Consider the following 56,653-nt stretch of genomic DNA (forward strand, 5'->3'; position numbering starts at 1 on the left):
CGCCTACTTGTTGGCGGAGGTGTTCACCGCGGCGGCGTGGAGCACGCCTTACAGCTTCGCGCAGGACTCGATCAGCTCCCTGGGCGTGACGACCTGCGAAGTCGGATCCTGCTCACCGTTGCACGACCTCATGAATTCGACGTTCGTCGCGCTCGGGGTGCTCACCCTCCTCGGTGCACTGTTTCTTCATCGGCACATACGAAGTGGCCGGGAAAAGAAGTGGATACTCTCCCTTGCCGTGATCATCGCGGTCAGCACCGCTGCCACCGGACTGTTTCCGGCGAACGATGGAACGATCATCCACTGGTCGGCCGTGTTGCCGGGCTTCGTGGCGCGCCACGTGGTGCTCGTGCTGATCGCGTGGCATATGTGGCACGAGAAGCGGCTGGTCGCCCTGTGGTCCGCGCTGTGCGCACTCGTGGGCCTGGTCGGCGCCGGCCTCATGCTGGGTCAGGCGCTGCATTTCGGCCTGGGGGAGCGTCTCGCTCTCTACCCGTTGCCGATGTGGATGGCCGTGACCGGCATGGCGGTACTGATGGGGCTGGCACGCCGCACGGTGTTCCGCAACGTCGAGTTCTCGCTGCGCACTTTCCACCCGCGCACCGCCACCTCACGGCCGAGAAGGTCCGCGGTTACGGCACCTCGGTGCTCGATCGAATGGCAGCCACGAGCCAGTGGCGTGGACTCGGCCGAGACACGCGCGTAGCCGATTAGCATGTGTCGAAAATGCCTTTTGTAGAGGTTTTTCGACATGACTTCTCGACACAGGTTTTCGACGCCATTTGCCTACCAAACCCGTGGGTCAGAATCCGTACCCGCGGACCGTGAAATGGGTTCATTTACCGCGGTAGAGAAGCCCGCTCACGGCAGATCCGTCCGTGCTGCTCACCGCGACATCGTTGCTGGCCGCCACTCGAATTCGAGGTAGCGCCGGGAACGGGCACAGACCCGTCACACCCGCGGCGGGTCACCGAGCCGCACGCTGGGTGTGCTGGTGATCAGGATGAACCCAGGGGCGACCCCCGATCGGCACGGAAATTCGGAGGGCTCCTATCATCGGAGCTGCAGGTTGAGAGAGCAGCCCTGGTAATTCTTCGCCCCCGGCGGAACGAGTCCAGGATCGCCACACCCTGCGCCGGTTCCCCGGGCTGTCCGTCCGGAGGCCCCCTTCCCCATGGCATCGCTACCGTGCCCTGTTCCACCGACCGTGCACCCCGATGATCGGGACCCCCGGCGCACCGACCCCCATGGTCCCCTCGTCGCCGAGTGGGGTGCCCGGGCAGCATGCCGGGGCGTCGACGCGACGATCTTCTTCTCCCCCGACAAGGAACGCGGACTCGACCGCGCCCGCCGGGAAGCCGAAGCGAAGCGGCTCTGCGCGAGCTGCCCGGCGCTCACGCCCTGCCGCGACTACGCCCTGTCCGCTCCCGAACCGTATGGCACCTGGGGCGGGATGAGCGAGACCGAGCGACGCAGATACGCCCGCCAGCAGCGGCGCGCCGAAAGCCTGCAGTAGGCCCGTCGCGGTCCACGCTGGCGACCCGAGTGCGCCGGTCTACGGGCTCAGGGGTTCGCCGGTGACGAGGAAGATCACCCGGCGCCCGACCACGACGGTGTGGTCACCGAAACGTTCGTAGAAACGCCCCAGCAAGGTGACATCGACCGCGGCCGGGATGCTGCCGGGCCAGGCCGGGTCCTCGAGCAGGGTGAGCAGTTGCCGGTGCAGGTCGTCGAGTTCGTCGTCGCGTCTGCCGAGTTCGGCGGCCAGCTCGGGATCATGCGTGCGCAGGACCTGTTCGGCGAGGCCGGCCAGCGCGGTCGCCACCCGTCCCATCCGGTTCAGGATTTCTTCCGTCTCCCCGGAGGTGACGTGGTTCGGGTGCCGGCGGCGCACACTCTCGGCGACATGCTGCGCCAGGCCCCCCATTCGGCTCAGATCCGACACCAGATGCACCCCGGTGACGACCTGACGCAGGTCTCGGGCCACAGGGGCCTGCAACGCCAGCAACGCCATCGCCTGCTCCTCGCACGGACCGTGTAACCGCTCGATCTGCTCGGTGAGGTCGAAGACCCGCTCGGCCAGCGGAAGATCGGCCCGGACCAGGGCGTCGGTGGCCGACTCGATGGCTTCACCGGCCAGGTGGCACATCAGCGCCAGCCGATCGGTCAGGTCGTCGAGCTCTTCGTGGAACTTGATCCGCATCGGCGTCATCCTGGGGTATCCGCAGCGGCTGTCGACCTGCTGGGCGATCCGCACGGAAGATCGCTCGTCGATGACGGGTCCGGTCCGACCGTGATGCCGACCGGAATTACCGTGTGGGAGTGCCCGTACTGCGGAAGTTCCCGTCTCTCAGATCCTGATCCGGGTTCCACGTCGAGACAGCCCAGATGACGACGACGTCGAGGGCGATGATCAGCAGTGACCACGCCGGGTAGTAGGGCAGCCACAGGAAGTTCGCCAGGATCGAGAGCGCGGCGACGATGATGGCTGACACCCTCGCCCACCCGGCGCCGGTGAACAGGGCGAGGCCGACGATCGCGACGAGGGCGCCGAGGACGAGGTGGATCCAGCCCCAGGTGGTGAGGTCGAACTTGTAGACGTAGTCGATCCCGCGGACGAACACGTCGTCGTCGGCGACCGCGGCGATGCCCTGGCAGAACTGGATGAAGCCGACGGTGACCATGATGATGGCCGCGAACATCGACGTGCCGGCCGCGAAACTCTGTTTGGTCGAGGGGTACTCGGACGCTGGGCCCTCCCCCACGCTGCGATCGGACATGGCCGGTCCTCCCCGAAGCTTCGATGTGTCGGTACGACGATTGTCCGCCGCCGCGTGCTCCGTTCGGGGGAGAACCCGGATTCCGGCTGGAGGGGGCTGGGTGACGATCTTCGCCGGGTGACTGGGAATTGGGCCAGCTGGTTCGGTTGGTCGTCCTGGATTTGTTTGTTGTGCGGACTGGGATGTGTTGTGTGGTCACCGGCACGATGACTTCGAGTAGAGCGCGAGGAATCCCCGGCGACAGATCACCGCTGCTGCGTGATGGTGGCGGTGAGCTCTGGGGTGAGCTTCTCGGCGTCCGACCCCAGATGGCGGGCGGGGGCTTCGCATTCCCGATCCTGCGGTTTCAGAGCCTTCGGTGTTGTCGACGGATAGGATCCCACCCGCCCGGGTGCGGTGAACGGCCGCCGACACCGGTTCCCGCTCCTGTGCCTTGTCCCCTCATGGAACAGGTTAGGACAGGCGGGGTGAGCGACGGGCGAAGGCACCCCGCACACTGCGCACTCTCCGGCTGCTGATCACTGCCGGTGCCGCCGGTTCGGCGTGTGCGGTGGCGGGAAGTTCCGAGGTGCGGATCGGTTGCGGGGGCGCCGGTGCCCGGCGGTACGTGGCGTCGAGTGTGCGGGTGGTGGCCCGCTCGATCAGCAGGGGAACGAAGTCCCGGACGCGGCAGCCGTCGAACCGATCAAGCGCGGCCGCGATCAGATCCTCGACTATCTCGGGTTCGAGATCGGGGTAGCGCTGGACCAGCCGGGCGCGGACGACATCGAGGGCGTGTTTTTCGTTGTCGTCCATGAGAAGAATTGTCCTGCCCGGGCGCTCGGGCGGGGACACTTTTCGATATCACTTTTCACTGTGTTCGGCGTGGTGGATACGGCATCCTCGATGCAAGTCTGATATTGGCGACCGCGTCGCGTCCTGGTTCCGGCACCGCCTGTCGAACACCGGCAGTGTCGAATGCGGCTGGTGTTCGGGACCAAACACCCGCGGCCATCGTTGCGCCGGGTGAGGCGGCGGAGGGTGTGCGTCGGTGGCTGTTACCGTCCCGCACCGGATTCGGACGCGGTAGAAAAGGGGCTGGGGCCGAGAGCGACGATGATCGAGGTCCGGTGGAGTCCGATCTCGGTCCAGCTGGTGGTGACGGTCAGCGTCCCGGTCCGGGGGTAAGCGCCGATCCAGTACGACGGCGTCGCCCGGTAGGGCCCGGATTCCCCGGTGGGCGCTTCGCTTCGGTGGAGGGCGTCGGCGGGCCCGTCGAGATCGTCGGCGCGGACCTGCACGCTCAGATCGGACCACCGCGCCGACCAGTCGTTCGGGTCGGTCAGGGGACGGGTTTCGTAGCGGGCGAAGTCGGCGCGGATCCCGGTGACCCGCATCGCCAGTTGCAGCAGCAGCCCCGACGTGAACGCGGTGACCGCGGACAGTTCCAGTTCCAGGTCCTTCTCGGCAACGATCGGCGTCGGGGGGTGCACACGAAGCCCCCGATCTGCCGGTGGCGCGAGAGCCGGCCAACGATGGCGGCGCATACCCCCATCATCGCACCACGCACCGTTCCTCGGTGGTGGATCAGCTAGGGGACAAGAGGTTTCCGGTGGCCCACCCCACATCTTCGCGTGCCGTCTGGGCGCGCGCATCTCACCCCTGCCCCCACCGCGTTCACGACCGAAGATCGTCGAAAGTACCGGCGTCGAGTAGCGTCGATCGCGTGTGTCAGTGCCGGGCCGAGCGAGGGATCGCAGTCATGACCGCCCAGATCATCGCCGTGTCGATCGCGATGATCGCGATCGCCCACGCCGGGTAGTGGGCAGCCAGAGGAAGTTGACGACGATCGATGCGGCCGCGAGGGTGACTGCCAACGTTCGCGCCCACAGGCCACCGCGGAACAAGGCGGCGTGGTGGGTCGGTAGGTCGAGCACGGCGGTGAAGGAACCCGGTTACAGTGTCCGGTGTTGCCGATCGGCTCCGTTGCCGGTCGGCAGGATTTGGGTCACCGCCCAGGCGGCGGTGTAGTCGTCGTGCTCCTCGAGTTCCCGCCGGGACGTGGGTGAGCAGACGTGCGAGCAGCCCGCCCGCCGGGAGAAGCCGGGCCGAGTGCACGTCGATGCCGTGTCCACCCGTGGATCGGGGTGTCATGAGTCCGCCGGCGGTGCGCGCCGTGCCCGAAGGGTCAGGTGGTGAGCCGGGCTGCATCCTCGCGGGCACGCCGGGCGGCCTGCAACTCGAGCCCGTACAGCAGCCCGAAGGTGAACCCGTTCTCGCCGCCGGTGGACCCGGCGCGGGCCCCGAGGGTACGGAGGGTGCCGAGAGCGACCACGCTGTCCTGGTGCTCCCCGAGAACCTTCTGAACCGTCTTGTATTCGGCGATCCTCTTCTTGCCCTTCCTCTTCCCGACCAGCCCGCGGGTGAGCTCGGCGGCGTAGCGGGCGCGCTTCGCAGCCTTACGGGCGCGGTGCAGGGCCACGTCGCCGCCGTCGTCGAGGGCGACAGCCAACCTCTTGTCCGCCTTGCGGCGCGCCTTCCGGGCGGCCTTCTTCAGCACCCGGGCACCGGAGGTGGCGTCTTCGGTCAGCGGCGGGTCGGTGCGCCACCGCGCCAGCGCGGCGAGCACCGCCCGGTACCGGTCACCGTCGACGGTTTCCATCACCTCGGCCCGGTACCGGAGTTGCTCGGCGAGCAGATCATTCTCGATGCGGGCGGCGACCGGACCCAGCACCAGCTCCTCGGGCAGGTCGGTGACCGCGGCGGCGAACCGGGCGCGCTGGACCTGCCGATCCCGCACCTCACCGAGCACCCCCGCATACCAGGACAGCTCCTCGTCGAGCCGGGACCGGGCGGCGGGGTCCAGCATTTTCTTGAACACCCGCAGGGTGCTGCGGAACCGCCGGATGCCGACCCGGGTGGCATGGACCGGGTCCAACCCGCGGCGCAGCCACACGTCGCCGCCCACGATCGCCTGCACCTGGGTGTCGAGGTAGGCGGTCAAAAGCTTCCGGACCATCTCTGTGCCGGAGTTGTCGTCGGCGGGGCCCGGACCGTTCGGGCTCAGTGCTCGGGACAGTTTCGACGGGTACCGGGACGGGCGGGCGTCGTCCCGGGTCAGCCGTTTGCCGATGCTCCGGAGTAGTTTTCCGTCGCCGGTCTCGCCCAGTTCGACCTCCACCTCGCGCCACTCACTGGCGACCGCACCGTCCCCGGCCGCCGCGGCGGCCGCGGTGGCCCGGACCGTGTCGTCGGCGACCTCGGTGAGCAGGTTCCCATCCGGGTCGAGCATCCGGCGGCGGCGCCGGACTGTCGAGATCGTCGCCACCGGGTGCACCGGTTTGCCCAGGGCCACCCCCGAGATCAGGGTGGCCAGCTCGCCCGGTACCGAGTCGTCCGCGGTAAGCGGCACCCGGATTTCGGTGCGCGCCTTGCGGTCGGGGACCTTGAGCTGCCACCCTTCGTCGGTGTCGCCGGATCGGCGCCGCAACGTGACGTGCTGGCGGAGTAGGTCCCGGTCCGTGGTGTCGAAGTATTCGCTGTCGAGGGTGACGGTGTCGTCCTCGAGCCGACCGCCCGGCGGGACCAGGTCGTCCAGGTCCGGGACCGCGAAGTCGGCGCCGACGTCGTACTTGTCTTCCCGTTCCTGCTGCGCCGTGCTCATGGATCCAGATTGCCCGCCGGGCCCGGCGGTTAACCGTGATCTCGTGAAACCCGCGCAGTGCGCCGTTGTGCACCCACAACCACTGCCCATGCCGGAAGGGGTGATCGCACCATTCATCACCCATCGGGGCGCGATCGGATCGGCGAGAATCACCGTTTAGGGTGCGGAAGTCTTTGTCCCGCAAACTCTCCGGAGCGTCATTCCGGGAGGGCGCGTGCCGCATCGTCTCGACACCATCGGACGCATGACCGGGGAGAGCTGCTGCATCGTCTTCCTGGCGTTGCGGCAGGCGTCTGACCCGTGCGCCACGAGGTGGCGGACGCCGGCGCTGGGGTACGACTGCGCCCTCGAGCGTCTCGAACTCCTGGGGTGTGATCGTTTCCGAATCGAGCAGCGCCTTGGCGTCGGCGATCTGCTGGGCCGGGGATGTGCCCGCGACGTCCCGGATGTGGGTGTCCTGGGCCTGTTTGACCTGATGGAAGGCGGTCGCGGACCGTTCGGTCGTGCCCTGGTTTCGGCCCGCCGTGGTGGGAATCGGACACCGAGGGGATTGCTGCTGCGACGGTTCGAACCCCGCAACGCGTTCGGTATCCCGGTGCGGGTGAGCTGGTGATAGCTTCCCGAGCCGAACCGGATACCGGCGGCGGCCGTCGGGGGCATCATGAAGACATGGACGAGACCGTCCCCGGCTCACCCGGCGACCGCGACGGCGCACCGGGGGACCCTTCCGCTGCGGGAGACGTTTCGGCGGGCGCACGGTCGATGACGGTGCGCGGTGCCGCATTCCTCGGGGTCGGATCGATGGTCGGGGCGGGGATCTTCGCGCTCCTCGGCGAGGCCGGGGCGGTGGCCGGGGCGGCCGTGTGGCTCTCGTTCCTGCTCGCGGGGGTGGTGGCCACCTTGCAGGGGTACGCAGTGGCCAAGCTCGGTGCGCGGTATCCGTCCTCGGGTGGCATCGTGACGTTCCTGCTGCAGGCGTACGGCCGAGGACACATCACCGCCACCGCCTCGTGGCTGCTCTACTTCGCCGCCCTCATCGTCACCGCCATGGTCGCCGTCTCGTTCGGCAACTACGGTGCCGCACTGTTCTTCGACGACTCCACCGTGTGGAGCAAAATCCTCACCGCCGCCGTGATCGTGCTCGTGGCCGCCGTCAACATCGCCGGCACCACGCTCATCGACCGGGTCCAGACCGTGATCGTGCTGATCCTTCTCGCCGTCTTCGCCGTCTTCATCGCTGTCACCCTCGCCCAACTCGATCCCGCCCTGCTCGCCCCGTCCACCTACCCGCCGGCGGTGGACATCGTTTCGAGCGTGGCACTGACCTTCTTCGCCTATCTCGGGTTCACCGTCGTCAGCTTCACCGGCGGGGATCTGCCCGACCCGCACCGCAACCTGCCGCGCGCGATGTACCTGTCGCTGGCCATCACCGTCACCCTCTACATCCTGATCGCCGTCGGCGTCTTCGGAACCCTGCCGGTCGACGAGGTCATCGCCCACGGCGACACCGCCCTCGCGGTCGCCGCCAAACCCGCACTCGGCGATGCCGGCTTCGCGATCATGGCCCTCGCCGCCCTGCTCGCCACCTCGTCGTCGGTCAACGCCAACATCTATGCGGCGGTCGGCTCCACCGCGAAACTCGCCGAAACCGGCACCTTCCCACCAGTGTTCGGTCATCGAGCCCTCATCGGCGGAACCCGGGGACTGACCATCTCGGCCATGCTGATCCTGCTCCTTGCCCTGTTGGTCGACCTGACCGCCATCGCCTCCCTGGGCAGTGTCGTCGCGTTGGCGATCTTCCTCGTCACCTCGATCGGCGCCTTCCGGCTGCGCAAAGAGATTCGGGCCCGCACCGCGATCCTGGTCACCGGCATCGCGGCGACCGTGATCGTGCTCGTCGTCTTCGCGGTGCAGACCCTGCGCACCTCCCCGCAAACGTTCACAGCGATGGTGGCGGTTCTGGCTCTGGCGGTCGCCCTCGAGCTGATCTGGGATCGAATCCGCACCCGCCGCCGGGTGTGACCGCAGACCCAGACCAGCTCAGCGTTCACCTGCACCACCCCAGCACCGGCCGGCGCCGATCGACGCCGGCCGGTGCTCTCGGCTTCGAGACGTCCAGCCGCTGAACCGCTACCCGTCCGGTGACCTTCCCATTGCCGGGGCGCCGAAACTCACCCAGGACCAGATCGACCTCGCTCAACGCCTCTATGACGCCGGAGAACACACTGTCGCCCAGATCGCCAGCATCCTCGAAGTGCCCAGCACCACCGTCTGCTATCGGGTTCGGGCTGGTCAGCGAGTTCCGGTGAGGGGGCCGGCTTTCGGGACGAGCCGGTCAGCGTTCGGCTTGCGGGACGACCGGCTCACGCAGCTCAAGCGATGAGTTTCGGGGCGGAGGGAGGACGACGACAGTGTTGAGTGTCGGTTCCGGTCGCTGACCAGCGATGCCGCGCTGACGTTCTACACCGGGGTGCTGGGCTGCGAACTCCGCACCGACGTGGAGGTGTGGCCGGATGCACGGCTGGTCGAGGTCGTGCCCCGGGGTTCGAATGTCGCCCTGGTGCTCCTACCGCCCGACCGTGAGATCCCGGTGGTAATTCGGTTGGGCATCTCCGATGCTCAACCTGCCGTCGACAAGGTCCGTGAGGCTGGCGTGACGCTACACAATGAGGAGCTGGTCCGGATGGAAGGGGTGCCGGCGATGTTGTCCTTTACCGGCCCCGACGCTAACGGTCTGGTCTACTTTGAGGAGACGGACCAGAGCGAGCCTCGCTAAGCACGCCAGCCCCCGGCCAGCAGCGCGAAGGAGCAGAGCATGGCAGACCCCCGACCCCTGGACGTCACCTTCACCGCTCGGCTGGGCAAGGTCCGCCCCGGGGACACTTGGACGTGTGTGCAACTACCCGACTCAGCACGGATCTTCGGTACCCGTGGTCTGGTCAAGGTCGCCGGGACCGTCGACGCGCACCCGTTCACCGGAGCGTTCATGGCGCTGGGAGACGGCACCCACAAGCTGCCGGTGGCTGCTGCCATCCGCAAGACGATCGGCAAGAACGACGGTGACGAGGTCGAGGTCCACCTCACCGAACGACTGAACTGAACTCACCAGAGCCTTGACCGGATACCTTCTGGTCGGTGATGGTGATCGGAGGTGACCCCGAGTCGGCGGCCGTCGCGCCGCGGTTCCCCGATTACTCAGGGCCTAATGTGCACAGGTTGACCGAACCGACTCCCGACCGGGTATCTTCTGCCGTACGTCCGCGCTCTGCGGGTCGACCGGTCGACTTCTCGACCACCTGCTCTCGCACAGTGACGATCCCGCATTCACCTTCCCAGTAAGAGCTACTACCGCCTGGGTGTGGATGGTGCTCCCGTTGCGGTAGTCGAGAACGACGACACCGCCGTGATGCTCGGCGGCGTCCGCGCATCAGCCGAGGGCCCCGACCCGATACCCGTTGCTGCCGTACTGGTTGCCTCGACCGCAGCCCCGCGCACCTGGCTCGTCGCGTCGCTGGAGAGCGTGCGACGCATTGAACTCGCCCGCCACCCGAAGCGCCTTCTCGGGCCCTCCGGCAGAATCGCAGCTGCCACCGATAGCGACTTCCCACCGTGCGATTCAGCACGGTGTGATCACCACAACGCCGTCCCCGCCGAGCCGCTGCAGCACCAGATCGAGTTGGTGCCGCGAGACTTTCGCCCCAACCGCATGATCGACGGGGATGTTTTCGGGGGCCACGCCGGCGTGGCACAACACATCGACCTGGTGGTCGGGGGTCTCGTCTGGAAACCCGTGCGTGCCGATGAGCATGTGTCGACAATCCCCCGCGCAGGGTTTCTCGACACGACATTTCGACGGTCTTCACCCGGCGAATGGTCAGGGTGGGTGTCGAAAACGCGTATCTGGAGGGCAGGTGCTTTCGTGGCCGGCAAGACCACCTCGTGTGGCGGCCGTGGCTCGAGTTCCGCGGGCGCGGGGACGTCCGGTCAGCTGTCTGTGTTGGCGTAGAGCTGGAGGAAGCGGGCTTCGACGAGGGACATGGCCGCGATTTCGGTGGGGTCGACGCTTTCGTTGGGTGCGTGAATCAGGGCTTGTGGTTCCTCGACGCCCATCATGATGATTTCGGCGTCGGGGTAGGTGTCGGCGAGGACGTTGCACAGTGGGATCGACCCGCCCTGCCCGAGCAGTGCCATGGGCCGGCCGTACGCGTCCTGCATGGCGGCATCGAGGGCCCGGTAGGCCGGTCCGTCGGTGCGCGCTTGAAACGGTGCTCCGGACGCTTCCAGCTCGATGTCGACTGCGGTGCCCCACGGCGCGGCGGAGCGCAGGTGCTCGATCAGCGCCCGCTGCGCCTGTGCGGGTTCGAGTCCGGGTGGGATGCGTAGGTTCAGCCGGGCGCGCGCTCGGGGTGTGATCGCGGCCGCCGATCCGAGCACCGGCGGGCAGTCGATACCGAGGATGGTCAGCGCCGGGCGGGCCCAGAGCATGTCGGAGACGGTGCCGTCGCCGAGCAGCCGTGCGGTGTCGAGCAGGCCGGCGTCCACCCGGAATTGGTCGGGCGGGTACGGCTCCCCGGACCAGGTGTCGGTGTTGTCCAACCCGTCGACGGTGGTGTTGCCTGCGCTGTCGCGCAGGGACGCCAGCATGGCCACCAGGGCGGCGAGTGCATCCGGGGCGGCGCCACCGAACATGCCCGAGTGCACCTCGGAGGTGAGGGCGTGCACGGTGACCACGACATTGACCATGCCGCGGAGGCTGACCGTGGCAGCGGGCCGGCCGACGGCGGCGTTACCGGTGTCGCAGACGAGGATCGCGTCGGCGCGCAGCAGATCGGCGTGGTCGGGGACGAAGGCTTCCAGACCGCCGGTGCCCTGCTCCTCCGACCCTTCGACAACCAGCTTCAGGTGCACCGGCACCTCGTCGTCGAGGGCGCGCAGCGCCGTCAGGTGGGCGACGATGTTGCCCTTGCAGTCGGCGGCACCGCGCCCGTACCAGCGTCCGTCCTTCTCGGTGAGCTCGAACGGAGGACTCCGCCAGGCGGTCTCGTCCAATGGTGGCTGGACATCGTAGTGCGCGTAGAGCAGCACGGTGGGAGCCTGCGGGTTCGGGCAGTTCCTCGACCCCACCACCGCGAGGCTCCCGTCGGCGGTTTCTTGCAGATCGATGTCGGCGAAGCCGAGTTCGCTGAACTTCGCAGACACCCAGTCGGCGGCGCGCCGGCATTCTTCGGGAGGGTACTGGCGCGGGTCCGCCACCGATCTGATGGCGACGAGTTCGGCGAGTTCCTCCCGCACCTGCGGCATCAGACCGCTGATGCGCTCTCTCAGATCCATCGCCTACTCACCTGCCACGTCACTGGTCGCGAGGTCGCCGACGAACTTCTGGAATTCGGGTAGCTTCTCGGGGCAGTAGATCTCGATGATCAACTGTTCCCCTTGGACCACCCGGTCGTCCACGACGACCGGCCGGGTGCCCGGTCCGCCGGCTCCATTGACCATCTGGGTGAGCAACGTGGCCCGGGCCAGGGGCGCATTCGGGTTGGCGCAGATCGCCCCGCCGTCGTCCCCGAGCACCCCGACGATCTGGTCGTGCGACGGTGTGCGGGCACCAGCCTGGTCGAGGGCCGCGATGAGCTGATCCGCCTTGGCCTCGGCTTCTCGGTTCGACGAGACATAGGGAAACAGGAGCAGGGCGATGACCGTGAGGATCACGATGATGAAGGTGACGAGACCGTAGATGATCATGCGGTCGCGTCGGGTCGAGGCTTCCGATCCGGTGGTCATGACGAGCTCACCTCCGGTTGACCTGGTTGCTTCCAGGAGGGTTTACGCATCCGGTAGAACAGGAACGGCACCAAAAGCCCGAGGCCGAGTGCGCCGGCGGCGACGACCAGGAAGTACACCCCGGCGTTTCCGCCCCCGAACTGCGAGGGTGGGACGAACCCGATCAGCAACGCCGCCAGGGACGCGGCGAAGCCGACCCCGCAGAGCCCGACGAGCATCGGGGCCCGGTACCCGCGCGGGTGGTCGGGGAACTTGCGGCGCAGCCGCACCGCGGCGACGAACATCAACAGGTACATGATCAGATACACCTGGGTGGTGATCACCGAGAAGATCCAATACGCGCTCGACACATCCGGGATGAACGCATACAGCAGCGCGATCACGGTGGTGACCAGCCCCTGCGTGACGAGAATGTTCTGCTGGACGCCTTGCTTGTTCACCCGCTGCAGGAACGGTGGCAGATACCCTTCCTGGCGGGAGATCAGCAGCAGACCCTTGGACGGTCCGGCCAGCCAGGTCAACATGCCGCCGAGAGATGCTGCCACGAGCATGATTCCGATGATCGGGGTCAGCCATTGCCAACCGAACTGGGCGAACACGGCGTCGAACGCCTGCATCACCCCGGCGGTCAGGGAGAGCTGTTCGGCCGGCACCACCCAGCTGATCGCCAGCGCGGGCAGGATGAAAATCAACAGCACCAGCCCCATCGCGAAGAACATCGACCGGGGAAACTCCTTGGCCGGGTTACGCAGGGAGGAGACGTGCACCGCGTTCATCTCCATCCCGGAGTAGGACAGGAAATTGTTGACGATCAGCACCAGGCTGGCGATCCCCGCCCAGGCGGGCAGGAGATTATCGGCGGTCATCGGGGCCGCCGAGGGGTTGCCCTGCCCGAGGAAGACCATGCCGAGGATGACCAACAGCGCACCGGGGATCAGGGTGCCGATGATCAGGCCGCCGCTGGCCAGGCCCGCGACACCCTTGGTGCCACGTGCGGAGATGAAGACCCCGGACCAGTAGGCGACCATGATGACCAGGGCGGTCCATACTCCGTTGCTGGCCAGGTCGGGGTTGATGACGTAGGCCAGGGTGCTGGCGACGTAGCCGAGCAGGCTCGGGTAATAGAAGATCGTCATGGCGAACTGGCACCATACGGCCAGGAACCCCATCGGCTTGGAGATGCCAAGGGCAACCCAGTTGTAGACGCCGCCTTCCCACCCCGAGGCCAGCTCCGCCGAGACGAGGGAGGTGGGCAACAGGAACACGATCGCGGGGATCAGGTAGAGGAAGACACACGCGAGGCCGTAGACGGCCATCGTCGGGGACGGTCGCAGGCTGGCCACCGAACTGGTGGTCATCAGTGCCAGTGCGATCCAGGAAATCCAGGACGCGGCAGGTGCTCGGGTACGCGCCGCCGCCTCGGCGGGAGGCTGGTCGACGGGCCCGTCCACCGTGCTCATGACATCCACCCCCGCCCGCGCCGACGGAACCTGACGGGAGTGTCCGTGCGATCGATCATGGCCCTTGCCTCTCCTTCGATGACGGCACTGCGGGGTGCGAGAAGGGTTGTGCCTCGATGCCTTTCATTTGTCAGGTCAGCGCTTTGCTCTTGAGCGTCTCGAACTCCTGCGGGGTGATCGCACCCGAATCGAGCAGCGCCTTGGCGTCGGCGATCTGCTGGGCCGCGGACTTACCCGCGACGTCCCGGATGTGGGTGTCCTGGGCCTGTTTGACCTGCCCGAAGGCCGCCGCGGACCGCTCGGTCATGCCCTGGTTACGCACGATCAGATAGATCAGCGCCGACAGGAACGGGATCAGGAACAAAAACAGCAACCACAGCGCCTTCAGCCACCCGGACATCTGGTGGTCCCGGAACAGGTCGGTGATGATCGCAAAGAGCACCCTCAGGTAGGCCACGAACAGGAAAAAGACGAAGATGAACCAGAAGAACTCCAAGAAACTGTCCATGGTGGGTGTTCCGTCCACTCGGTGACTCTCCGGTCAGGAGGCCAGGATCTTGGCCTTCTCGGCGTTGAACTCGTCGTCGGTGAGAACCCCCTGCTCGCGCAGCTCACCGAGTTGCTTCAAGGCGGTCAGACGGTCGACACCAGCTGCGGGCGGTGGCGACGGCGGTGGGGCGGGCGGCGGCGCGGGCGCGGCCGTCTGCTGCGGTTCGCCCGCGCCCCAGCGGCGGCCTTGCCGCCGCGAGACCCGGTTGGACACCGTGGTCGCGGTTCCCGCGACCACGGCGGTGCGGGCAATTCCGCGGAGAAGTCCGGGCATGATGTGCTCCTCACGAATTTTCAGGTGGGGTCGTCGAGAGCATCGAGCGCCGCCAGGATGCCCTGGACGGGTACCCGTCCCGACGCGACGAGTTGGGCGCCTTCCCGGCGTAGCGCGGAGGCGAACGGTGCGGCCCAGCGGTTCTCGTACACGAGGATCGCTCCGGCGCAGCCCGGTTCGAGGACAGCGCCTGCCTGCTCGAGATCGCCCCGGTCGATCAGGCCCGACGATGCCTCGGCGAACAGTGTCACATCGACGGTCCCGGTGAAGCCCAAATCCTCGACAGCGATCCCTGAGAGCGATCCGTCGGCGCCTTTCCGCACGAAGACCAGGTCGAGGACCCGAATGATGTTCCCCTCGACCAGGTCAAGCAGCAGCGGAAGCGCGGAGCCGTCGGGCGGGTGCTCGGCCGGAAACTCCACCACCAGATAGTCGATGGGCCCGACGTCGTCGAAATCCGTGTCGGTCACTGCTTCGACCTCGCTTCTGACGACCGCAGCGATACAACATCAGGCGCAAAATCTGCGCCTCCGGGCATGCGAAATGCCTCGTCCCAGCAAACACAGTTTCCCATCCACGCCCCAGGATGCGTCGGAAAACGACAACACCCGATTGCACAGGCCGATCAGAATCTCTCTCCGGACCATTGATTCCCGGCCACGCAGCCGAGCCGAACCGCTGCGCGGGGTGCGCTGAGCTCGCGAAGCCACCATCGGTGGCCGGAATAGCCCCCATCGGCCGAGAAACACGACTGACGCGGCCTGGGGCATGGTCTAAACCGCTCGCTTTCCGCGATCCGTTACACAGCCAACTCTGCACGGATTGCGGCCGCGTTTACTGTCCGGTGACACGGGATTGTCCTCGGTGTGGAGCTGTGACCTCGGCCGAGGAATTTTGACTGGCGGGATTCAGGTGTGCCTGTCAGCGTTTCGGGGGTTGGTGACATGGCCGCCGGGCGCTGTGTGCCAGTGAATCTTGCTTGAACCGGCGTGTGTTGCCGTCTGCTCATGCACCGTCGGCAGGCTGCGGTGATTCGCATCGACCCTGCGAACTGGCCTACCAGCCAGGGTGGGGTGAACACGAACCGAGCAAACTACAGTGGCGAGACAGCACGGACAAGCAAGATTCATTGGCAAAAAGGAAGATCTTCTGTCACAGGACATTTACTCTCGTCCTGATGCCGGCCCAGCGCTTAGACGGCGTGTAGGTTCCACGTCTCGGCGTCACTTCTCTGAATCTTTGACCTGAGGGTTCTCAACATCGTGTCAGTACCCGATTCTCGCGAACTTGTCGGAATCCTCAATTCGGCTGGAACGCTGAGCGAAGCACCGGATGGCGATCCGCCGACGGTGATGAGCACCAAGCCACTCAGGGTGGGGTTACGGTGAGAGACTGGGATGGTGGAGCGCACGCCGATCGAGGTCGCGGACATTTTCGTCGAGACATACCCACAGCGACGAGGTCACGATGCGGGTGGCCGTCGACCATGTGAGACCGTTGATCGTCGATCACCCCCGGAATCGCAGGCCGAGGCGCGGACACTGAAGGAGTTGCTCGATGACGTCCGATGACCGACCCTCATGACCAGCGGATACCCGCCGCAGTGCCCTACCGTCCGTCGCGGCGACCAGGCAATCGGGTTCTGCCCATCGCCCAACGGCTGCTACGTCCGCGCATGGTGGGCACACAATGGCAACCCGCTCGGCGCCTATCCCACCGTCGAACTGGCCGTCTCCGCCGCGCTCGCCGCCCTCGGGAGCGACGATCCCACCCGGGATGACGGCGACGACCCCGCCGAAATCGCTCGGGAAGCCACCCGCATCGAGACAGCCCTGCGCGAAGTCGACTGGTTCGCGCTCGGCTGGTAGCACCGCCGGTTCCGCGACAGAAACCAGAAGCCCGATACGCTCACGCCCCGAAAGGTCGGCGGCGCTCGTGTGGATCCTCTCCCCAGCGGCCGCACACGACGCCGAGACCCAGGATCGCACAGCACTGCCAGCACCCGTCCTGCACGTACCTGACCTCGACCTCTCTGGTCCTGGGCACGCATCCAGTGTTGTCCCGAGTGACACGAAACCTGGAAAGTGATACGCGAGTGACATGAAATTTGGAAAGTGACACCGCTTTGCGGAACCTACACGGCGACTGCGCGCCGGCGTGAATAGTCCTCTGCTGCGGCTTACTTCCGGTTTGTGCGCGGTTGGTGACGAGAATTCCGCTTCCCGCACCGTCTCCCGGGAAACCGCACTTCAAAGCGTTTTCCGGTGCACGTGCTGTCGCCGGGGCTGACAGGGATAGGCAGCTGCCTACTCAGAATCGGGTGAGCCGGGCGTACTCGACTGCGACTTTCGCTGATAGCGCGATGGCGTGAGCGACTCGGTCCGTCTTCCATTCCCTGAGCAATTTGGCGCCCTTGGAGGAGTTGCACGGCTTGCAGACGGGAACCAGATTGTCTTCGTGTTCCCATCCGCCCTTTGTCAAGGGCCGGACGTGATCCACCACTGCGCTCGGACCGCCGCAATACACACATGGACCGCTGTTGCGGATCGCCGCGTACATCTCAGCGGGTACCGGACGGACCTCCGCGCCGAGCTTCCGAGTTCCGCCGGGCGTTGTTGGTTCTCCTGTCTTGAGCGGCGCGTTTCTCTGGCGGCATTGCCGACCTGTAGCAGGGTCGGATGTCTCGAGCAAGTTAGTCGATGGCCGGTGCCTATCTCCCTGATGCGACGCCTCAGCACTGGTGCGGTGCATCAACACTGCTCGAATGAGAGATAATCTGACACAGTGTATAACTATGCAATATTCATGCCGATACGCTCGGACCTACTGACAAACAGGACCAACCGGTCTTGACCTTTCGCCGATCAGCAGCGGACGATTGAGGTTCCTAGATTTCCACCCATCTACCCGCCGGAATCCGTGGCCCCACCGCACTACGTCCAGCGAGACCGCAGCTTCACGACGGCCGGCGTGTACGTCGGTTGACTAGTCAATTCGAAAGGCAACCTGCCATGGGCAGCACGGACCTCATCACCTACTTGAACTACATGTCTACCTGGGAGACCGAATCAGATGAAAACATCGACGGCATTATTTCTGAGCAGGCTCTCTTTGTAAATCTTGGAGAATTCGATTCAGACACGGCGGTCAACGCCGAATTCGCGACGCTGTACGACTTGTCGTGCGAGGTGCGTGACCTGACCGTTGCGAAGGACGCTACCCAGATTGCCGCCGACGGAGCCGCGGTAGCTGCAATCTGGTCTTTCGGACTTGGGATGGCCGCGTTCGCCGCTCTCCAAGCTGCCGAGATAATTCAGGAAAAAGTTATTTCATCGAAGTCAACCGATCTCAACAATAAGCTGACATCGGTCGACGCTGACATCTCCGCTCAAATCAACTCGCCGGTGAGTGATTACGTCGCTAAATACAAGCAAAACAACAATCTGATTGCGAGCAAGGCTCCGGTGGGCCTCGACACGCGAACATGTCGAGGCCTTCTACTGCAATTCTTAGCGCAGGTGCAGAGAAACACGACGTTGGATGTTGGGACTTTCAAGCAGTACGCTGAGTCCGCGCGGCGTCTATACAACAGCGACGAGATAAACGCGGTCTACGATGCTTTGGATACGCTGAATCTCAGTCAAAAGACTGATGCCGACGTCAAGAAATTCATGGACTTTCTGGCGGGTTTTACTTTCCCCGGTGAGACTGAGATATCCATGGTCCAAAATGCGTGCATAGCGATTATGTTTTATAAATTGAAAATAGCGAACGCCACCATTAGGGAACAAGCAGAAGCTGCCGGCCTTCCCGTGGAGGAAGTAGACGCCACTGCTTTTGGCGCCATGGATGCTGTCGGCAAGTTCATCGCAGTTGTCGCAGTCGTCATGTCGGTAGCGGACGTTGTGTTTGAAATCCTGGACATTGAGAACGTAGTCACACAGTGTGAAAAGATGTGCGATCAACTGAACGGGCCCATTAAGCAAAGCTACCTCGACTATTTTAACGGAATAAAAACGTCAGCGCGTGCATACAAGGCGGCAATCCAGCCCGACTCTGGCAATAGTGCCGGACGCGACATTCAGCAGATGCAGAGTCAAATACAGCAGTGGGGCTCGATCACCCAATTCGGGGTCCAGATCGCAGAGATCACGGGTACGGCAGATAATTCCGGTCAGAAAAGCGGAACAGCAACCAAGACGGACCACGGGTTCTCGGGCTACAACGGGAGCTGGGAAATCGGAAACTGGGGAGACACGCTCAGATTCACCACAGCCCCAGCACTAGCCGATCGGGCGTCTGGGTCTTAACGCTGGGCGGCCGAGGGGTTGGTCGGGGTGCTGATCCGGGCGGCGATGGCTTCGGCTTCGGGGACCGGATCGGTGTCGCCGGGCCCCTCTGGGTTTGTTGGTGGGTGGGTTCGGTGGTCGGCATCGTCGGGGGAGCCGAGCCCGGGCAGCGTGGGCATGACTTCCTGATCCTCCTCGAGGTGGGCGCCGCTTGCGAGCCTCGACGCGGCCGGCGGCCGGGTGCTTATTGAGCACCGGGGGCACCGGGGCGCGGCGAGGTCAGGTGCGGGTGTTGCGGTTGAGCCAGCCCCACCCGGCGGTCACGGCGAACAGCACAATCCCGATGATCGCGAGCCACAAAATCCTTTGACCACGAGGTCGAGGACGACGAACAGCGAGCATCAGTTCATCATCGCACCCGCAGGTACCCACCGCACCGGGTCATTTCGGTGCCGATACCCGAGGTATGGCGGCGGTGATGGAGCTTGACGACCGCTCACTTACCGAAGGGGGAAGGTAGTGCATCGGCAGGGGCTCGGTGGTCACCGCGCCGCGGCAGGTCGGCATCTGCGTTGGGGTGGACGCGGTGATCTCCAGTGTCCGGCCCCGCGGGCTGAAGTGGGGCGCACCGCATCGAGCTAGTCGGGTGTGCCGAACGCTGTGACGGTCGTTCCGGGCTGCGGGAAGGCCGGTTCCGCCGAACTTCGTGTTCGAGTCGGAGTCGACGGACGGGTCGAACCGGTCCCTGAGCATGAGAGGCAACGAGGAGGGGGCACGGGCGTGGATCGCGATCGACCGGTCGGCCGTACCCTGGGGATCTGCGCACCATCGTCTTGGTCGGCAGTGTCGGTACCGGTCCCTCGTCCTGCACGCCCGCGTCGGCGGACAATGGACCTTGACACAATCGCGAGGCTTCACTCTTGCAAAGGAGCACCAATGACTGACACCGCCGTCGACGCCGCAGCATCCCTCCGGGTGACCGAGTACTGGGTGGTCGAAGTGGACCGGCACGACGGGACGTGTTGCACATTCGGACCGTTCACCGCCGAGGCAGCCTGGGCCAGAATGGAACACCGGAGCGCGCCCACCAGGTTCGCCGCCGTCGTAGGAAAACGCTGAGCGTCACGGACAGCGACCAGGACATCATCGGCATCCAGGACTTCCCGGATGGGAGCGAACGCGTCCGGGGACGTGGCGGGCAATGAAAGTAACGTTGTGTCACGTGGTCCTGGTCGTCGCGGCAGCGCTGACAATTCTTCTCGCATATGCAGCCGTCGCGATTCCTGGTTCTCGTACCGACGTTGAAATCGTCCGTACCAAATGGGTGGGGTCGACAGCCCGATCAACGAGCTAACTGTGTGTTCCCTTGGCGGTCGGCGTGATCGATGATGATAGTAGATGGGTTCTGGCGCGCTGCTGACGTCGGTTTGCACGTGGGATGTCACGGGGACAGGCGCAACCGGCCACTCTCATGGGTGCGGCCACGGACACAGCTTCCTTTCACCATCGGCCCCGGAAGGAGTAGCGGTGAATTATCGGATTATCGGACCGGTGGCGATCACGGCCACCGCCATGGTGGTGGCCTTTTCGATCGCCGGCTGCAGCACCTCGGAGACTCCTTCGGTGTCGTCACCGACGTCGGCTGCAGAATCGACTACGCCTGCGCTGACGGAGAACTCGGACACGGCCCGTGCCCAGAGCCCCGCGGACGAGATGGCCCTCGAGGCTCTTGACGCGATCGTGCAGGGTGATTTCGCCACCGTGGTGGCTCATTTCGACACGCCAATGCAGCAACAGCTTCCTCCGGAGGGCCTCGAGGCCGCCTGGGCGACCTATCAACAGCAGTTCGGGAGCTACCAGTCGCACGGAGATCCCGACGACGTCGCGGTTGGCGACCTGACCGTTGTCAACGTGCCGCTGCAGATGGAACGTGAGCCCGGGCAGTTCCGAGTCGCCTTCCACGATGACGGAACCGTCGCGGGTTTATATTTCCTGAAGGACGGTGTCCCGGTCTCATAGGTCCTGTGGGCTGGGCATGGTCCGGGGGGCGTCGAGCGGCCCACACCCTGGCGTCCTCTGCCGCAGGCGCAGGAAGACGCGGGTGTCGACACGCAATGACATCCACGGGGTCCCGATCGTGGACGGGAGCTCGGGGCGTGTCCATTGGATTCAGGTGCGTGGTGCGGGACCGGCGGCGTGTTCAGCAGCGTGATAAACGGATCTGCGTTGGTGGCGATGGCGCCCAGGCCGCCCCTCGCGGTGCCGGCGAGGATCGGTGATCCGTGACGCGAAGGTGCCAAGCTCAGAGTCAGGGTCAGTGGGAGGTGAAAATTTCCGGGGTCAGAGGAAGGCGAAAAGCGCTGTTGCTCTGATGAAACGGAATTTGGGTACGGGAGGTCGGGGCCGACTTGTCCGCTTGCCATCCTTCACGCACGCTCCATCGGCTGTCGTCACCCGGCATTCACGCCTCTATTGCGTGACGTCGCCGCAGAGGATCGGGGCGAACAGCAGGGTGGGGGTGCTGCCGTTGAGGATCTGACTCATCGGTCCCATGTGCACGTTCAGGTACCAGCGTGTGGCGGGCGGAGGGGCGTCGACGTTGTCGATGGTGGTGGTGGTGGTGGTGGTTGCGCCTGTGCCGTCGGCCTGCAGGTCGGGTACTGGATAGACGACGTCACCCTGTGCGGCGCACGAGCCGGAGTGCATGTGCACGGCATGTGCGCTATCGGGTTGTAGCCCGGTGGCTTTCACCTCGACCCCGAGAGTGTGCTGGGTGCTGTCGTAGGTCAGGGTGGCCGTCGCTTGCGGGGTTCGGTCCTGCTGGGGCGGGGCCTGAGCGTTCAGCGTCACCGGACCCGCGGGAGTGGTGCCCGCGGGGATGTCTGCGCACGCGATCGGGGTGAAGCTGACATCGGTGGTCGCCCCGAGCTCCGCCATCGGGGCGAGGTGGATATTCAGGTACGCCCCGGTCGGGATGCCGTCCGGAACCGCGGCGCTGACCACGTTCTGCTTGACCGCCCCGCTGGCGTCCGCGACAAGGTCGGGAAACGGCACGGACGGCGGCTGGCTCTGGTCGGCGCAGGTCCCCGGGTGGATGTGGATGGCGTGGCTGCTGCTCGGGGTGAAGCCGTACATGTCGACCGCCGCGGTGATCAGCCGTGTATTCGGGTCCCAGCTCAAGGTGGCAGTCCCGGTCGGCATGGTCGCGAGCGTGATCGTCGGCAGGGCATGTCCCGAGGCCGATTCGTTCGGACCCGACGACGATGAGGCCGGACTATTCGACGTCGACGAACTCGAGCAGCCGCCCAGGACGAGCACGACTGCAGCGGCGACACACGCACCGACGCTTCGCAGCATCAGAATTACCCCCAGAACTGGGCGAAGAAGCTGGCTGTCATACGAACGTAGGCCTGCCGGCGAAGCACTGTCAACGCACCCGCGCTAACCCATCCCGCGCGTTCGTCGTCGCGGTTTGCACCGCCGGCCAGGACTGGTCGGGACGTTGCGATCGAACGTGGATCGCGAACCTTGTGTACGACAGCGCGCATTTCTCACAAGATCGGCGATCATCCCGAGTCACGACGAACGGCCGGCCGATGAGGCCAGCGTCGCCGGCGCGCCCAAATCGGGCATTCGCCAGATCGGATTCTCCACCGCGCTCGGGGAGTCGGTGCGCCGCACCACCGGCCACGCTGAGGTGTGTAGGGCCCCCGCCACCACATCTGGGGGAGCGGTGGGCGGGGGCTGACGTGCCGTCGTATCGGTTGCAGCGAACTACAGCACCCGCTGAATTCTACTCACGCGCAACGGGTGAACCGTGACGGATTCTGGTCTTCTCAGACACGTCTCAGATCTCAGCATTCTCTCAGCGGGGCACGGTCATACTCCACGCATTGTGGTGCCCCTGAACCCCGGGTTCAGGGTGCTCATTACATCAGTCAATATCGCAATCTGTTGCGCCGGCGCGGGGTGCACCATCGCGCGCCGCGACCGGGCTGCCGACATTCCTGTTCTGGGACATGGCCGGTGGACGCGGGCGAGCCGATCGCACCGCGCCTACCGGCTGGTGCCTGAGGTGCCCCTTAGGCCACTCGACCCGTCGGCGCGATGTCCTCACCGGGGTCGGGTGTGATGCACCGGCTGCTTGCGGTGTCGTTCCGGGGTGTCGCGAAGTAACAGACCGGGGTTCTGTCGTGCGTCGATGGGGAACGGTCTGTCGGGCTGTGCGGTGTCCGATTCGTCTGCCGTGACAGCCTAGGGGCAGCCGAAATGCGTCGTCATTCCCTGCCGAACCACGAACAGGTCTTCTCTCAGCGATTTCTCAGCACTCACGTCATATCATCGAGCGGGGAGCACCCCGTCGGTGTAACCGGCTTCGTGGTGCTCAGAGAAGCACGAATCCTCCAGCGCTGCAGCGGTGTAGGTTGACCGGAACCGACCCTTCCGGGTCGAACCAACCTGTTAACGGAGGCATCGATGATCAATGTGCTGACGGTGTTGCTTCTCTTGCTTGCGGCACTCGGGGGAACGGCTGTAGTTCAACGCCGTGTCAACAATCGGTGAAATCGCCGCTCACACTGGCGACTCGACCTTGCCGCTGTGACGTCACATCGGGTCGGGCCGCTCACACAACAGCAGGCCGACGCGACTATCAGTCGTGTCGGCCTGTTGTTGTTCTGGTGTCGTCGACAGGCCACTGGTTCCGGACGGTGAGTCGCTAATTGAGCTTCTGCGGCATGCCGTAGGTCGTGACGGTGTCACCGCTGGATGTCACGGCGGTGGCGTATGGCCGGATGGTGACCGCACCGAGCGCACCGGAGATGGAACCATGAATTCCCTGCATCCGCACCGACGCCGCCGGTCCGTCGAATGACTGGTTCTCCAGCAGTGGGACGGTGGTGATGCCGCCCGGTGCCAGGTCGATGTCGAGTTCTTGCGACGGGATGATGTCGCCGGCGAGTCCGATGTTGGTGCCCGCGTTCAGTCCCAGGGTGAGGTCCGGGACGAGTCCCAGGTCGATGCCGTTGCTCGAGCCGATCACAAACCCCAGCCCGGGTGAATTGAGAACAATGGTCGCGCCGCTCAGGGCGATCGGGTAACCGATCTGATAGCCAACGGTGAGCTTGGTGCCTTTGAACTCTGCCGCGTTGGGGCCGGTGATGTCGACCCCGGCGTAGCCGTTGTGGAAGAACTCGACGCTGGTGGGAACGCCGTCCAACGGCGGGACCGCTTGATACTGGGTATCGCCCTGCAGGACTTCGATCCGATTGCCTCTCGCGTCGACGACGGAGCTGGAATTGTCGACGCCGGCCGAGGCGGTGCCGTTGCCCATGACTATGGCGAGCACGGCGATTCCTGCGACTGCGACTGTGCGAGTGAATTTCTTGTAGCCAAAGCGAGATGTGCTGATGTCCGTCATACCGACCCCATTCAGAGTGCTTCAAAGCAGAAATGAAGAAGTATGCGAAGCGTAACCACAGGGGCGCAGAGAATCTCAGTATTGATGAGAAGTTCACGACCTAGTTTCCTGCGACCGATGGTGGCACTGCGATGCGCCTGCTGTTCGGACAGAGCCTTGGTAGGCAACGGAATTCGGTCTATCGGAATAATGCCCGATATCGGGCATCGGAGCATTTCCCCTCGGAAGGGTGAAGTGCGTATGTCCCGGGCGCGCGCGGGTCCGGCTCGCCTCATCCGCCTGCATCAGAGGGCGCGGCGGAGGACGGCGCGGCTGTGTAGTGTCCACGCGAGCTGGGCAAGTGTAGGACTTTGTTGCTGAATGAACGCTGAGAATCGGACTGGGCTGAGATTTGGATCTCAGCGTGAAATGCGCCCGATGGGATTCGACTCGGGCAACCGATACGGTGGCCCGCGTGGGGCCCTCAGTGCCGCCTGTGGAGCCCGCGTCGCACATGGTCGACGTTCATCGCACACCCCTACAATGCGGCCGTGGATCGACGCCAATTCCTCACTCTGCAGTCCCGGTCAGGGTCGCCGCCGGCATCCGATCCACGGACGGTCAGGACGTAAGCCCCAGCCGAGTGGCCAGCCAGTCCATCTCGGTGGCGAGTGCGGCGGACCACACGGCGAAGTCATGGCCGCCGCGAACCTCCGTGTAGGACACGTCCATCCCCGCCTGCCGGGCGGTGTCACAGGCTTTGCGGATCGACGGTTTGAGTTCGTCGTCGCGGTTACCGACCACGAAGACACCGGCCGAGCCGGGATAGCGATGTTCGGCGAGCAGATCGAGGGGATTGACCCGAGTGAACGCGGTCTGGTTGCCACCGAACGCGGCGTCCAGGGTGCGTTGATGATCGCCGAGGGTGGGCTCCGGGTCCCCGGAGAGGTCCAGGAACGTCGGATACGTCTGGGGGTAATTGGTGGCCATCTGCAGCGCGCAGGTTCCACCCAAGGACAAGCCGCCGATCGCCCACGCAGCGGTATCGGAGTCGACCTGAAGATGAGCCTTGGTCCAGGCGGGCACGTCCTCGGCGAGGTAGGTTGCGGCGTGGCCGAGTGGCGAATCGACGCAAAGCGGGTTGCCCCAGGTCGACCCGGTCGCGTCGGCGACCACCACGACGGGTCCGAGCCCGCCGTGGTGGTGAGCGAAGTTGTCCATGATGGTGCCCAGCCTGCCTCCGGTGAGCCAGTCCTTCGGTTGGCCGGGTTGACCGGCCAGCAGGACGAGAACCGGCAACTGCGGTCGCGGATCGGTGAAATAGGCGGGAGGAAGATAGATTTCGGCGCGCCGAGCGTGGAACCCGGAACGGTCCCCGGGGATGTTCACCGAGGTCACCTTGCCCGACCGTGGCATGTCCGCCGGCGCCGCCCAAATGGATTCGAGGGGTCGGCTCACGATCGGTGTCGGTGTCGGCGGGGGAACTGCCTGGAAGTCGATGCGAGTTACATGCTCGAACCCCATGGCTGCACCGACCGTGGGATAGGCAGCGAAGAACAGGTTGATCTGTACGGCGCAGGCCACGACCACGGCGAGGACGGCAACGACCGACACTGCAGCCGCCCACACACGGCGGGGGGCGGCGAGGATGCGGGGGACCAGCAACGTCACCGCCCACAGGGCGAGAACCGTCCACAGGTAGACGGTGAGGGGTATCGGGTCGGGAAGTGGACGCCACACTCGCTCCACCCAGAACCAGAGGCAGCCGGTCAGTACTCCCGCCGCGGCGGCGCACAGCGGTATCGCCCGGCGCCGAAACCACCCCGCCCGCCCGGTCAGTAACCACACGCCGCCCGCCGCACCCGTGGCGGCGACCACGAGTGGTACCGGCCCCGACAGCAACGACAGATCGGTCAACGTGTGCCCCTGCGGAAGTCCTGAAATCTTGCTACCACCGTTCTACCCGTTGCCACTGATCCACCGCCCCGGCCCGTGCGCGGCTCGAGCATGACGGGCCCGCCCTGACGGCGACCTGTGGAGTTCCTGAGAGTTCGGATCCGTCGTTGACGGCCTGGCCTACGATGAAGATGGACCGAGCCTCGATCTGCCCCCGAACCACCGCAGCGGATCCGGGGCATCCACGTGACGGTCACGAATATGCCAAGGACGACATCGGTCGAGGTGCCTTATCCGACGGATTCATGGCTGTACCGGATATAGGGACTGACCATCATGAACGCGAGTACAACGACCACGAGGGGTTCACGGCACGTCCTCGCAACGATCGTGGTGATCGTCTCGCTCGCCGCGCTGGGATGGGGAGCGGCGTCCGCGGACGCGACGACGACCGCAGTCCGCCCTGCGCCCGATCCGCATTGAACCGAGATACCGCCAGTGAGGTTTTTGGGGTTCATCGATGTCGTCGCGGTGAGTGGGTCGACCACGAGCGGATCGGGCGATTGTTCGGTTGATTCTTGAACAAGCCTCATTCGAGCGTCATCGGGAGCAACAAGTTCGAGGCGACGCGCGCAGCCGCGAACGTATCGACGTGAGAGACGCTGCACCGTCCGAGGAGCGCCCGCCCTTGTCCGACCCCAGCCAGGCTCACCGAAACGTGACGGACCACCTGCAGATCGAGAATCGGATACCGTTGTGCACGTGGATTATCGGATCCGCAGTCGCCGTGCCGATTCTGTGGCGGTATCCAGCCGGGTTGGTCGAGGTGGGGATCGCGCCCTGTTCGCGCTGCTGATGCCGGAGTTGGTGATCGACCGGGAGGACACCCGAGGTGGGGCCGATGCGTCGGAGGCGTCTGACGCATCGGCCGGCACACAGAGCTATCACTCCGGTTCAGCGCCCCGAGGGCGATCCGGTGCACACTGAGTCGATGGACGTCGCCATCTCCTCACGCCTTCGATCCTTTCCGCGGGCAGCGTGGACGTATGTGCGGCGGGCACCCGGGACGTACATCTGGCTGGCGATACTGCTGGTGACATCGGTGGTGATGAGGAACCTGCCGCCGGATGTCCTCGCCCAGGTTCTGGGCGATCGATCGACCAACTTGCATCATCTTGCCGAGGATCCCGTTCGGGTACTGATCTCGAGTGCCTTCTGGCTCGCCGGCGGCGGATGGATCACCTACTTCATTTCGTTCAACGTCTTCCACGTCCCGGCGGAGCGCTGGCTGGGGACGCTTCGGTGGTTGTGGGTGGTGGTGATCGCGCACGTCGGCGCGACATACATCAGCGAGGGGGCGCTGTACTGGGCAATTCGCCATGGCCACGCCCCCGCGTCGGCGGTCGACACGCTCGATATCGGTGTCAGTTACGGACTGGCCGGAGTGATCGCGGTGCTGACCTACCGCATTGGCGCACCGTGGCGTTACCCGTATGTCGCAGCAGTGCTGGGGTTCTTCGCCGTCCCGCTTCTCGTGGACCTGAACTTCACGGCGATCGGACACTTCACCGCGGCACTTCTCGGTCTGGGGTGTTATCCGCTGGTTCGCTCGCGCAGGGGCACGTGGTCCCCGGTGGAGGCGGTCCGCCGTGTACGGAGAATGAGGGCGGTCTCCTGAATCCGGATGGATCGCCGCGCGCCGCGCGCCCGAGTGACGACCGTTTAGATGCGGGAGTGCCCTGGTATCCGGTCGCCGACCACGGTGCCGTGGGCGTGTGCTCGCAGCGCTCCGCGTGTTCAGGGTAGGCGTTGGTTGAGAACGAGTGCGGTGCCGGCCGCCACCGCGATCACGATGGATCCGAGGATCAGCCACGGTCGGCTGGCGTCGCCGAGGTGGGTTTCGTAGCCGATCTGTTGTTGCAGATTCTGGTAGCTGGCTTGAAGCTCGTCCGCGCTGGTCGCGGTGAAGAACGAACCGCCGGACAGGTCCGCGATCTGCCGCAGAGACTCGTCGTCGACGGGGACGGGGACGTGGCTTCCGTTGAGCTCGATCGTGCCGGCAGTGGTGCCGAAGGAGATGGTGGAGATGGGGACGTTGTGCTCCTTCGCGAGGCGGGCGGCGGTGAACGCGCCGCGCGGATCGTTCAGGTCGGTGGGCGCGGTCTGCTTGCCGTCGGATTCGAGGACGATCCGGGCGGGTGGCGGTGTGCTGCCTCCGCCGAGTACGCCGGCGAGGGTGTCGATCGCGTTCAGGGCGGTGAAGATCGCTTCTCCGGTCGCGGTCCGTTCGGCGAGTTGCAGATGGTCGAGGGCGTTGTCGGTTGCGGTGTGGTCGGTGATCGGTGAGACCAGCATCGATGCCGTCCCCGCGAACGCCTCCAGTCCGAGGTTGATGCCGGGGGTGAGGTTGTCCGCGAACGTTTTTGCGCCGGCCTGGGCTGCGGCCAGCCGCGAGGGTGGTACGTCTGTTGCGCGCATCGACAGTGACACGTCGATTGCGAGGATCACCGTGGCACGGTTGCGCAGAACTCTGGTCTGCGCCAGGGGTCCGGCCATGGCGACGGTCAGCAGCAGCAGTCCCACCAGTAGCAAAGCTGGTGGTACGTGCCGCGACCAACTGGGCCGGGTCGGTGCGATGGTCTCGAGTAGTTCCAGATTGGTGAACCGCAGAGTGTGTTTGCGCCGCAGGCGCAGTACCCACAGGTAGCCGATCGACAGCGCGGCCACCGCGGCGGCGAAGACCAGCCACCCCGGTGCCGCGAGACCGGAGAACCTCATGAGCCGGCACGAACCCAGCCTCTGAAGCCGCTTCGAGAGTGCTGATGTGGCATCTGTGCGGCGAACGCCGTCAGCACGGCATGCCCCACGGTCAGACAGATCGCCGCGACAAGCACTCCCGCCACCACCTCGGTCAGGGGCGTCCCGAGATACAGGTATGCGCCGGCGAGAGACACGACCGCGATCACCACGGCTGCGGCCAGAAGCGTCCGGAAGGTGCGGCTGCGGCCGATACCGGCGATCACCGCCGCCATACCCAGCACCGTGGCGGTCGTGCTGAAGTTCGCCGACAACGCGTTCCCGGTGTCGAGGGCGGCGGCCGAGAATACGGCGCCCATCACTGCACCCAGCATGATCGAGGCCACCGGCACCGGCCAACGGCGCCGGATCAGCACGATCTCGGCCACCGCGGCCGCGGCGATCGCGCCCGCGCCCGCGGGGGCGATCGCCGCGATGCCCAGGGTGGCAAGGTGATCGAGTCCTGCTCTGTGGTGTGCCGTCAGCACGGAGGTGATGGAGCGGTCGGCGCCGGTGAGCCACCCGCCGTCGCGGATGTGAACGCAGACAATGCCCAATGCCAGGGCCAACGCCGCGGTGCGCAGCCCGCTCGCCTGCCCGGACCCGGTGACGACCATACCGGCGACGAACACCGCAAGCGCGATCCCGAGGACCGTCAGAGCGATCTCCATCGTCGCGGTCTCGGTCACGACCTCGGTGACCATCTCCCGAACAAGGGGCAGAGTGCCGGACACCCTTCCAGTCTGGTGCGCGGGTGCTGTGGAAACGCTGAGAGCGGGTAGCGCAGACGGACCTTCTGTGTTCTGCTCTGGTGTCGTCGGGGGAGCGTGGGCACCCTCGCTCCCTCGGCTCGACGAATGTACGACAGTCCATCGCTCACCGCAGACCATTTCTCCCGCGGTCAGTCGCGCACGCGGTGGTGCCAGTCGCCTCCCTCGCCGCCGTGCGCGATCAGAACAATGACGGCGATCGCGTAGAGGACGATCGCCAGCAGCAGCAAGCCGCCGAAGATCCACAGCGACAGTTGCCCGAGCTTGCGCACCCGGCGGGAGGCGTACTCGGCGCCGTCGATATCGCCCTCCGCCCATCGGGGATAGACCTCGAACGCGTGGTGGAAGGCCGAGAACGCCAGCGGCCAGAAGAACAGCAATGACGCCACGGCCCAGCCGGCGTTGCTGACGGGTCTCGCCCGGGCCGACGGGACCGCGGATCTACTGGTGGCGGGCATGCTTCGGGTGGGCGTCTCGTCCGGCGCAGGTTCGGAGACTGGATCGACCATGGTGACTCCGTATCCGTCATAAGGGCATCCGTCATAAGGAAACCCGTTCCGACGGTATGCCTCTCACGCTGAGGATTGGCTGAGAGATGCGAACGAGTACCGGCACCCTCGGGCGGCAGACGGCGGCGGTGGCAGTCACACTTCCTGCCCGGCCCGTCCCAGCAGGGACGGAAGGTTTCTCTGCGGCCGCAACACCATCGGTGTCGGGTTGCGACCGACGAACGTCCCTGGGGTCGTGCGCTTGCTCGTGCCGAAAATTTCCCATCCGGGGGCTGGCCGGGTGTGATCGCCGTCCCGCTCTCAGCGGCTCCACAGCGGCGAACACTGATACTGCGGGTGTGAGAGAAGCAGTTCAACCCCCGGTGTCATTGGCAACGGCCCACGATGCACCGATTCATTCCAATCTGTTCGGGCGGGCCCACGAGGTAGTTGCCGACATCCATCAGGGCGGTGCCACGACCCTGGCTGTGGCCGTACTGGTCGGGGGTATGGCGCTGTTCCTGAGCGCGTCGGTGTGGCGGAGCCTGCAGGGAGATCACCGCCCGGCCGGATCGGCGGTGACCATCCTGCAGAGCACCGGATTGGCGGCGGTGTTCGTTGCGTTGGCCTATCAGGTCATGGCCGGGGGCTGGTTGACCGGTGCGGATCCGGCGGTTCTGGGTTGGTTCACCGAGCATAGGTCGGACTGGGTGACCGGGCCGGCCATCGCGGTGACCGACGCCGGCGGACCGGCGGGCACCATCATCGCCGCGGTCGCGATCGGTGCGGTGCTGTCTCGGCGGGCCCGCTCACCGATCCCCGCGCTGATTCTCATCGGGACCGTCGGTGCGGCGGCACTGGCCTCTACTGTGACGAAATCTGTTGTCGGGCGCACTCGCCCCCCGATCGTGTCCCAGGTGTTGCTCGAGACGGACCATTCGTTTCCATCCGGGCATGCGACCGGGGCGATGGTGTCGTTCACGATGGCCGCCGTCATGTTCGGGTACGGTCTGCCGCCGACCCGTCGTGCCCTGTTGCTGATCTTGGCTGCGGTGGTGACCGTGGTGGTGTCGGTGACGCGCCTGTACCTCGGTGAACACTGGCTCAGTGACGTGATCGGCGGCATGTTCCTCGGTGGCCTCGCCGCGGTGATTGGCGGGGCGCTCTACACGAGCTGGATGGACCGGGCGCGTGTCCGGTGGGCGACGAGCCAGGAGGAGGTCACCCCTCACTCGGATCGCACCAACCCGACGACGATGGGACGCGCGGCATGAATGTGGCGCTCGGACTTGGGTTACTGGACGCGTCGACGCTGCTGGGTACCTTGGGGTTGCTCGGTGTCCTCGGTGCCGTGGTCATCGAAACCGGTCTGCTGGTGGGCTTCTTTCTGCCGGGCGACTCGTTGCTGTTCACGGCTGGTGTCTTCGCCGCCCGGGCGCATCCGTTCGCGCCGTTGTGGTTGCTGCTGCTCACCGTCCCGGCCGCTGCGATCGTCGGTGACCAACTCGGGTTTCTGATCGGTAGGCGGGCCGGGGACGCGGTGTTTCATCGCAGCGCCAAGCGGATCGGTCCGAAACAACTCGAGCAGTCGCGGCGGTTCTTCGACCGTTACGGGCCGCGCACGATCCTGTTGGCCCGCTTCGTTCCCGTTGCCCGCACGATCGCGCCGGTGATGGCCGGCGCGGCCGGGATGCGGTACCGCACCTTCGCCGTCTACAACGTCATCGGCGGCATTGCCTGGGGTGTCGGGGTGCCGGTCCTGGGCTACCTGCTCGGCGGTATTGCGTTCGTACGCGGTCACATCGAGGTGATTCTGATCGTTGTCGTGCTGGTGTCGATTCTGCCGCTGTTGATCAACGGCCTGCGGGCCCGGCATCGGACAACCGGCAAGGTCCACCACCCGGACAGCGCCTCGACCGCAGCGGGGATCCGGGACGGTGACCCGTCCGGGGCCGAGCATCCTTAATGACAGCGCCGACCCGGCAGGTGTCCGCCGCTGCGGCGGTTGTCGTCGGCGTCCCAGAGGGATCGGATGGCGGATGATGGCCGCATGAGATCCGTACCCGAGTGGCTCAGACCGTCGCTGTGGGGGCTGGCGATCCGATCCGCGCTGGTCGCCGGTGCGGTCGTGACGATCGCCCTGGCGCTCGGGGCGACGGCGCTGCTGTTCGTACTGGACCGGTCCCTGCTCTCGGGACTCGACGACGCCGCGACCGCCCGAGCCGAGGACATCACCACCAGCCTGCGGTCGGACCAACCCGCGGACCTCGACAGTCAGCTATTCGACACCAATCAGCGCATCGCGCTCGTTCAGGTCGTCGACTCCGCCGGGCAGGTGGTGCGGACATCGGACACCGACCCCGGCGCCCCGGCGACCGATGTGCGGCCACCTGCCGGCGGTCCGCCGGTGCCGGGGCTGACCGGGCGGCCCGAGCATGGTGCGGATCTGCGGATCACCGTGCAGGGCGCCCGCGGCGTCGGAGGTGAATACACCGTCCTGGTCGCGGCAAGTGAGGAACCGGTGGAAGTCACCCTCGCCACGGTGGGTGGGCTTCTCGCCCTCGGCGGTCCGGTCATCGCCCTCGTCGCCGCAATGGTGACCTACAAACTGGTACGGCGCTCCCTACGGTCGGTCGAACACATCCGCACCCAAGTCGCCACGATCTCGAGTACCGAACTCGGTGAACGGATTCCGGTGCCCGCACCCCGGGACGAGATCGCGGCGCTGGCGCGGACCATGAACGACATGCTCGCCCGCATCGAGGCCGGCCACACCGCGCAACGCAGATTCGTGGGCGACGCATCACACGAGCTGCGCAGCCCACTGGCCACCGTCACCATGGCCTTGGAGCTGGCCGATGCCCGCCCAGAACTATTTGACCGCGAACTCGTACGGGACACGTTGCTGCCCGAAGTCACCCGGATGCACCTGCTGGTCGACGATCTGCTGCTGCTTGCCCGCGCTGACGAGCGCGGCCTGCCCCTCCGGCTCGGCGACGTGGACCTCGACGACGTGGTGGGCACCGAGGTCCACCGCGCTCGCGGCAAGACCGAGAAGATGGTCATCGCGTCGTTGACCCCCGTGCGGATCCGCGGCGATGTCACCCAACTCGAACGAGTAATGCGCAACCTCATCGACAACGCCGTCCGGTTCGCGGCACATTCTGTTCACGCGGAGGTCTCGCGCCGCGGGAACACCGCGCAGATCACGGTGTCAGACGACGGGCCGGGCATCCCGCAGTCCGATCGGGCCCGGGTCTTCGAACGGTTCGTGCGACTCGACAACGCCCGTGAACGCGACCGCGGCGGTTCCGGCCTCGGCTTGGCCATCGTCGCGGAAATCGTGTCCGCCCATCGAGGTTCGGTGCGGATCGGTGAGAGTGCGGCGGGCGGGGTGCAGGTCGTGGTCACCCTTCCGGCGAGTCCGGTGACTCCGGCTGAACTGTCGTGAGCCGATATCCGACGCCGCGGACCGTGTCGATGGTGTGCGCCCCGAACGGTGCGTCGATCTTCCGGCGGAGATAACCGACGTACACCTCGACGATGTTCTCGTCACCGTCGTAGTGCGCGTCCCACACGTTGCGCAGAATCTCGCCCTTCGTCAGGGCAGTGTCCGGGTGACGCAACAGGAACTCTAGGACCCCGAATTCGCGGGGAGTCAGGGCCAACTCTTCGTTACCACGCATGACGCGTCGCCGCGCCGGGTCGAGGCTCAGATCACCCGCGATCAGCAACACCGGGCGCGTTGGTGCGCCGCGGCGCACCAACGCACGCAGGCGAGCGATGAGCACCACGAAAGAGAACGGTTTGACCAGGTAGTCATCGGCACCGAGATCGAACGCGTCGGCCTGGTCATACTCACCGTCCTTGGCGGTCAGCATCAAAATCGGGGTCCAGATCTGCCTGGCGCGAAGTGCACGAACAACTTCATATCCGTTGATTCCCGGCAGCATGATGTCGAGAACGATCACATCGAAGGTGTCCTCGGTGGCGCGCCAGAGACCGTCCTGACCGGTAGTGGCGGTGACCACCACGAACCCCTCGAGTTCGAGGCCGCGGCGAATCATATTCGCCAATCGAGCTTCGTCCTCGACGACCAGCACCCTCATCAGCCCGTCACCTCTTATCGCACCCGTTGCTACTCGGTTGGCGTTACGGCGCGGTGGTGGTGATGACGTCGCTCCAGGCGGCGCGCGAACCCGATTCGCCGATGCGGTAGACCTGAACGATGGTCCCTACTGCCACAACGAGCGCGAGCGCGGCGACGACCAGTGTGAGCGCCCGTGACGGGTCCGCCTTTCGCTCGCGGAGATGGACCGCGGCGGTGGCCAGTGCGACCACGAGAAGGGCGGCGGAGAAATAGATCATCGTGTCGCCCAACTCGGTGTGGGTATGCACGGTGGCCGACCTGGCGACGTGCTTCTCGAGCCATTCGCCGGCGTCGCTGGTCAGCGGAGTCAACACGGTGGTCACGGCGGCGAGGACGAGGGTGGGCCAGACGAGCCGCCGCCGGGCGGCGGGCCACACACCGCACACGATGACCAGGAGCGCCGTCAGGGGAGCCAGGACCACGATGAAATGGACGAGCAGCACGTGGGCGGGCAAGCCGCTGACAGTAGACATGACGCCAGTATCGCGGGTCGCGCTGAGAAAGCGCTGAGGCCGGAGGAAACTACCGGTTGGCCGGCAGACCCGGGCGGTGCAGGGTTGATGGCGCGATCTCTGCGAGGACGACCTGCAGGCCGTCGATGAACGACCGGACGGTGGAGGCGTCGAACAGGTCCGTCGAGTACACGAGTTCGGCGTCGATGCCGGCGGGCTGCCCCGCGGTGTCGTGGCGTTCGGTGAAATGGAAGTGCAGGTCGCATTTGGCGATGTCGAGGGGCCGAGGGGTGATCTCGAAGCGCAACGTCTCGGCATTGAGCGTGGCGGGAGTGAAGTTGTTCAGCGACAGTGCGACCTGGAAGAACGGATGCAGCGATGATGAGCGGGGTGGATCGAGCACCTCGACCAGCCGCTCGAACTGCACCTCGGACTGGGCGAGGGCACGCAGTTCCACGTCGCGGGACTGATCGACGATCTCGGCAAAGCCCATGCCCGGGTCGATGTGGGTACGCAGCACGATGGTGTTGACGAACATACCCACCACGTCGTCGAGCGCGGGATCCCCGCGGCCCGCGACCGGGGTGCCGATGGCGATGTCGCGGTCCCCGCTCAACCGCGCGAGCAGCATGGCCACCGCCGAACGCAGCGCGGTAAACAATGAGGCGTGCTGCTGGTGGGTGAGGGTCAACAGGGTGCGATGGGTGCGCTGATCGATCTGAAAGCTCTCACGGCCCGCACCATATGACCATTCTCGTGGTCGCGGGCGGTCGGCCGGCAGTGAGAGTTCGCCGGGAAGTCCCGCCAATTCCGTTTTCCAGTACGCGATTTGCTGGGATGCGAGGCTCTTGGTGTCGGTCTCGGCGCCGAGGAGTTCGCGTCGCCACACACTGTACTGCGCGTACTGCACCTCGGCGGGCGCCCACTCCGGCGCCGCGCCCGCGGCGCGGGCGGTGTACGCGGCGACGAGATCGCGGGCCAGCAACGCCAACGACCAGCCGTCCGCCGCGATGTGGTGAATGACGCACGCCAGGATGTGCTCGCGAGTCGTCAGCGCGAACAGCCCGGCGCGCAGCGGCGGTTGCTCGCGCACATCGAACCCGGTCTCGAGGAGACGCGCTATCGGTTCGTCGGCGTCTCGGGCCGGGATCTTCACGGGGGCGAGATCGGGGAGGGCGTCAGCGACGTCGAGGACACATTGGTGCGGTCCGGTGGGGGAGTCGGGGAACACCGTTCGTAGCGATCGGTGCCGCTCGAGGACATCCGCGGTAGCCAGCCGCAGGGCATCGGTGTCGAGTTCGCCGACCACCCTGACGGTGAACGGAATGTTGAACAACGCGGGTGTGGTGATCGTGCGGTCGATGAACTGTTGCGACGGCGACAACGGCACGCGATCGGGAACCGTGACGGCACGCACCTGCGGGCGGGGTGCACTCTCGTCGTCAGCCCGGTGAGCACAGGCTTCGGTGACGACCTGCGCGAGGGCGGCCACCGTGGGCGTATCGAAGAGTTCCCGCACCCCGAGCGTGGTGCCCTGTTCGGCGTTGATCGCCGCGACCACCCGGGTGGCCGACAGAGAGTCTCCGCCGAGGTCGAAGAACGAATCGTCCGCACCCACCGGATGCACTCCGAGTATCCGGGCGAACACGTTGGCGACGCTGCGTTCGGCTGCCGTCGTAGGGTCGCGGCGCGATGCCGGGGCGGAGCCGAACTCGGGCGCGGGAAGGGCGCTGCGGTCGAGCTTCTTGGTCGGTGTCAGCGGAACCGTGTCCAGGACCATGATCGATGCCGGAACCATGTAGTCCGGAAGGAACCGGGCCACTTCCGTTTTCAGAGTTCCGGGTGTGGTTGCCGCCTCGGGGCGGAGCATGATGTAGGACACGAGGACGGGATCACCGGCCGGGTTCTGATGCACCACGGTGGTGGCGAAGGTGACGTCGTCGTGTCGGTGCAATGCGGCGTTGATCTCGCCGAGCTCGATGCGAAACCCGCGGATCTTGACCTGTCCGTCGGTGCGGCCCAAGAATTCGAGGGTGTGCTCGCCGGTCCAGCGAACCCGGTCGCCGGTGCGGAACAGGCGGGAACCGGGTTTGCCGAACGGATTTGCGATGAACCGTGATCCGGTCAGCGCTGGCTGCTGGTGGTAGCCGCGGGCAACTCCCGCGGAGGCGAGATAGAGTTCGCCGGCCGCGCCCGGTGGCAGCGGATGTAGTCGGTGGTCGAGTACCACGGCGCTCACCCCGCGCATGAGGGATCCGATAGTCACTCTCTGCTCCGGTGCGATCGGGTCGGTCAGGGTGACGCTGCAGGTCGTTTCGGTGGGCCCATATGCGTTGCGCATTGCCCGCCCGCCGGCCCAGCGCTGCACCAGCTCCGGGGGGCACACTTCGCCGCCGACCAGTGCGAGCTCCACGTCGTCGAGCCCCGTCGGGTCCACGGACGCCAACGCCGACGGCGTCGACAGCAGATGGGTGATGCGTTCGTCGCGTACGAGCGACGCCAATTCCTGTCCGCCATACACCTCGGGGGGCGTTACGACCAGCGTGGCACCGGCGATGCACGCGGCGAGAACCTCGACCAGCGCGGTGTCGAAGCTAGGTGAGGCGAAATGCAGCACGCGTGAGCGTGCGGACACCGCGTAGTTGTCGCGGATCTCCTGAACGAGGTTGGCCAGACCCTGGTGGGTGACAACCACACCCTTGGGCAGTCCGGTGGAGCCGGAGGTGTAGATCACGTAAGCGGGGTGCTCGACGAGCAGCGAACGAACACGATGCTGGTCCGCTACCGTCGCGCAGCCGGGACCAGCATCACCGCCGGTGAGGTGGCCGTCGTCGAGGGTCAGCCACCGGAGTTTATCGGGCAGACGCTCGAGCTCGGTGGACACGGTGAGCCCGACCGCCGCACCGCAGTCGCCGAGCGTGTACTCGATCCGGTCGACCGGATGAGTGGGATCGATGGGCACATACCCGGCGCCGGTCTTCGCGACCGACCACAGTGCCAGGACCGACTCGTACGACCTCGGCACCGCAACCGCAACCAGGTCTTCTGGTCCGAGTCCGTGCCCGATCAGGGTCCGAGCGACCTGGATTGCGCGGCAGTCGAGTTCGGCATAGGACACCGCACGTCCACGGTCGCGGATCGCGATGGCCTCCGGGTGGGATTCGACCGTGGCCATGAGAAGTCGATCGAGCGTGACCGGATCGCTGTCCGCGAGACCAATGGCCGGCGTGAACTGTTCGCGTTCGCCCGTGGCGAAGAGGTCGAGATCGGCGACCGGGAGATCCGTGTCGATCGCCGCGGTGAACGATCTCAGGAAGGTAGTAAATCGGAGGTGATGGCTGCGCAGTTCCGCTTCGTCGTACAGAGTCGGATTGCCTTCGAAATCGACACGGGGGAGCGAATCGGCGACTCCGGGGTAAATGTTGACCGACAGGTCCGCGGTGGGCCCGGTGGTCAACACCCGCACCCGGCCGGTCACCGCGCCGAGGCTGATCTCCTGCTTGAACAGCATGAGATTGAGGACTGGCCCGAAATGGGCGAACCCTTTTCCTGCCGAGTCCATCTCACGTCCGATGTCCTCCCGGCGATACCGTTGATGGCGCAGTGCAGTCGTCAGCGCAGCTCGGGCCACCCCGATCGCCTCCGTGATCGTGGCGGAGCCAATTCCCTTCAGCGTCAGCGGAAGAACGTTCGATACCGAACCACCCGCGGCCCTGAGCCGGGCCGATGTTCTCGCAGACACCGGCAGTGACAGCACGACATCGTCGACACCGGTCATCCGGGCGAGGTATGCCGCGAATGCGGCCACGATCAGCGCCGTCGGATTTTGGCCGCTCCCGCGCGCGAGCCTCCGGGCCGAAGGGCCACCCAGTGGAAGGGAATCACTGGCCACCCGAACCGTTGCGCCGGGTGGCGCTGTGTGCGGACTGAGGCTGACCACGGGGGGAAGCTCGAGCACCTGACGGTGCCAGTAGTCACGATCCCGACCGAAACGCGGGGAGGAGCGATAGTCCGCGTCCTCCTGCACTATCTGTTCCGGGTCGATCATCTGGCGCTGCGGGGCTTCGACGCCGTCGATTGCGGCGACATACAGTTCTGCTGCCCGGCGCATCGACATCATCGCCGCATACCCGTCCAACGCGATGTGGTGGGCGCGTGAATACCAGTAGAAGTGCTCGTCGGCCAGTTGCAGGATGTGCGAGACGATCAACGACTCGCCGTACATCTCTATCGGCGCGCAGCTCTCGTTCCGCATCCACGCCTGGGCCGCCTCGACGGAGTCGCCACGGAAGTCGACCACGGGCACCGGCTTCGCCGACGTCATGCCCAGGACCTGGTGCGGGTGCCCGTCGACGTCGACGAGCTTGATGAATCCGCCGCCGAGCTCGCGGCGTGCCTGCTCGCTGGCCTCGGCCAGCAGGTCGAGGTCGACCGGTCCGCGAAGCTCCACGTACTGGGCGATCACGTACGGGACGTCGGGGGTGAGTTGCTGGGCGAACCATATGGAGCGCTGCGCCGCCGTCAGAGGGATCACGCGCGCCCCCGGCCCGGGCAGGTCGTTACCGGTGATCACATTCGCCTCGCGGATCTCGTCGCATCTGGTCTGTGTCCAACCACAGCGGGCGGTGCCGGCGAGGATGTCGAGTCTTCGACTCGACGCGACGAGTGGGGCGTCAGAGTCGGGGCGACGGCACCCGCACCACCCCTCACTTGACTGCCCGCAGCACGACAAGCTCCTCGCAGTGCTGCCCCACATCGATCACCCCACGCTGGACGAGCATGTCCCTTCGGGCCGCGAGCACCGGCCCGAAAGGGATATCGATCCGCGACACAATATTGACGCGCAGACCCTGTTCTTCGAGCATCGTCTGGGACTTCTCGATCCCACTAAATGAGGACTGCACGAGCAGCAGCACCCCGCCGGCCGCGAGAACGTCCGGGACCTGCAGACAGATCCGGTCGAGCAACGCGCGACCGTCCTTGCCCGCATCCCAGCATCGTGCGATCCCGCTGACCGGCACCCGGTCATTCTCGGCGGGTACGTAGGGGGGATTGGACACCACCAGATTGAAACGCTCGCCGCGGACCGGCTCGGTGAGGTCACCGCGCACCACTCGCACCGAACGACCGTGCAGTCGGGTGTTCATCCACGTAGTCGCCCACGCGCGCCGCGACAGGTCAACCGCCGTCACCTGCCCGGCACCCGCTTCCGCTGCCCGCACACTCACAATGCCGGTACCGGCGCACAGATCGAGCACTCGAGAATCGGGCCCGAGAGCCTCCTGTTTCAGAGCTTCGACCAACGCCCAGGAATCATGCTGCGCGGGGTATACCCCAGGAAGTCGCACCAGCACCAGAGCCCCCTCGTCACTATTCAGACTCCGCTCCAGAGGTCGTTCCGAGCGCCGATGAGACTATACAAACTCCAGGGCATGCGCTTGACAACCGCGGCCGCGGCGTGAGCGTCGACACCCTTAGACCTCGGCATTTTCCCAGGTCGACGCCGCGCGTCGAGGTGGGTGGGGGTGTGACTGTGCCAGTGGCTGCGGTCAACCGAACGTGGCGTATTCATCGACTCGGGTACATAGTGGGAGCGCAATCCGCGATGTAGTCCCTTGCGGAACTCGAGCAATTTCCCATCGTCGGAAGATCGGCCAACGGCGGCTGCATTGCTCTTATCGCGACGATCGCCGACCTGGAGGACAATCTGGATCAGTACCGCGGGGCCGATGCGGTGGCCGGTATCAATGATCACGTCGCCGTGAGGAACACGCCGGGCCCTCGCTGTCGATTCTCGCCGTGTCACCTGTGAGGGGTTAGGCCGTCGTATCGGGGGGCGAGTTGGTTGGCTCACCATCCGAGTTCGTGGAGTCGGGTGTCGTCGATGCCGAAGTGGTGTCCGATCTCGTGGACGAGGGTCCGGCGGACCTGCTCCACAACCTCGGCGTCGCCGCGGCATATGGCGCAGATTGCTCGGCGGTAGATCGTGTTCCGGTCGGGCAACACACCGGCGTACCGGGTTGTGCGGTGGGTCAGCGGAATTCCTTGGTACAGGCCGAGCAGACCCATCGGACCGGCGTCGTGGTGGACGGTGACGGCTACGTTGGCCATCACTCGCCCGAGTTCCGGTGGCACACTGTCGAGTGCCCGGATGACCATGTCCTCGAACCCTTCGCCTTCGACGTCGATCATGCATCTATTGTCCCGCCGCCCCCGGCTGGGTGAGAGGACATCGAGAACGTCCTGAACGGGATGGAGGTGAGCTGACCAGCGATCCCTCCGCAGCGTTGGGCCGCCTGTTGGTGCTAGGGGTCGGTAGTAAGTCCCTGCTGCCCTTCCATTCTTGGGCGGCAGAACCCGCCCAATCTGCAGCGCATGTGACGCCGGCGGCGGGCGGGGTCCCGCCACCCGGGCGTCTGGATTCTTCACCCCGGACGCCCGGCGGAGCCAGCCGGGGCGAGAGATGGCAACGACCGCTGGCGTAGTCGCAGATGCCGCGGGGTAACAGAAGAGTCGGCGCCCGGTGGGGTGCCGTTGCGTTTCGCACCGCACCCTAGTTCGGAAGGGTGTTCGGTTCCGCGCGGGCCGAGTTCGCAGCTGCGAACCAGTCCGTAACGTGTCTGGCACACGCAGCCACCGGTAGTGCCCCCTCGGTGCCGCTGAATCCAAACCTGCCCGGTCGTGTCTTTCCGTCTGTGGGACCGTATCTCGTTGGTAGGGAAAATGTCCGCGAGTTCGCGCACTGACCAGTCTCCGGTCGAGATCCGTCGCCTTGAGGGTATGGCGCTGGGTGTGCATAAACGCAGTTTCTACTGCGGGTGCAGGACGCTGAGGATGGTGTTCAGCGTGCGTGGCCAAGAAACCGAGAACATCACGTGTGCCCCAGTTTCCCGGTCCGAACACGAACGCGGGCTCCATATCCCGGCACGGTGGTGGAGAGGTTTACGCTGGGTCGGTGCCTGTGCGGCGCTGATGAAACCGTGCACGCTGCAGATCCAAGAGCGCTGCGCTCTCAGTGTCGACTCGCTGATGGTCGCGGGCGATCGCGGCTCGGACGGCCACGGTATGCCGGTGCAGTTCTGCCGCACGGTCCTGGGCGTCCTCGTCGTTGAGGAAGTGGCCTGCTACTCGATCGTACTGAATCAACAGTTGTTCGTAGGCGAGGCGAGTTGGTGCCTGCTCATCGAGTTCTGTGGACGCGACATCTTCCACCAATTGCAAGGGGATACGCATCAATCGGTAATTGAATCGCAAAAGCGCCATCGGCGCGTCACGCAATGTCGTCACGATCGGCGACATTAGCGCTTTTGGACGAACACGCGGAGCGATTCGTGCCGAGACGGACGGAGGGGTCACCATGGTCAATCGAATTTCCGTGAATTTGGTGCGCACGAGCAATCCTGCTTCGTTTCGGGTCCATCGATATCCAGTTCTTACACACTGCACTGCAACGGCATTTGTAGATGCCGCGAAGCCACCGATCAGGGGTAGAACGCTGATCAGTCAGGATTTCCCACAGTACGCTGGACTTGTTGAAAGCTAGCTGAGGAAATTTGTCCGATTGCGCGGCGGGTCGATCGGCGGTCTCTGTCGAAGCAGAGTGCCTGATATTGTGCTGAGAATCGTAAGCGTCCGGTTACGTAATGTGATTGTGCTAAATATTATTCGCCGCCCATCGCGGCACCCGCTACGAGGCCGCGTGTCGGTAGTCACCCGGAGGGAGAGGTGGAGTGGCCGGCACCGCGACTCCCGTTGGGTGCAGGCCCATCGCACCGCGGGAGACTTCGGTGTGAATTCCAGTGCGAGGAAACGCATATCTGTGCCACTCAGAGGAAGTGGCGGGGTGATTCATGGGGGAAACTCGAGCTACTGGTCGGTTGGTGCGGCAGGAATCGTGAGGGTGAAGGTCGCGCCCTGGTCGGGGTTTGCGGCGGCGTTGATCTCTCCACCGTGGGCGTGTGCAATCTCGCGGACGAGGGCAAGCCCGATTCCGTAGCGGCGCCCACTGCCAGGTTGATTGTCGCCGTGTGAGAAACGACTGAACAGCGTGCCCGTGATCGAGGGGTCGAGTCCAGCACCGGTGTCGCGAACATCGACGACAACCTGCTCGGCGTCTCGCCGCACCCGAACTAGGACTGTTCCGCCCGAACGCTGATGGGTCAATGCGTTGTCGACAAGGGATGTCACCGCCCGGCGGAGCGCAGTTTTGGAGCCGAGGACGGTGAAGGCCTCGGTGACGGCGTCGGAAGGTGAGCGCTCGAACTCGAGGGTGACTCCTAGAGACTTCGCGTGCACAGACATACTGTCGCGGACTCTGTCGGCCACGGCGGCGAGATCGACCTTCTCCTTCGGCGCGGATCCGGTGGTCAATGACGCCGAAGCCAGTAGGTCTTCCACGACGTCGCCGAGTGCCCGGGTGTCCTCGACCAATCCGCCGAGTTGCTTCTTGATTTCCTCTGGGGGGAGTCGATCGAGACGGCGGTCCAGTAGCTGCGCACGCGTGTGTAGGACTGTCAAGGGCGCCCGCAACTCGTGCGAGGCGTCAGCGACGAAACGTCGCTGCAGGTCCAGCGCCTGCGTCAACGGTCGGATGGAACGGCGCGTCAAGAGAATCACCACACCGACCGATGCCGCGATACCAGCGAGTTCGGCCACCCCGAGGGAGAGCAGCAGTCGGTTGCGACCTGACTCGAATGGCTCGAGGTCGATCAGCGCGACGACCCGGCCGTGGGTGTTGTCCACGACGAGTGCCCTATAGTGCCGATGGTCGACATCGACATCGGAGAAACCTGGTGGGCCCGCGAGCAACCCGAGGGTCACGGTGGCGTGAGCTCCCACGGACACATTGCCCGATAGGTCGCGCAGCGCCAAAGTCATTCCCGGTGGCGGGTCGTTGACGTCATCGGCAGTGGCGGCGACCGATACCAGTTGCCGTGTGATCTGCTGATTCTGTACGCGCACATCGACGAACAAGACCACCGCCCCGACCACCAACAGCACCGCCGCCAACGCGACCGAGGCCTGCACCGCCGCTATCTGGCCCGCACGCCGAACGACTGCGACGTCACTGGATGTCGCCGAGTGCCCACGCCTACGTTCGGCGCGAGGTGTGGTACGTGCGGGTGTCATCGATCACCGAACCGATAGCCGGTTCCGTGGACGGTGCGCACCACGTCGCGTCCGAGCTTGCGTCGCAAATAATGCACATAGGTGTCGACGGCGCCTTGTGTGTCGGCGCGATCGAAAACCGACTCGAGTAGTTGGGCTCGGGTGAACACTTGTCGCGGTGAGCTCATCAGGACGGCGAGTAGCGCACACTCTCGTTCGGACAACTCGACGTCAGCTCGCTCTCCGGTCGTATCGCTCACGGTGCGGGTCAGCCGGTCCAGCCGCCACGCGCCGGCGGTGAGGGTTGCGGCGGTGTCGCGTTGTCGACGCAGGAGCGACCGTACCCGTGCAAGCAGCTCGGGCACGTCGAACGGTTTGATCAGATAGTCTTGCGCGCCGGCGTCGAGGCCCTCGACCCGGTCTGTCACCGCGCCGCGAGCCGTGAGGATCAGCACCGGGGTCACGACACCACGGGACCGGAGAACGGCCACCAGTTCGGCGCCGTCCATCACCGGCAGACCGCGGTCGACGATCATCGCCTCGTAGTGGCCGATCAGGCTGAGGTGCAGACCTTGTTGCCCGTCGTGTGCGACATCGACCTCGTACCCCTCGTCGGTGAACAGCTCGACGAGCATCGATGAGAGCGCACGATCGTCCTCGACGAGAAGCAGCCTCGGGGCAGCGGTGCGGTCGGCCATGAGTCGAGCCTGCCAGGTCATTTCTTCGAATGCTCCCAGAAACGTCGGTCAGCATTGGTATCGACAGCTGTCGACGCGGCACTTGCATACCGGGAACCGGCGTCGACGTTCATGTGACCGAAGGACTGGCATGGAACAACCGAGGGACGGTTTCGCGCGGGTCGTCGCGGCGACTTGGGCGCTGGTCGGGGCCGGCGTCGTCGGCGTCGTCGGCGCATCCGCTCTGGCATATGCCGATACCTCGACGCATCCTCTGCTGACCGCGGTCGATGCATCGGATCCCGGAGCGACCACGGCGGGGCCCACAGCGCCCGGCCAGGTGCCGACCTCATCGAGTACCGGGGCTGCCGCGACGCCGGGATTCGGTTCGGCACCGTCGCTGTCCCCGGGTTCCGGTGTGCACCACACCAGTTCGCACGGGTCATGACAGTGACAGCCGGCCGTGGACCCACCGGTGAGTTAGTGGCGTCGCGATGGTCACGGTGGGGCATGACCATGCAGATCGTGCTCACCGATCCCGCCGCTCTTTCTCTCGCGCGCGACGAGATCGATGCCGAACTCGATCTCGTCGAGGCGGCGTGTTCGCGATTTCGACCCGATTCGGAGGTCAGCGTGCTCGGCAAGTCGGGCGGCGTGCCCACGGACGTGAGTCCCTTGCTCGCCGAGTTGATCCTGACGGCGCTGACGGCTGCGTGGCGGACCGACGGCGATGTCGATCCGACGGTCGGTGCCGCGGTGGTCGCTCTCGGCTACAACCGGGACTTCGCCGTCCTGAGTGACGAGCCGGCACCATCGGCGACGATCACGACGCCCGCGTCGTGGTCGATGATCGAACTGAGCGACCGCACGGTTACCGTCCCCGACGGTGTACTGCTCGATCTCGGAGCCACTGCCAAGGCCTTTGCCGCCGACCGGTGCGCCCGCCAGGTTGCCGCAATGACCGGCAGCGGCGTTCTCGTCAACCTCGGAGGCGACATCGCCACCGCTGGCAATGCGCCCGCCGGAGGCTGGCAGGTGCTTGTCCACGACACCGTAGGCGACCCCGCGAGTCGTATCGCGTTGCCATCTGGTGCTGCGCTGGCAACCTCGAGCACCACCCGCCGCCGCTGGCGCACCGGGGGAGAAATAGTGCACCACATCCTCGATCCGCGCACCGGAAGGTCGGTAGACCCGGTCTGGCGCACCGTCACCGTCGCGGCCGACACCTGTGTCGATGCGAACACCGTCGCCACCGCAGCCATCGTCCGCGGGCACCGCGCCGTGAACTGGGTGCGCACCCTCGGGTTGCCTGCACGATTCGTGGCCCGGGATCGCGCGGTGCGCACCGTCGGGGCATGGCCGTCGTCGTATCGAGACGAATATCGGGAGGGGTAATGGATCAAGCCATGTGGGCCTTGGGGCGAGGCACAGGTATCACAGCACTGGTTTTTCTCACCGTTTCGGTGGCGCTCGGAGTCGCGACCCGCTCCGGCCGCCCGATGCTGTCGTTGCCGCGGTTTGCGGTCGCTGACGTGCACCGCGCAGCCGCCCTGGCCGGAACAATCCTGGTCGCACTTCACGTGCTGTCTCTGCTCGCAGATCCGTACGCGCAGCTGCGGTTGGTCGATAATTTCGTACCGTTTCTCGGTGCCTACAAACCGTTCTGGCTCGGTCTGGGAACGCTGGCCTTCGACGTTCTGCTCGTCGTCGTCGTGACAAGCGTGCTGCGGCACCGCATCGGCGTGCGACTTTTCCGGGCAATGCACTGGGGTACGTACGCGCTGTGGCCGATCGCGCTCGCACACGCACTCGGAAATGGAACCGACCCGTCGCACGTGTGGTTTCTCGTCGTCGTGACGGTCTGTGTTTTCACCGTGGTCGCGAGCGTCACCTGGAGACTTCGCGCTGATTTCGTCGAATACGCCACCGCACGGATCAAGGAGTGGCCATGACAGTCGATGCCTTCCCAGAGGAGTCCGGGCCACAACAGGGTCGGCTCTTCGCCGCCGGCGGGCCTTCTCTCGCCGAGCATCATGGACGATTCGGCTCCTTGCCCGAGTTCCGGCGGCCGGGTGCGCTGGCGGCACTGCTCGACGAAGCCGGGCTCGTCGGACGTGGCGGCGCCGGGTTCCCGACGGGTCGCAAGATCTCCACGGCGACCGGACGCGGCGCGATCGCGATCGGCAACGGGGCCGAAGGTGAACCTGAGAGCCGCAAGGACGCAACCCTGCTCGCACAAGCCCCCCATCTCGTTCTCGACGGGCTGATCCTGGCCGGCGAGGCGATCGGGGCTCGTGAACTGTACCTATACGTCCCGACCCGCGCTCTGGCCACTGTTCGTGCCGCGCTGGACGAGCGGCACGACGCCCGCTGGCACCGACCCCACGTGAATGTGATCGAGGCACCCGATACGTTCGTCGCCGGCGAGAAGTCGGCGGTCGTCAGCCGTGTCGAGGGCGGTCCGGCGCTGCCCCGCGATCAGCTCGCCAGCACCGCGGTCTCCGGCGTTCGAGGGCGACCGACGCTGGTGCAGAACGTGGAGACACTGGCTCATATCGGCTTGATTGCGCGATACGGACCTCGCTGGTTCCGGTCGGTCGGCGATCCGTCCGAGCCCGGGACGATGCTGGTCACCCTCTCGGGCGCCGTCCGCGCCGGCGGTGTCGTCGAGGTACCTACCGGTGTTTCGATAGCGGAGCTGATCAGTCACGACGGAGGTACCGACCTGCGGACCCTGCGGTCCGTGCTCGTCGGGGGCTATCACGGCACCTGGCTCACACTGGCCTCGCTCGGTGACTTCCATCTCTGCCGCCCATCAATGGCACGCGCGGGGGCGAGTCCCGGTGCCGGGATCGTCCATGCGCTCGCGATCGGTGACTGCGGCCTGGCCCGATCGGCCGACATCGTCACCTACCTCGCCGAGCAGAGTGCCGGCCAATGCGGGCCGTGCATCAATGGCCTGCCCCGGCTGGCTCAGTTGCTGACCGAGCTCGCCTACGGCACCGCCACCGCCACGGGAGCCGCCACCGAGATTCGCCGAATAGCTGATCTCGTCGATGGGCGTGGTTCGTGCCGGCACCCAGACGGCACCGCCCGTTTCGTCCGCAGCGCACTCGACGTCTTCGCCTCCGACATCCTCCTTCACAACGACGGACAGTGTGAGGCCCTGCTGACAACCGTCACTGGCCACGACTCCCGAAAGGAGTCCCGCGTATGACCACCCGCACCGCCCCACACCTGCGCCTGCACATCAACTGGACCCAGTGCGATGGTCGGGGACTCTGCACCGAACTGCTCCCCGGAATCCTCGGGCGAGACGATTGGGGCTACCCCGTGCCCCTCGATCACACCCACGAACCTCACATCCCGGCCGGCTGCGAAGCAGAGGCCGCCGCCGCAGTCAGACTCTGCCCGCGACTGGCCTTGACCTTGATGACCGCACCGTGACGACAGCTGCCCGGCAACGGCGCGGTGTAGCCGGCGATGGCCCGGCTGTGATCATCGCGATGACAGTCGTCGTCGCCCCGAGGAGGGAGTGCAGGCTCTGGTCGATCAGGGAGTGGTGGCGCCAGAACAGCCGATCGTGCGCGCGAATCGGTTTGCCCGAGTACACCATCCACCTTCAGATGCATCAACCGGCACGGAACCATGCCTGTGATTGACTACTTCCCGCTGATCGCACTGCTCCGACGGCGCATGTCCGACGAGGAGGAGTCCGCGACATCACCACAGCACTCGTCGAGCGGGGCGACCTCCCCATCAACAAGACCAACATCCAGACGATGATCCCAAGGGACCAACGAGATGCTCGGTGAACTCCATGAATCTCGTTGCGTCCCGCGCCTTGAGGTAGGCGTAGATGGAGTGCATCCACGCCTTGCGGTGCAACACGGCGGTGCTCGTCAGGACCCCGTCCAGATCGAACACCACGACGGTGATCGAATCGGGCAAAACCGGCACGCCACTGGAAGGGGCCGTAAGCAATTGAAAGGGCATTGTCAAGTTGTTGAGATCGGACCATCTGGGATGATCCGGTGGTGTCTATGTACAAGGGTTTCCGGTTTCCGCGGGAGATCATCTCCCACTGTGTGTGGCTGTACCACCGGTTCCCGCTCAGCTTCCGCGAGATCGAGCTGCTCATGCTCGCCCGCGGGATCGTTGTGTCGTACGAAACGATCCGCACATGGTGCACGAAGTTCGGCCCCGAATACGCGGCGGGCCTGCGGCGGCGTCAGCCCCAACCGGGTGACAAGTGGCATCTCGACGAGGTGTTCATCAAGGTCAACGGGGTCCGGAAGTACTTGTGGCGGGCCGTCGATCAGCACGGCAACGTCATCGACATCTTGATCCAATCGAAGCGGGAAGGCAGCGACCAGGTTCTTCCGGAAGATCCTGAAACGGCATGGCCGCAGCCCGCGGGTGCTGGTCACCGACCAACTCGCCCGCTACCAGGTCGCCCACCGGATCACCATTTCGAAGACCGAGCACCGGCAATCGAAATATCTCAACAATCGGGCCGAGAACTCCCATCAACCGACCCGCCAACGCAAACGGGCGATGAAAGGCTTCCGCTCGGTGGGCTCAGCCCAGAGATTTCTGTCCTCGTTCAGCCGCATCTCTCCACACTTTCGGCCGCACCGGCACCGGATGACCGCCACCGACTACCGCACCGAGATACGCACCCGATTCCAGGTGTGGAATCAGGTCACCGAACAGGCCCCCGCGGCCTGACCAACCGGTCACCCATGATGCCCGACGCACCCTGAACCGGTTGCACCCCAGACAACTTGACAGCGCCTGTGCGACGGTGTCGGGACTGTCGGGATAACGGTTGAACTGGATCTGGCCGACACGCCGAGTTCTCTTGGCGAGAAGGCAAGACGATGACCGAAACACTGGATCCCATGGATCAGTCGAAGATTGACCACCAGAAGCTGGCCCAACAACTGTTGGCCCAGGCCAAAGCCGAGGGCGTCGAGTTGGTCGGCCCGAACGGACTGCTCAACCAGCTCACCGCGAACGTCCTCGAAACCGCACTCGAAGCCGAGATGGACGAGCATCTCGGCTACGAGAAACACCAGGTCGAGGGGAGAAACGGAGCGAACTCCCGCAACGGACGGCGGACAAAGACCGTGCTTACGGAGATCGGGCCGGTACAGATCCAGGTGCCACGGGACACCGACGCCTCGTTCGACCCGCAGATCGTCAAGAAACGGCAGCGACGCCTGACCGGGGTCGACGAAATCATCTTGTCCCTCTCGGCGAAAGGCCTGACCACAGGCGAAATCGCGGCCCACTTCGACGACGTCTACGGCGCTTCGGTCTCGAAGGAGACCATCAGCAAGATCACCGACAAGGTCCTCACGGAGATGACCGAATGGTCTGTCCGTCCCCTCGACCTGGTGTATCCGGTGCTGTTCATCGACGCCATCCACGTCAAGATCCGCGACGGCCAGGTCGCCAACCGACCCGTCTACGTCGCCATCGGCGTCACCACCGCAGGGGAACGCGAGATCCTCGGACTATGGGCAGGTGACGGCGGAGAGGGGGCCAAGTTCTGGCTCGCCGTCCTGACGGAAATCCGCAACCGCGGGGTCGCCGACGTGTGCATCGCCGTCTGCGACGGACTCAAGGGGCTGCCCGACGCGATCACGGCCGTTTGGCCACTCACGGTAGTGCAGACCTGCCTGATCCACCTCCTGCGCAACACCTTCCGCTATGCGTCCCGTCAATACTGGGACGAGATGTCACGGGACCTGCGACCGATATACACCGCAGTCAACGAGACCGCGGCCAAGGAGTGTTTCACCGAGTTCGCCGGCAAATGGGGACCGAGGTATCCGGCGATCGTCCGGCTGTGGGAAAGCGCCTGGAGCGAGTTCGTGCCATTCCTCGACTACGACCCCGAGATTCGCCGGGTCATTTGCTCGACGAACGCGATCGAGTCCCTCAACGCGCGCTACCGGCGGTCGGTGCGGGCGAGGGGCCACTTCCCCAGCGAGCAGGCCGCGCTCAAGTGTCTCTACCTCGCCACCCGGGCGCTGGACCCCACGGGTAAGGGAAGGGCACGATGGGTGACGAGGTGGAAGCCGGCCCTCAATGCGTTTGCTATCACATTCGAAGGCCGTATCACCCCAACTGTGATCTAGATTCATGCGCCAGAACTGGATCCACCGATGTTCTGACAGTCCCACGGTGTCGTTGACCGCGCAGTCGACGGTGGCACCTTGGTCGTGCATCAGCTGCCGGGTGATCAGCGATTCGACGAGGCTGTGGTACATCGCGAGGTAGTTGGGTCGGTCCAGCTTGGCCAGGACGTGGTGGGCGGGCGCGAGTGCGCCGAGCAGCCAGTCACCGGCGAAGGAGGGCACACCGAGATCGCGTGCGAGGAGGTCGGCGAGGGTGGATTTTGCCGGTGCCGGACAGACCTGTCAGGACGATCACCTGGCTGCTCATGTCTTGGATCGTCCTCCATCAGCGTTCGTGGTGTCACACGTACTCGATGATCGTTCTGGCCGTGATGATCACCGTTGTGGCGAGCAGTTGTATGGGGGCCGGCGGACGAGGAACCTTTCGACGCCGGGGTACTTCTCTCCGAGTGATGTGCTGGTGAACCCGGTCTTCTCGTAGAAGTGAACTGCGTCGGCGTCGGTTTCCGCGGTGAGCGGGATGCTGGGATGGCGTGCGTGCACCCAGTGGATGAGGGCTGTGCCGATGCCGTGTTGTCGGCAGTGGGGGTCGGTGGCGAGGTGCAGCAGCGTCGTCCGATCGGGTGCGGCGCTGTATCCGATCACCCGACCGGCAGCCGGGAGGATCGGGCGACGGCGAGGACCGCGGATCCGGTCCGATAGGGCAGGAGCGCCACGTCGAGGCGGTCCCGATCTTCCGTTCCACCGCATGCGTCAGGAGCGCGACGACGCCGTCGGCGTCGAGTTCGGTCTCGTCGATGGCGATACGAGTTGCGCTCACGTGACCACGTTAGGCCGAGGTGTTCTCGACGGTACCCATCGATTCGAATCCCCCCCGCGATGACCGCGCGGGCGGGTGGTGTCGAGTGGTGCCGATGATCGACCCCGAACCAGCGGTGAGCCCGTCCGTCTCGGTGACGTACGGCGTGCGGCGGTTGTCGGTGAAGCCGATTGCAAGAGGTGGTGACCAGCAGCTGGTCGTGAGTCGAACACGGTTGTTGCGTTCTCTACGGCTTTCGCGCGGGCACGACACGGGGCTGCTCTCCGCAGCTTCGTCGGTGTGGGCGTGGCACCGGGATGTCTGCCGGTCAGGTGGCTAGCCTCGGGGAGGTGAGTGGGAGCGAGCGGGTGGTGATGGTCGACATCGACGGCGGTGTGGCGGACCTGTCGGCGTTCACTCACCTCCTGACCGCGGCTAATTCGGATGGGGGCCGCTGGCAGGCGTGGCAGCGGTTCTTCGACAATGTCGGACAGGCGGCAGTGGTCGAGGCGGGCCGGGATGTGGTGGAGGTGGTGGCCGGGCTGGGGTTCGTGGTGGTGTATTCGACGACTCGGCCCGTCTCGTACGCGGAGCAGACCCGGATGTGGCTGGGTGAGAACGGCTTTCCACCGGGGCGAGCACTGTTGTGTCGGGCTCGTGGCGATCACCGTACGGCCGTCGAGGTCAAGGCCGGCCATTGCCGGGCCGTCGGGCGATGGTTGTCGGCGTTCGTCGACGACGAACCGGGGACCGTAGACGCATTGCGGTCCCGCGGGGTGCGGGCGCACTCCTTCGAGGAGCTGTCCGGGCTGCGGGTGCGGAAGCTGCGCGCCACGCTGACCGCTGGGGGAGGTGGGAGACCGACCGGTCACAGGGTGCATCGACCACGCGGTCAGAGCCACACGGTGCGCCGCACCGCAGACGCGGCAGGCTGACACAGGGAGAGGACTGAGCCGTCCTGCGGACCGGTGGGCCGCGAGCGGAGCGGAACCACGCGGGCGCTGGTCGCCGTGTCACCGGCCCCGGCGGCGCGACGGGTAGAGGGGCCCGCGCTGAGCTGTTGTGGCGTCCTTTACTGCCTGGTCCTGCGGGTATAAGATTGCTTATAGGGGAGGTGGGTCATGACGATCATGATGGACCGGGACTGGTTGTTTTCCAGCATGGCCGAGAACCGGGCGCGTGAGGTGGTCGCGCATATCGGTTTCCTGCGTAACCTGCGGCAACTGTACGAGGGCGGGGTCACCCAGACACGGCTGGCGGAGGTCAACGGTGTCAGCCAGCCCGCGATCAGCCAGATGCTCCAGCGGGCCCGCGTCGAGGCGCCGGATGTCCGTCCCGGCACCCACGGCGGCACCGCCTATGAGGTCGCCGCGAGGTGCGCGGCCGGTGAGATCGATCCAGCGATGATGCGCGCCGAACTGATCGGCTGGGAGTACGACAAGCCGACGGCGCCGAGCGGCTACCCCGACGTCGACGACGTCCGCCCCCAGACGGAGGGCGGCTTCAACCACCAGGTCGGCCGAGCGCTCACCCACGGGTTCCTCACCGATGAGGACTACGACCTGATCCTCGACGCACTGGCCGACTGACCTGTGCCGACCGACGAATTTGAGGATCGCCGTGCCTTCCTCGCCTCGCTGTCCACCCCGGGCGGCCCGCTGACGATCGACGCCCCGCACGCCACGATCAACGACCGCCGGTACTTCCGTCGAATCAAGGGTGAACCGATCCCCACCCGGCCGCGGTTGCGGCTGCATGAGCGGATCCTCGCGGACTGGCGAGGATCGCGCACGCAGGTCCGCCGAGACCGGGTTTCGATCCTGATGGCCGGCCCGCCCGGCGCCGGCAAATCCACCGTCCAGGCCCATCTGGTGGGGAAGCACCCGCAGGGGTGGCGGCATCTGGATGCGGACGAGTTCAAACTCCGCCCCCTCGCGGCCTCCGTCGCCGACGGGTCGCTGCAGCAACTGCTGCCCGAGGAGCTTCGCGTGGCGCCGGGGCAGCCGAGCCGGTTCTATCCGAACGAGCTGTGCGCGCTGGTGCACATCGAGTCGAATCTTCTGCTCGAAACGGCCGTGGCACAGTCGCTGTCGGTGGGGGAGAACGTGATCATCGACGGCACGATGGCCTGGAAGCCGTGGGTGACCGAGTTGGTGACCCGACTCGAGCGGGAGCACTACACAATCCACATCGCCGACGTCGAAGCCTCCCGGGAGGTTGCCGCCGCCCGGATCGTGCACCGGTGGCAGCAGGGCCTGGCCGCCGCCCTGAATACGTCAGACACCGACCCGGCGGCCCGGATGGGTGGGCGGTGGCTCCCGATCTCGGCCGTCGACCGGCTGTTCACCGACAAGCGGCTTCCCGACGGCAAACCGCTGCACGGCAGGTCCGTCAGCGAGGTCAACGCGCGGGAAATCAGCGAGGAATCGCCGGCCGTCACCCGCTACGACCTCTACCGCACCCTCGCGGTGGACCGGGGACCGCAGCACGACGTCGAACGCCGTGAACGCGCCGTGGGTGGTCAGATGGAACGAACTTGGGGTGCAACGGATTCGCCGGACCCTGAGTCCGTGAGCCGAACACCGGAACCGGAGATCGATCACACGTGACGGGCGTCCATTCAGCGCCGTGAGATGCGCGAAGAACACCTGGCTGCCCGGAGCGAAGCCGCGGCGACCCGCCTGAGTCGAACCGTGCAATCCTGTTCCCACTCCCAGGAGCGGTGACTGATGGCCCATATTGGAGGGTTTGGCCGATATCGGTGCCTGCGCTAAGCGAAGCCATCGTCTCCCACGGACACGTTCCGGCGGCGCGGGTACAGAATAGGGCCTCTGCCGCGGGCGAGACCAAGGGCCAGGGCACCGCTGCGGGTCCTCGGCACCCTTCCCACTGCGGTGAGGACGCCCCGTCGGGACCCGGCCCTGTGACAGCGTCACTACAGCCCGTGCCGGCGTTACGATCGGACCATGGGACCGGGCGCCGTGGCGCGAGCGCTGATACGGGCCGCGTACAGGCTCGTCCGTTTCCCGTTCCACCTGGTCGACGAGGTGGTGCTGCCGGTGATCTTCGACGAGCATTCACCGGTGCGGCGGGCGTACGGGAAGTTCCTCCTCGACTGCGACGGTGCCGTGGCGTATCTCCTCGCCGACGACACGGCGACGGTCCGTGCCACCTTCCTCCGTGGACGCAGCGCCGCCTTCCACGACGCGATCGCCCGCCACCCCAGTAGCATCCACACCGAATCCGACGTCGTGATGGTGCACCACCGGGCACGTTTCCGAGAACGCCGCCGCGCCACGTGCCCGCCCGGAAACTCGACAACCCTCCCGCCCCGGTAATGCCCCCTGGACTGAGGCATGTGACGGAAATCGATCCTTATCCGATACAGCCTCTGAACAGTAGATTCGCCTTGTAAATGGCGTCGAAAACTCGTCTTGTCGACTGCTGACGGCGCCGGCCGACGAACATCGGGAGCGAAGCTCCGACCGACCGCTGTAGCGGCGTTCGAGGTGGCGGTATCTGGTGTGCGTCAGGGGTTGACGTGGCGGCGGGCGGCATCGAGTTCGTCGGGTGTGCCGAGCGCGATGAGGATCGTTCCGGCCTCCAGGTAGATATTCGGGGCCGGATTTGCGATGAACTGACCGGAGACAGCGCGTATTGCGAGAAACAACGCGCCACTCGTCTCCTGCAGTCGCATCTGCGCGAGGGCGTGCCCCACCCAGGGTGAAGCCGGGTCGACGGTGATCTCCTCCATGCGGTAGTCCAGGCTGTCGTCGTGCATCACCACGTCGAAGAATTCGGCCACGTGGGGTTGCAGTGCAAAAGATCCCATTCTGCGGCCGCCGATCAGCTGCGGGTTGACCACCCGGTTGGCGCCGGCGCGCATCAGTTTGGACATCGACCCCTCGTTGCGGGCGCGGGCGATGATGATCAGGTCGGGGCGCAGCGCCCGGGACGAGAGGGTGACGTAGACGTTGTCGGCATCGGTGTCGAGCGCGGAAATCAACGCGTGCGCATGCGCGATGCCCGCAGCTTCCAGGGTGCGGTCGTCGGTGACGTCGCCGATCACGGTGGGGTGCTCGAGATCTCGCAGTCGCTCGGGATCGCGGTCGATAACCACGATCTCACGGCCGAGCGTGTCGAGATACTGCGCGCTCGCCGTGCCCACTCTTCCCCATCCGCAGATGATGATGTGGCCGGTCATCCGGCTGATACGTCGGTCCATTCGCCGTCTCTCCATGTGCTGGCGCAGGTGGCCTTCGATGAGCGCCTCGAGGAGGACGCCGAACATGTAGAGCGCGGTGCCGACCCCCGCCAGGATGAGAATCATGGTGAATAACTGCCCGACACCGGTGAGCGGGTGTACCTCGCGGAATCCGACGGTCGTGATCGTGGTGACGGTCTGATAGAGCGCGTCCTCGGCCCCGAAGCCGAGGATGAGGTAGCCGGCCGTACCGGCGACGACCACCAGCGCAAACGCCAATAACGCTCGACCGATTCGACCCAGAGGGCTCACCGCCCTGATTCTTCTCCCCGGACCAGCCGGGTGAGGGCATTTGGGGCATCACTTCACCTCCCGGCGACCGGGATGTCCGGTATGGGCGTATTGCGTGCGGAACATTCTGCGCCCCTGCCGATCCGGGCAATGCGGACATGGGCGGCCTCCGTCGCGCTGTGCGGGTAGCGGCGTGGCACGCTTTGTCCGCAGCACCGCCGGTGCTCGGTGGTTGTGGTCGGGCGGGTCGGAGGACGGGTGTGGACGTGGCAGCGAGGTCATCGACATCGTCGGTGAAGCGGCAGGCTCAGGCCTGGCTGCTCGAGGACATCACCGAGGAACCGGCCGGACATCAAGGACCGCACCGAACGGCATCGAAACAAGAGCACAAACATCCCTGGTGGAAGGTGATGTGCCTGACCGGCGTCGACTACTTTTCGACGCTCGGCTACCAGCCCGGGATCGCTGCCCTGGCGGCCGGAACCCTGGCCCCGCTGGCGACCGTCGTGCTCATCGCGCTCACCCTGCTCGGCGCCCTGCCCGTCTACCGGCGCGTGGCCCGCGAAAGCCCCCGCGGGGAAGGGTCCATCGCGATGCTCGAGAAACTCCTTCCCCAATGGGGCGGCAAACTTTTCGTGCTGGTACTGCTCGGGTTCGCCGCCACCGATTTCCTGATCACGATGACCCTGTCCGCCGCCG

At 65.6% G+C, this 56,653-nt stretch carries 57 protein-coding genes and 3 pseudogenes (1 of these 60 only partly in view); 27 read left to right on the top strand and 33 right to left on the bottom strand.

Going from position 1 to position 56,653, the window contains the following annotated elements; translation table 11 throughout:
• The first annotated feature begins 7 nt into the window (after positions 1–7).
• Complete coding sequence (locus CJ177_RS43980) at positions 8–706, top strand: DUF998 domain-containing protein (protein ID WP_257015018.1); 699 nt, start codon at positions 8–10, stop codon at positions 704–706.
• A gap of 468 nt (positions 707–1,174) precedes the next feature.
• On the top strand, positions 1,175–1,516 hold the full coding sequence (locus tag CJ177_RS43985; RefSeq protein WP_257015019.1) for a WhiB family transcriptional regulator: 342 nt from the start codon (positions 1,175–1,177) through the stop codon (positions 1,514–1,516).
• A gap of 39 nt (positions 1,517–1,555) precedes the next feature.
• Here CJ177_RS43985 and phoU read toward each other — a convergent pair whose 3' ends face one another.
• The 6 genes from phoU to CJ177_RS44020 all read right to left on the bottom strand — a co-directional run bounded on the left by phoU (position 1,556) and on the right by CJ177_RS44020 (position 6,423).
• Positions 1,556–2,203: a phosphate signaling complex protein PhoU gene (gene phoU / locus CJ177_RS43990; protein WP_095870993.1), complete on the bottom strand. Its 648-nt coding sequence runs from the start codon at positions 2,201–2,203 to the stop codon at positions 1,556–1,558.
• Between the two features lie 106 nt (positions 2,204–2,309).
• Complete coding sequence (locus CJ177_RS43995) at positions 2,310–2,780, bottom strand: hypothetical protein (RefSeq protein WP_373560088.1); 471 nt, start codon at positions 2,778–2,780, stop codon at positions 2,310–2,312.
• Between the two features lie 453 nt (positions 2,781–3,233).
• Positions 3,234–3,575: a three-helix bundle dimerization domain-containing protein gene (locus CJ177_RS44000; RefSeq protein WP_095870881.1), complete on the bottom strand. Its 342-nt coding sequence runs from the start codon at positions 3,573–3,575 to the stop codon at positions 3,234–3,236.
• A 242-nt stretch (positions 3,576–3,817) separates the two neighbouring features.
• On the bottom strand, positions 3,818–4,306 hold the full coding sequence (locus tag CJ177_RS44005; RefSeq protein ID WP_095870882.1) for a hypothetical protein: 489 nt from the start codon (positions 4,304–4,306) through the stop codon (positions 3,818–3,820).
• A 408-nt stretch (positions 4,307–4,714) separates the two neighbouring features.
• Positions 4,715–4,894: a hypothetical protein gene (locus CJ177_RS44015; RefSeq protein ID WP_095870883.1), complete on the bottom strand. Its 180-nt coding sequence runs from the start codon at positions 4,892–4,894 to the stop codon at positions 4,715–4,717.
• Positions 4,895–4,947: 53 nt separating this feature from the next.
• Complete coding sequence (locus CJ177_RS44020; protein ID WP_095870884.1) at positions 4,948–6,423, bottom strand: CYTH and CHAD domain-containing protein; 1,476 nt, start codon at positions 6,421–6,423, stop codon at positions 4,948–4,950.
• A 214-nt stretch (positions 6,424–6,637) separates the two neighbouring features.
• Between CJ177_RS44020 and CJ177_RS47160 the strand changes: the two genes are divergently transcribed.
• The 4 genes from CJ177_RS47160 to CJ177_RS44040 all read left to right on the top strand — a co-directional run bounded on the left by CJ177_RS47160 (position 6,638) and on the right by CJ177_RS44040 (position 9,523).
• Entirely contained in the window at positions 6,638–7,036 is a 399-nt protein-coding gene (locus CJ177_RS47160) for a hypothetical protein (RefSeq protein WP_218835198.1), read from the top strand.
• A 56-nt stretch (positions 7,037–7,092) separates the two neighbouring features.
• A complete protein-coding gene (locus tag CJ177_RS44030; protein ID WP_095870885.1) occupies positions 7,093–8,445 on the top strand; it encodes an APC family permease in 1,353 nt (450 codons plus the stop codon).
• Between the two features lie 448 nt (positions 8,446–8,893).
• Positions 8,894–9,199: a glyoxalase gene (locus CJ177_RS44035; RefSeq protein WP_218835199.1), complete on the top strand. Its 306-nt coding sequence runs from the start codon at positions 8,894–8,896 to the stop codon at positions 9,197–9,199.
• A 39-nt stretch (positions 9,200–9,238) separates the two neighbouring features.
• On the top strand, positions 9,239–9,523 hold the full coding sequence (locus CJ177_RS44040) for a DUF1905 domain-containing protein (RefSeq protein WP_095870886.1): 285 nt from the start codon (positions 9,239–9,241) through the stop codon (positions 9,521–9,523).
• A 516-nt stretch (positions 9,524–10,039) separates the two neighbouring features.
• Here CJ177_RS44040 and CJ177_RS47825 read toward each other — a convergent pair.
• The 7 genes from CJ177_RS47825 to CJ177_RS44080 form a co-directional block, all read right to left on the bottom strand.
• Positions 10,040–10,231 (bottom strand): hypothetical protein, encoded by a 192-nt coding sequence (locus CJ177_RS47825; protein WP_179443457.1) that lies wholly within the window; start codon positions 10,229–10,231, stop codon positions 10,040–10,042.
• Between the two features lie 176 nt (positions 10,232–10,407).
• Positions 10,408–11,754 (bottom strand): dipeptidase, encoded by a 1,347-nt coding sequence (locus CJ177_RS44055; RefSeq protein WP_095870887.1) that lies wholly within the window; start codon positions 11,752–11,754, stop codon positions 10,408–10,410.
• A 3-nt stretch (positions 11,755–11,757) separates the two neighbouring features.
• A complete protein-coding gene (locus tag CJ177_RS44060; protein WP_095870888.1) occupies positions 11,758–12,204 on the bottom strand; it encodes a hypothetical protein in 447 nt (148 codons plus the stop codon).
• Positions 12,201–13,664, bottom strand: a complete 1,464-nt coding sequence (locus CJ177_RS44065; RefSeq protein WP_095870889.1) for an APC family permease — start codon at positions 13,662–13,664, stop codon at positions 12,201–12,203. The genes CJ177_RS44060 and CJ177_RS44065 overlap by 4 nt, the downstream gene beginning before the upstream one ends.
• A gap of 130 nt (positions 13,665–13,794) precedes the next feature.
• The gene (locus CJ177_RS44070; protein ID WP_095870890.1) at positions 13,795–14,172 is read right to left on the bottom strand and encodes an SHOCT domain-containing protein; all 378 of its coding nucleotides are present in this window, start codon (positions 14,170–14,172) and stop codon (positions 13,795–13,797) included.
• A gap of 33 nt (positions 14,173–14,205) precedes the next feature.
• On the bottom strand, positions 14,206–14,487 hold the full coding sequence (locus CJ177_RS44075) for an SHOCT domain-containing protein (RefSeq protein ID WP_095870891.1): 282 nt from the start codon (positions 14,485–14,487) through the stop codon (positions 14,206–14,208).
• A gap of 20 nt (positions 14,488–14,507) precedes the next feature.
• Positions 14,508–14,957, bottom strand: a complete 450-nt coding sequence (locus CJ177_RS44080) for a DUF6325 family protein (protein ID WP_095870892.1) — start codon at positions 14,955–14,957, stop codon at positions 14,508–14,510.
• Positions 14,958–16,067: 1,110 nt separating this feature from the next.
• Between CJ177_RS44080 and CJ177_RS44090 the strand changes: the two genes are divergently transcribed.
• Positions 16,068–16,355 carry a hypothetical protein gene (locus CJ177_RS44090; RefSeq protein ID WP_095870894.1) on the top strand — a complete coding sequence of 96 codons (288 nt, stop codon included), beginning with the start codon at positions 16,068–16,070 and terminating at the stop codon, positions 16,353–16,355.
• Positions 16,356–16,797: 442 nt separating this feature from the next.
• Here the strand turns inward: CJ177_RS44090 and CJ177_RS49675 are convergent, their stop codons facing one another.
• Positions 16,798–17,238 carry an HNH endonuclease gene (locus CJ177_RS49675; RefSeq protein ID WP_143548819.1) on the bottom strand — a complete coding sequence of 147 codons (441 nt, stop codon included), beginning with the start codon at positions 17,236–17,238 and terminating at the stop codon, positions 16,798–16,800.
• Between the two features lie 260 nt (positions 17,239–17,498).
• Here CJ177_RS49675 and CJ177_RS44100 point away from each other — a divergent pair, with 260 nt between their 5' ends.
• A complete protein-coding gene (locus CJ177_RS44100) occupies positions 17,499–18,797 on the top strand; it encodes a hypothetical protein (protein ID WP_095870896.1) in 1,299 nt (432 codons plus the stop codon).
• Here CJ177_RS44100 and CJ177_RS44105 read toward each other — a convergent pair.
• Positions 18,794–18,955, bottom strand: coding sequence for a hypothetical protein (locus CJ177_RS44105; protein WP_257015020.1), 162 nt, complete (start codon positions 18,953–18,955; stop codon positions 18,794–18,796). The two genes, CJ177_RS44100 and CJ177_RS44105, sit on opposite strands and share 4 nt — an antisense overlap.
• Positions 18,956–19,712: 757 nt before the next feature.
• Between CJ177_RS44105 and CJ177_RS44110 the strand changes: the two genes are divergently transcribed.
• Positions 19,713–19,895: a hypothetical protein gene (locus CJ177_RS44110; RefSeq protein ID WP_095870897.1), complete on the top strand. Its 183-nt coding sequence runs from the start codon at positions 19,713–19,715 to the stop codon at positions 19,893–19,895.
• Positions 19,896–20,303: 408 nt separating this feature from the next.
• Complete coding sequence (locus tag CJ177_RS44115) at positions 20,304–20,795, top strand: DUF3887 domain-containing protein (protein WP_179443459.1); 492 nt, start codon at positions 20,304–20,306, stop codon at positions 20,793–20,795.
• Between the two features lie 450 nt (positions 20,796–21,245).
• Here the strand turns inward: CJ177_RS44115 and CJ177_RS44120 are convergent, their stop codons facing one another.
• The 3 genes from CJ177_RS44120 to CJ177_RS44130 all read right to left on the bottom strand — a co-directional run bounded on the left by CJ177_RS44120 (position 21,246) and on the right by CJ177_RS44130 (position 26,091).
• A complete protein-coding gene (locus tag CJ177_RS44120; protein WP_095870899.1) occupies positions 21,246–22,133 on the bottom strand; it encodes a CHRD domain-containing protein in 888 nt (295 codons plus the stop codon).
• A gap of 1,360 nt (positions 22,134–23,493) precedes the next feature.
• Positions 23,494–24,195: an MspA family porin gene (locus CJ177_RS44125; protein ID WP_095870900.1), complete on the bottom strand. Its 702-nt coding sequence runs from the start codon at positions 24,193–24,195 to the stop codon at positions 23,494–23,496.
• Between the two features lie 600 nt (positions 24,196–24,795).
• Entirely contained in the window at positions 24,796–26,091 is a 1,296-nt protein-coding gene (locus CJ177_RS44130) for an esterase family protein (RefSeq protein WP_095870901.1), read from the bottom strand.
• A 315-nt stretch (positions 26,092–26,406) separates the two neighbouring features.
• Here CJ177_RS44130 and CJ177_RS47835 point away from each other — a divergent pair, with 315 nt between their 5' ends.
• Positions 26,407–26,553, top strand: a complete 147-nt coding sequence (locus CJ177_RS47835; RefSeq protein ID WP_179443461.1) for a hypothetical protein — start codon at positions 26,407–26,409, stop codon at positions 26,551–26,553.
• Positions 26,554–27,061: 508 nt separating this feature from the next.
• Positions 27,062–27,748 (top strand): rhomboid-like protein, encoded by a 687-nt coding sequence (locus CJ177_RS44140; RefSeq protein WP_095870995.1) that lies wholly within the window; start codon positions 27,062–27,064, stop codon positions 27,746–27,748.
• A 119-nt stretch (positions 27,749–27,867) separates the two neighbouring features.
• On the opposite strand, the gene CJ177_RS44145 is transcribed toward CJ177_RS44140, so the two are convergent.
• From CJ177_RS44145 to CJ177_RS44155, 3 genes are all read right to left on the bottom strand, one after another.
• Entirely contained in the window at positions 27,868–28,848 is a 981-nt protein-coding gene (locus tag CJ177_RS44145) for a VWA domain-containing protein (RefSeq protein ID WP_095870903.1), read from the bottom strand.
• A complete protein-coding gene (locus CJ177_RS44150) occupies positions 28,845–29,555 on the bottom strand; it encodes a hypothetical protein (protein WP_257015021.1) in 711 nt (236 codons plus the stop codon). Before CJ177_RS44150 ends, CJ177_RS44145 begins: the two co-directional genes overlap by 4 nt.
• A gap of 212 nt (positions 29,556–29,767) precedes the next feature.
• Positions 29,768–30,145 carry a CD225/dispanin family protein gene (locus tag CJ177_RS44155; RefSeq protein ID WP_095870905.1) on the bottom strand — a complete coding sequence of 126 codons (378 nt, stop codon included), beginning with the start codon at positions 30,143–30,145 and terminating at the stop codon, positions 29,768–29,770.
• Between the two features lie 362 nt (positions 30,146–30,507).
• Here CJ177_RS44155 and CJ177_RS44160 point away from each other — a divergent pair, with 362 nt between their 5' ends.
• From CJ177_RS44160 to CJ177_RS44170, 3 genes are all read left to right on the top strand, one after another.
• The gene (locus CJ177_RS44160) at positions 30,508–31,398 is read left to right on the top strand and encodes a phosphatase PAP2 family protein (protein WP_095870906.1); all 891 of its coding nucleotides are present in this window, start codon (positions 30,508–30,510) and stop codon (positions 31,396–31,398) included.
• Complete coding sequence (locus CJ177_RS44165; RefSeq protein WP_257015022.1) at positions 31,395–32,090, top strand: DedA family protein; 696 nt, start codon at positions 31,395–31,397, stop codon at positions 32,088–32,090. Before CJ177_RS44160 ends, CJ177_RS44165 begins: the two co-directional genes overlap by 4 nt.
• An 84-nt stretch (positions 32,091–32,174) precedes the next feature.
• Positions 32,175–33,575, top strand: a complete 1,401-nt coding sequence (locus tag CJ177_RS44170) for a cell wall metabolism sensor histidine kinase WalK (protein ID WP_095870907.1) — start codon at positions 32,175–32,177, stop codon at positions 33,573–33,575.
• Here the strand turns inward: CJ177_RS44170 and CJ177_RS44175 are convergent.
• The 8 genes from CJ177_RS44175 to CJ177_RS44210 form a co-directional block, all read right to left on the bottom strand.
• The gene (locus tag CJ177_RS44175; RefSeq protein ID WP_095870908.1) at positions 33,532–34,233 is read right to left on the bottom strand and encodes a response regulator transcription factor; all 702 of its coding nucleotides are present in this window, start codon (positions 34,231–34,233) and stop codon (positions 33,532–33,534) included. The genes CJ177_RS44170 and CJ177_RS44175 overlap by 44 nt on opposite strands.
• Positions 34,234–34,276: 43 nt before the next feature.
• On the bottom strand, positions 34,277–34,747 hold the full coding sequence (locus CJ177_RS44180; RefSeq protein ID WP_095870909.1) for a DUF2231 domain-containing protein: 471 nt from the start codon (positions 34,745–34,747) through the stop codon (positions 34,277–34,279).
• A 49-nt stretch (positions 34,748–34,796) separates the two neighbouring features.
• Positions 34,797–39,299 (bottom strand): non-ribosomal peptide synthetase, encoded by a 4,503-nt coding sequence (locus tag CJ177_RS44185; RefSeq protein WP_095870910.1) that lies wholly within the window; start codon positions 39,297–39,299, stop codon positions 34,797–34,799.
• Between the two features lie 133 nt (positions 39,300–39,432).
• Positions 39,433–40,080, bottom strand: coding sequence for a HemK2/MTQ2 family protein methyltransferase (locus CJ177_RS44190; RefSeq protein ID WP_095870911.1), 648 nt, complete (start codon positions 40,078–40,080; stop codon positions 39,433–39,435).
• Between the two features lie 496 nt (positions 40,081–40,576).
• Positions 40,577–40,918 (bottom strand): metallopeptidase family protein, encoded by a 342-nt coding sequence (locus CJ177_RS44195; RefSeq protein ID WP_095870912.1) that lies wholly within the window; start codon positions 40,916–40,918, stop codon positions 40,577–40,579.
• 750 nt (positions 40,919–41,668) lie between these two features.
• Complete coding sequence (locus CJ177_RS44200) at positions 41,669–42,025, bottom strand: hypothetical protein (protein ID WP_095864757.1); 357 nt, start codon at positions 42,023–42,025, stop codon at positions 41,669–41,671.
• A gap of 567 nt (positions 42,026–42,592) precedes the next feature.
• Positions 42,593–43,753, bottom strand: a complete 1,161-nt coding sequence (locus CJ177_RS44205; protein WP_095870913.1) for a sensor histidine kinase KdpD — start codon at positions 43,751–43,753, stop codon at positions 42,593–42,595.
• 98 nt (positions 43,754–43,851) lie between these two features.
• Entirely contained in the window at positions 43,852–44,532 is a 681-nt protein-coding gene (locus CJ177_RS44210; protein ID WP_095870996.1) for a response regulator transcription factor, read from the bottom strand.
• Between the two features lie 130 nt (positions 44,533–44,662).
• On the opposite strand from CJ177_RS44210, the gene CJ177_RS44215 reads away from it, so the two are divergent.
• From CJ177_RS44215 to CJ177_RS44235, 5 genes are all read left to right on the top strand, one after another.
• Complete coding sequence (locus CJ177_RS44215; protein WP_095870914.1) at positions 44,663–44,959, top strand: hypothetical protein; 297 nt, start codon at positions 44,663–44,665, stop codon at positions 44,957–44,959.
• Positions 44,960–45,021: 62 nt separating this feature from the next.
• On the top strand, positions 45,022–45,906 hold the full coding sequence (locus CJ177_RS44220) for an FAD:protein FMN transferase (RefSeq protein ID WP_095870915.1): 885 nt from the start codon (positions 45,022–45,024) through the stop codon (positions 45,904–45,906).
• Positions 45,907–45,917: 11 nt separating this feature from the next.
• A complete protein-coding gene (locus CJ177_RS44225; protein ID WP_095870997.1) occupies positions 45,918–46,463 on the top strand; it encodes a ferric reductase-like transmembrane domain-containing protein in 546 nt (181 codons plus the stop codon).
• Positions 46,460–47,728, top strand: coding sequence for an NADH-ubiquinone oxidoreductase-F iron-sulfur binding region domain-containing protein (locus CJ177_RS44230; protein WP_095870916.1), 1,269 nt, complete (start codon positions 46,460–46,462; stop codon positions 47,726–47,728). Before CJ177_RS44225 ends, CJ177_RS44230 begins: the two co-directional genes overlap by 4 nt.
• Positions 47,725–47,958 (top strand): ferredoxin, encoded by a 234-nt coding sequence (locus CJ177_RS44235; protein ID WP_095870917.1) that lies wholly within the window; start codon positions 47,725–47,727, stop codon positions 47,956–47,958. Before CJ177_RS44230 ends, CJ177_RS44235 begins: the two co-directional genes overlap by 4 nt.
• A gap of 64 nt (positions 47,959–48,022) precedes the next feature.
• Here the strand turns inward: CJ177_RS44235 and CJ177_RS48995 are convergent.
• A pseudogene (locus CJ177_RS48995) lies at positions 48,023–48,127 on the bottom strand (class II glutamine amidotransferase); the annotation flags it as partial.
• Between the two features lie 191 nt (positions 48,128–48,318).
• Positions 48,319–48,507, bottom strand: a pseudogene (locus CJ177_RS49680) (hypothetical protein); the annotation flags it as partial.
• 47 nt (positions 48,508–48,554) lie between these two features.
• Here CJ177_RS49680 and CJ177_RS44250 point away from each other — a divergent pair.
• A pseudogene (locus CJ177_RS44250) lies at positions 48,555–49,242 on the top strand (IS6 family transposase).
• A gap of 152 nt (positions 49,243–49,394) precedes the next feature.
• A complete protein-coding gene (locus tag CJ177_RS44255) occupies positions 49,395–50,660 on the top strand; it encodes an IS256 family transposase (protein WP_095870919.1) in 1,266 nt (421 codons plus the stop codon).
• A 375-nt stretch (positions 50,661–51,035) separates the two neighbouring features.
• On the opposite strand, the gene CJ177_RS49000 is transcribed toward CJ177_RS44255, so the two are convergent.
• Positions 51,036–51,305 (bottom strand): N-acetyltransferase, encoded by a 270-nt coding sequence (locus CJ177_RS49000; RefSeq protein WP_257015023.1) that lies wholly within the window; start codon positions 51,303–51,305, stop codon positions 51,036–51,038.
• 471 nt (positions 51,306–51,776) lie between these two features.
• On the opposite strand from CJ177_RS49000, the gene CJ177_RS44270 reads away from it, so the two are divergent.
• From CJ177_RS44270 to CJ177_RS44285, 4 genes are all read left to right on the top strand, one after another.
• On the top strand, positions 51,777–52,394 hold the full coding sequence (locus CJ177_RS44270; protein WP_218835202.1) for a hypothetical protein: 618 nt from the start codon (positions 51,777–51,779) through the stop codon (positions 52,392–52,394).
• 186 nt (positions 52,395–52,580) lie between these two features.
• Positions 52,581–53,048 (top strand): hypothetical protein, encoded by a 468-nt coding sequence (locus CJ177_RS44275; protein WP_143548820.1) that lies wholly within the window; start codon positions 52,581–52,583, stop codon positions 53,046–53,048.
• Positions 53,049–53,051: 3 nt separating this feature from the next.
• Positions 53,052–54,068 (top strand): zeta toxin family protein, encoded by a 1,017-nt coding sequence (locus CJ177_RS44280; RefSeq protein ID WP_095870922.1) that lies wholly within the window; start codon positions 53,052–53,054, stop codon positions 54,066–54,068.
• Positions 54,069–54,425: 357 nt separating this feature from the next.
• Positions 54,426–54,797, top strand: coding sequence for a hypothetical protein (locus tag CJ177_RS44285; protein ID WP_095870923.1), 372 nt, complete (start codon positions 54,426–54,428; stop codon positions 54,795–54,797).
• A gap of 191 nt (positions 54,798–54,988) precedes the next feature.
• Here CJ177_RS44285 and CJ177_RS44290 read toward each other — a convergent pair whose 3' ends face one another.
• Positions 54,989–55,975: a TrkA family potassium uptake protein gene (locus CJ177_RS44290; protein ID WP_095870924.1), complete on the bottom strand. Its 987-nt coding sequence runs from the start codon at positions 55,973–55,975 to the stop codon at positions 54,989–54,991.
• A gap of 389 nt (positions 55,976–56,364) precedes the next feature.
• Between CJ177_RS44290 and CJ177_RS44295 the strand changes: the two genes are divergently transcribed.
• Positions 56,365–56,653 carry the beginning of an amino acid transporter gene (locus CJ177_RS44295; protein WP_257015047.1) on the top strand. The gene runs 1,523 nt beyond the window's last position, so only the first 289 of its 1,812 coding nucleotides appear in the window; it begins with the start codon at positions 56,365–56,367; the stop codon falls past the right edge of the window.

This window comes from Rhodococcus sp. ACPA1 (genome assembly GCF_002300195.1).
Lineage (GTDB): Bacteria > Actinomycetota > Actinomycetes > Mycobacteriales > Mycobacteriaceae > Rhodococcus_F > Rhodococcus_F opacus.

Coding starts and splice junctions, on each gene's coding strand:
- CJ177_RS44230 (WP_095870916.1), top strand. CDS start 46,460: ATGACAGTCGATGCCTTCCCAGAGGAGTCCGGGCCACAACAGGGTCGG.
- phoU (WP_095870993.1), bottom strand. CDS start 2,203: ATGCGGATCAAGTTCCACGAAGAGCTCGACGACCTGACCGATCGGCTG.
- CJ177_RS44170 (WP_095870907.1), top strand. CDS start 32,175: ATGAGATCCGTACCCGAGTGGCTCAGACCGTCGCTGTGGGGGCTGGCG.
- CJ177_RS44210 (WP_095870996.1), bottom strand. CDS start 44,532: ATGGCCGACCGCACCGCTGCCCCGAGGCTGCTTCTCGTCGAGGACGAT.
- CJ177_RS44270 (WP_218835202.1), top strand. CDS start 51,777: ATGTCTGCCGGTCAGGTGGCTAGCCTCGGGGAGGTGAGTGGGAGCGAG.
- CJ177_RS44125 (WP_095870900.1), bottom strand. CDS start 24,195: ATGACGGACATCAGCACATCTCGCTTTGGCTACAAGAAATTCACTCGC.
- CJ177_RS44215 (WP_095870914.1), top strand. CDS start 44,663: ATGGAACAACCGAGGGACGGTTTCGCGCGGGTCGTCGCGGCGACTTGG.
- CJ177_RS44055 (WP_095870887.1), bottom strand. CDS start 11,754: ATGGATCTGAGAGAGCGCATCAGCGGTCTGATGCCGCAGGTGCGGGAG.
- CJ177_RS44040 (WP_095870886.1), top strand. CDS start 9,239: ATGGCAGACCCCCGACCCCTGGACGTCACCTTCACCGCTCGGCTGGGC.
- CJ177_RS44145 (WP_095870903.1), bottom strand. CDS start 28,848: ATGAGGTTCTCCGGTCTCGCGGCACCGGGGTGGCTGGTCTTCGCCGCC.
- CJ177_RS44110 (WP_095870897.1), top strand. CDS start 19,713: ATGACTGACACCGCCGTCGACGCCGCAGCATCCCTCCGGGTGACCGAG.
- CJ177_RS44070 (WP_095870890.1), bottom strand. CDS start 14,172: ATGGACAGTTTCTTGGAGTTCTTCTGGTTCATCTTCGTCTTTTTCCTG.
- CJ177_RS44200 (WP_095864757.1), bottom strand. CDS start 42,025: ATGTCGCCGATCGTGACGACATTGCGTGACGCGCCGATGGCGCTTTTG.
- CJ177_RS44140 (WP_095870995.1), top strand. CDS start 27,062: ATGGACGTCGCCATCTCCTCACGCCTTCGATCCTTTCCGCGGGCAGCG.
- CJ177_RS44285 (WP_095870923.1), top strand. CDS start 54,426: ATGGGACCGGGCGCCGTGGCGCGAGCGCTGATACGGGCCGCGTACAGG.
- CJ177_RS43985 (WP_257015019.1), top strand. CDS start 1,175: ATGGCATCGCTACCGTGCCCTGTTCCACCGACCGTGCACCCCGATGAT.
- CJ177_RS44225 (WP_095870997.1), top strand. CDS start 45,918: ATGTGGGCCTTGGGGCGAGGCACAGGTATCACAGCACTGGTTTTTCTC.
- CJ177_RS44275 (WP_143548820.1), top strand. CDS start 52,581: ATGACGATCATGATGGACCGGGACTGGTTGTTTTCCAGCATGGCCGAG.
- CJ177_RS44090 (WP_095870894.1), top strand. CDS start 16,068: ATGACCAGCGGATACCCGCCGCAGTGCCCTACCGTCCGTCGCGGCGAC.
- CJ177_RS44255 (WP_095870919.1), top strand. CDS start 49,395: ATGACCGAAACACTGGATCCCATGGATCAGTCGAAGATTGACCACCAG.
- CJ177_RS49675 (WP_143548819.1), bottom strand. CDS start 17,238: ATGCACCGCACCAGTGCTGAGGCGTCGCATCAGGGAGATAGGCACCGG.
- CJ177_RS44005 (WP_095870882.1), bottom strand. CDS start 4,306: ATGCGCCGCCATCGTTGGCCGGCTCTCGCGCCACCGGCAGATCGGGGG.
- CJ177_RS44000 (WP_095870881.1), bottom strand. CDS start 3,575: ATGGACGACAACGAAAAACACGCCCTCGATGTCGTCCGCGCCCGGCTG.
- CJ177_RS44220 (WP_095870915.1), top strand. CDS start 45,022: ATGACCATGCAGATCGTGCTCACCGATCCCGCCGCTCTTTCTCTCGCG.
- CJ177_RS44155 (WP_095870905.1), bottom strand. CDS start 30,145: ATGGTCGATCCAGTCTCCGAACCTGCGCCGGACGAGACGCCCACCCGA.
- CJ177_RS44195 (WP_095870912.1), bottom strand. CDS start 40,918: ATGATCGACGTCGAAGGCGAAGGGTTCGAGGACATGGTCATCCGGGCA.
- CJ177_RS44065 (WP_095870889.1), bottom strand. CDS start 13,664: ATGAGCACGGTGGACGGGCCCGTCGACCAGCCTCCCGCCGAGGCGGCG.
- CJ177_RS44060 (WP_095870888.1), bottom strand. CDS start 12,204: ATGACCACCGGATCGGAAGCCTCGACCCGACGCGACCGCATGATCATC.
- CJ177_RS43995 (WP_373560088.1), bottom strand. CDS start 2,780: ATGTCCGATCGCAGCGTGGGGGAGGGCCCAGCGTCCGAGTACCCCTCG.
- CJ177_RS44105 (WP_257015020.1), bottom strand. CDS start 18,955: ATGCCCACGCTGCCCGGGCTCGGCTCCCCCGACGATGCCGACCACCGA.
- CJ177_RS44100 (WP_095870896.1), top strand. CDS start 17,499: ATGGGCAGCACGGACCTCATCACCTACTTGAACTACATGTCTACCTGG.
- CJ177_RS44030 (WP_095870885.1), top strand. CDS start 7,093: ATGGACGAGACCGTCCCCGGCTCACCCGGCGACCGCGACGGCGCACCG.
- CJ177_RS47835 (WP_179443461.1), top strand. CDS start 26,407: ATGAACGCGAGTACAACGACCACGAGGGGTTCACGGCACGTCCTCGCA.
- CJ177_RS44020 (WP_095870884.1), bottom strand. CDS start 6,423: ATGAGCACGGCGCAGCAGGAACGGGAAGACAAGTACGACGTCGGCGCC.
- CJ177_RS44120 (WP_095870899.1), bottom strand. CDS start 22,133: ATGCTGCGAAGCGTCGGTGCGTGTGTCGCCGCTGCAGTCGTGCTCGTC.
- CJ177_RS44175 (WP_095870908.1), bottom strand. CDS start 34,233: ATGAGGGTGCTGGTCGTCGAGGACGAAGCTCGATTGGCGAATATGATT.
- CJ177_RS44180 (WP_095870909.1), bottom strand. CDS start 34,747: ATGTCTACTGTCAGCGGCTTGCCCGCCCACGTGCTGCTCGTCCATTTC.
- CJ177_RS47825 (WP_179443457.1), bottom strand. CDS start 10,231: ATGCTCATCGGCACGCACGGGTTTCCAGACGAGACCCCCGACCACCAG.
- CJ177_RS44165 (WP_257015022.1), top strand. CDS start 31,395: ATGAATGTGGCGCTCGGACTTGGGTTACTGGACGCGTCGACGCTGCTG.
- CJ177_RS44075 (WP_095870891.1), bottom strand. CDS start 14,487: ATGCCCGGACTTCTCCGCGGAATTGCCCGCACCGCCGTGGTCGCGGGA.
- CJ177_RS44235 (WP_095870917.1), top strand. CDS start 47,725: ATGACCACCCGCACCGCCCCACACCTGCGCCTGCACATCAACTGGACC.